Origin of the sequence: Pseudoalteromonas sp. BSi20311 (assembly GCF_000239875.1) — a bacterium.
Classification (GTDB): Bacteria; Pseudomonadota; Gammaproteobacteria; order Enterobacterales; family Alteromonadaceae; genus Pseudoalteromonas.
In genome coordinates, this window is sequence record NZ_BADU01000076.1 from 1 (window position 1) to 41,915 (window position 41,915).

The 41,915-nt window shown below is 40.6% G+C and carries 41 protein-coding genes and 1 tRNA gene; 32 read left to right on the forward strand and 10 right to left on the reverse strand.

Annotated elements, in window-relative coordinates:
* Positions 1–24: 24 nt before the first annotated feature.
* On the reverse strand, positions 25–510 hold the full coding sequence (locus P20311_RS08520) for a peptidylprolyl isomerase (RefSeq protein WP_008111743.1): 486 nt from the start codon (positions 508–510) through the stop codon (positions 25–27).
* Positions 511–521: 11 nt separating this feature from the next.
* The gene (locus tag P20311_RS08525; protein ID WP_008111745.1) at positions 522–1,433 is read right to left on the reverse strand and encodes a folate-binding protein YgfZ; all 912 of its coding nucleotides are present in this window, start codon (positions 1,431–1,433) and stop codon (positions 522–524) included.
* A 151-nt stretch (positions 1,434–1,584) separates the two neighbouring features.
* On the opposite strand from P20311_RS08525, the gene P20311_RS08530 reads away from it, so the two are divergent.
* Both P20311_RS08530 and P20311_RS08535 read left to right on the forward strand, forming a co-directional pair.
* Positions 1,585–1,836, forward strand: coding sequence for a succinate dehydrogenase assembly factor 2 (locus tag P20311_RS08530; protein WP_008111747.1), 252 nt, complete (start codon positions 1,585–1,587; stop codon positions 1,834–1,836).
* A 55-nt stretch (positions 1,837–1,891) separates the two neighbouring features.
* Positions 1,892–2,248, forward strand: coding sequence for a hypothetical protein (locus tag P20311_RS08535; protein WP_036985014.1), 357 nt, complete (start codon positions 1,892–1,894; stop codon positions 2,246–2,248).
* On the opposite strand, the gene nadB is transcribed toward P20311_RS08535, so the two are convergent.
* Complete coding sequence (gene nadB / locus P20311_RS08540) at positions 2,223–3,833, reverse strand: L-aspartate oxidase (protein ID WP_008111751.1); 1,611 nt, start codon at positions 3,831–3,833, stop codon at positions 2,223–2,225. The genes P20311_RS08535 and nadB overlap by 26 nt on opposite strands.
* A gap of 244 nt (positions 3,834–4,077) precedes the next feature.
* Between nadB and rpoE the strand changes: the two genes are divergently transcribed.
* The 10 genes from rpoE to pdxJ all read left to right on the forward strand — a co-directional run bounded on the left by rpoE (position 4,078) and on the right by pdxJ (position 12,623).
* Positions 4,078–4,659, forward strand: a complete 582-nt coding sequence (gene rpoE / locus P20311_RS08545; RefSeq protein WP_008111753.1) for an RNA polymerase sigma factor RpoE — start codon at positions 4,078–4,080, stop codon at positions 4,657–4,659.
* 1 nt (position 4,660) lies between these two features.
* Positions 4,661–5,275: a sigma-E factor negative regulatory protein gene (locus P20311_RS08550; protein WP_008111755.1), complete on the forward strand. Its 615-nt coding sequence runs from the start codon at positions 4,661–4,663 to the stop codon at positions 5,273–5,275.
* A gap of 4 nt (positions 5,276–5,279) precedes the next feature.
* Positions 5,280–6,233, forward strand: coding sequence for a MucB/RseB C-terminal domain-containing protein (locus P20311_RS08555; protein WP_008111756.1), 954 nt, complete (start codon positions 5,280–5,282; stop codon positions 6,231–6,233).
* Between the two features lie 10 nt (positions 6,234–6,243).
* A complete protein-coding gene (locus P20311_RS08560) occupies positions 6,244–6,693 on the forward strand; it encodes a SoxR reducing system RseC family protein (protein ID WP_008111758.1) in 450 nt (149 codons plus the stop codon).
* A gap of 122 nt (positions 6,694–6,815) precedes the next feature.
* Complete coding sequence (lepA, locus tag P20311_RS08565; protein ID WP_008111760.1) at positions 6,816–8,603, forward strand: translation elongation factor 4; 1,788 nt, start codon at positions 6,816–6,818, stop codon at positions 8,601–8,603.
* Between the two features lie 16 nt (positions 8,604–8,619).
* Positions 8,620–9,555 carry a signal peptidase I gene (gene lepB / locus P20311_RS08570; protein WP_008111762.1) on the forward strand — a complete coding sequence of 312 codons (936 nt, stop codon included), beginning with the start codon at positions 8,620–8,622 and terminating at the stop codon, positions 9,553–9,555.
* Between the two features lie 2 nt (positions 9,556–9,557).
* The gene (rnc, locus tag P20311_RS08575) at positions 9,558–10,235 is read left to right on the forward strand and encodes a ribonuclease III (protein ID WP_008111763.1); all 678 of its coding nucleotides are present in this window, start codon (positions 9,558–9,560) and stop codon (positions 10,233–10,235) included.
* Complete coding sequence (gene era, locus P20311_RS08580) at positions 10,225–11,157, forward strand: GTPase Era (protein ID WP_008111765.1); 933 nt, start codon at positions 10,225–10,227, stop codon at positions 11,155–11,157. The genes rnc and era overlap by 11 nt, the downstream gene beginning before the upstream one ends.
* Positions 11,158–11,177: 20 nt before the next feature.
* The gene (recO, locus tag P20311_RS08585) at positions 11,178–11,870 is read left to right on the forward strand and encodes a DNA repair protein RecO (RefSeq protein ID WP_008111767.1); all 693 of its coding nucleotides are present in this window, start codon (positions 11,178–11,180) and stop codon (positions 11,868–11,870) included.
* 21 nt (positions 11,871–11,891) lie between these two features.
* Positions 11,892–12,623: a pyridoxine 5'-phosphate synthase gene (pdxJ, locus tag P20311_RS08590; RefSeq protein WP_008111769.1), complete on the forward strand. Its 732-nt coding sequence runs from the start codon at positions 11,892–11,894 to the stop codon at positions 12,621–12,623.
* A gap of 29 nt (positions 12,624–12,652) precedes the next feature.
* On the opposite strand, the gene barA is transcribed toward pdxJ, so the two are convergent.
* Entirely contained in the window at positions 12,653–15,427 is a 2,775-nt protein-coding gene (gene barA / locus P20311_RS08595) for a two-component sensor histidine kinase BarA (RefSeq protein WP_193371761.1), read from the reverse strand.
* A 102-nt stretch (positions 15,428–15,529) separates the two neighbouring features.
* Between barA and rlmD the strand changes: the two genes are divergently transcribed.
* From rlmD to eno, 5 genes are all read left to right on the forward strand, one after another.
* Complete coding sequence (gene rlmD / locus P20311_RS08600; protein WP_008111774.1) at positions 15,530–16,855, forward strand: 23S rRNA (uracil(1939)-C(5))-methyltransferase RlmD; 1,326 nt, start codon at positions 15,530–15,532, stop codon at positions 16,853–16,855.
* Between the two features lie 8 nt (positions 16,856–16,863).
* Positions 16,864–19,020 (forward strand): GTP diphosphokinase, encoded by a 2,157-nt coding sequence (relA, locus tag P20311_RS08605; RefSeq protein WP_008111776.1) that lies wholly within the window; start codon positions 16,864–16,866, stop codon positions 19,018–19,020.
* Positions 19,001–19,825, forward strand: coding sequence for a nucleoside triphosphate pyrophosphohydrolase (gene mazG, locus P20311_RS08610; RefSeq protein ID WP_008111777.1), 825 nt, complete (start codon positions 19,001–19,003; stop codon positions 19,823–19,825). The genes relA and mazG overlap by 20 nt, the downstream gene beginning before the upstream one ends.
* 157 nt (positions 19,826–19,982) lie before the next feature.
* A complete protein-coding gene (locus P20311_RS08615) occupies positions 19,983–21,617 on the forward strand; it encodes a CTP synthase (protein WP_008111779.1) in 1,635 nt (544 codons plus the stop codon).
* Between the two features lie 100 nt (positions 21,618–21,717).
* Positions 21,718–23,016: a phosphopyruvate hydratase gene (eno, locus tag P20311_RS08620; RefSeq protein WP_008111781.1), complete on the forward strand. Its 1,299-nt coding sequence runs from the start codon at positions 21,718–21,720 to the stop codon at positions 23,014–23,016.
* 178 nt (positions 23,017–23,194) lie between these two features.
* Here eno and mutH read toward each other — a convergent pair whose 3' ends face one another.
* Positions 23,195–23,866, reverse strand: a complete 672-nt coding sequence (gene mutH / locus P20311_RS08625; protein WP_008111783.1) for a DNA mismatch repair endonuclease MutH — start codon at positions 23,864–23,866, stop codon at positions 23,195–23,197.
* A 528-nt stretch (positions 23,867–24,394) separates the two neighbouring features.
* Between mutH and rppH the strand changes: the two genes are divergently transcribed.
* The 13 genes from rppH (at position 24,395) to P20311_RS08685 (ending at position 34,712) form a co-directional block, all read left to right on the forward strand.
* Complete coding sequence (gene rppH, locus P20311_RS08630) at positions 24,395–24,913, forward strand: RNA pyrophosphohydrolase (protein ID WP_008111786.1); 519 nt, start codon at positions 24,395–24,397, stop codon at positions 24,911–24,913.
* Between the two features lie 23 nt (positions 24,914–24,936).
* A complete protein-coding gene (gene ptsP / locus P20311_RS08635) occupies positions 24,937–27,201 on the forward strand; it encodes a phosphoenolpyruvate--protein phosphotransferase (protein ID WP_008111787.1) in 2,265 nt (754 codons plus the stop codon).
* A gap of 65 nt (positions 27,202–27,266) precedes the next feature.
* Positions 27,267–28,076, forward strand: coding sequence for a sulfite exporter TauE/SafE family protein (locus P20311_RS08640; protein ID WP_008111789.1), 810 nt, complete (start codon positions 27,267–27,269; stop codon positions 28,074–28,076).
* A gap of 12 nt (positions 28,077–28,088) precedes the next feature.
* A complete protein-coding gene (gene lgt, locus P20311_RS08645; protein ID WP_008111791.1) occupies positions 28,089–28,892 on the forward strand; it encodes a prolipoprotein diacylglyceryl transferase in 804 nt (267 codons plus the stop codon).
* A gap of 13 nt (positions 28,893–28,905) precedes the next feature.
* Positions 28,906–29,757, forward strand: a complete 852-nt coding sequence (locus tag P20311_RS08650) for a thymidylate synthase (protein ID WP_008111794.1) — start codon at positions 28,906–28,908, stop codon at positions 29,755–29,757.
* Between the two features lie 17 nt (positions 29,758–29,774).
* Positions 29,775–30,653 (forward strand): UTP--glucose-1-phosphate uridylyltransferase GalU, encoded by an 879-nt coding sequence (gene galU / locus P20311_RS08655; RefSeq protein WP_008111796.1) that lies wholly within the window; start codon positions 29,775–29,777, stop codon positions 30,651–30,653.
* 275 nt (positions 30,654–30,928) lie between these two features.
* Positions 30,929–31,780 carry an SPOR domain-containing protein gene (locus P20311_RS08660; RefSeq protein WP_008111798.1) on the forward strand — a complete coding sequence of 284 codons (852 nt, stop codon included), beginning with the start codon at positions 30,929–30,931 and terminating at the stop codon, positions 31,778–31,780.
* A gap of 251 nt (positions 31,781–32,031) precedes the next feature.
* Complete coding sequence (locus tag P20311_RS18930) at positions 32,032–32,241, forward strand: hypothetical protein (protein ID WP_008466537.1); 210 nt, start codon at positions 32,032–32,034, stop codon at positions 32,239–32,241.
* Positions 32,242–32,379: 138 nt separating this feature from the next.
* Entirely contained in the window at positions 32,380–32,541 is a 162-nt protein-coding gene (locus P20311_RS18675; protein WP_008111802.1) for an SPOR domain-containing protein, read from the forward strand.
* 67 nt (positions 32,542–32,608) lie between these two features.
* Positions 32,609–33,202, forward strand: a complete 594-nt coding sequence (locus P20311_RS08670; RefSeq protein WP_036985013.1) for a FlgO family outer membrane protein — start codon at positions 32,609–32,611, stop codon at positions 33,200–33,202.
* A 12-nt stretch (positions 33,203–33,214) separates the two neighbouring features.
* Complete coding sequence (locus tag P20311_RS08675) at positions 33,215–33,892, forward strand: FlgO family outer membrane protein (RefSeq protein WP_008111808.1); 678 nt, start codon at positions 33,215–33,217, stop codon at positions 33,890–33,892.
* An 8-nt stretch (positions 33,893–33,900) separates the two neighbouring features.
* Positions 33,901–34,563 (forward strand): FlgO family outer membrane protein, encoded by a 663-nt coding sequence (locus P20311_RS08680; RefSeq protein WP_008111810.1) that lies wholly within the window; start codon positions 33,901–33,903, stop codon positions 34,561–34,563.
* Between the two features lie 74 nt (positions 34,564–34,637).
* Positions 34,638–34,712 (forward strand) — tRNA-Arg (locus P20311_RS08685).
* 373 nt (positions 34,713–35,085) lie between these two features.
* On the opposite strand, the gene P20311_RS08690 is transcribed toward P20311_RS08685, so the two are convergent.
* The 4 genes from P20311_RS08690 to P20311_RS08705 form a co-directional block, all read right to left on the reverse strand.
* Complete coding sequence (locus tag P20311_RS08690; RefSeq protein ID WP_008111812.1) at positions 35,086–35,415, reverse strand: hypothetical protein; 330 nt, start codon at positions 35,413–35,415, stop codon at positions 35,086–35,088.
* Positions 35,416–35,797: 382 nt separating this feature from the next.
* Entirely contained in the window at positions 35,798–36,730 is a 933-nt protein-coding gene (locus P20311_RS08695) for a hypothetical protein (protein WP_008111813.1), read from the reverse strand.
* Between the two features lie 133 nt (positions 36,731–36,863).
* Positions 36,864–38,312 (reverse strand): dihydrolipoyl dehydrogenase, encoded by a 1,449-nt coding sequence (locus tag P20311_RS08700; RefSeq protein ID WP_008111815.1) that lies wholly within the window; start codon positions 38,310–38,312, stop codon positions 36,864–36,866.
* Between the two features lie 54 nt (positions 38,313–38,366).
* Positions 38,367–39,095, reverse strand: a complete 729-nt coding sequence (locus tag P20311_RS08705) for a glutathione peroxidase (RefSeq protein ID WP_008111816.1) — start codon at positions 39,093–39,095, stop codon at positions 38,367–38,369.
* Positions 39,096–39,208: 113 nt separating this feature from the next.
* Between P20311_RS08705 and P20311_RS08710 the strand changes: the two genes are divergently transcribed.
* On the forward strand, positions 39,209–40,108 hold the full coding sequence (locus P20311_RS08710) for a LysR substrate-binding domain-containing protein (RefSeq protein ID WP_008111818.1): 900 nt from the start codon (positions 39,209–39,211) through the stop codon (positions 40,106–40,108).
* Here the strand turns inward: P20311_RS08710 and P20311_RS08715 are convergent.
* Positions 40,105–41,292: a flagellar assembly protein T N-terminal domain-containing protein gene (locus P20311_RS08715; protein WP_008111820.1), complete on the reverse strand. Its 1,188-nt coding sequence runs from the start codon at positions 41,290–41,292 to the stop codon at positions 40,105–40,107. The genes P20311_RS08710 and P20311_RS08715 overlap by 4 nt on opposite strands.
* 139 nt (positions 41,293–41,431) lie before the next feature.
* Between P20311_RS08715 and P20311_RS08720 the strand changes: the two genes are divergently transcribed.
* Positions 41,432–41,890, forward strand: coding sequence for an LPP20 family lipoprotein (locus P20311_RS08720; protein ID WP_010387855.1), 459 nt, complete (start codon positions 41,432–41,434; stop codon positions 41,888–41,890).
* The last annotated feature ends 25 nt before the right edge of the window (positions 41,891–41,915 follow it).

The window sequence follows — 41,915 nt, forward strand, 5'->3', positions numbered from 1 at the left end:
CTTTTTTTATTACTGCATTAGGGCTTAGTGCTCGTGACCACAACCGCCTTCGCCATGTACGTGGCCATGCTCAAGCTCTTCGGCTGTTGCATCGCGTACTTCTAAAATTTCTACATCAAAGTTAAGTGTAATACCGGCAAGTGGGTTGTTACCATCAACAATGACTTCTTCATCTTGAATATCGATGATCATTACTGATTGGTCGCCGTCATCTGTGGTTGCACGAAATTGCATGCCCACTTCAATTTCCATACCTTCAAACATTGATTTTGGTACGGCTTGCATTAAGTGATCATGACGCTCTCCGTAACCTTCTTCTGGTTCTACTTTTACACTTAGTGTATCGCCAGCTTGCTTGCCTTGCAGCGCATTTTCAAGCCCTGAGATCAGGTAGCCTGTACCAACGATAAAAATTAATGGCTCACCGCCAAATGAGTTATCAATGGTATTTCCGTCATTATCTAAAACAGAGTAATGCATTTTTACCACTTTATTTGCTGCAACGATCATAGTCATTCCTATTATTCATCTTCAAGAGAGTAAGGTAGAGGCAGAATGTTTAGCTCTACCGAAGGGGTGTGTTTTGCACGAAGAGTCTGATCGATATCAGTATCGTTTGGCAACACGACCAAACCAGTTAAAGTCTGTGTTTGTTCATTATAGCTTTGCGCAATAAGTTTACCTGCACGGCGCCAGTTTTCACTTAATTGGGTTTCAATATCAGGCTCATCAAGTCGTCCTTCGCTTTGTCCTGAAACGATATACATTGCGCGTTTGTTTTTGCCTAGGTATTTCATACGTGCGACAGTTTCTTGGCCTGTGTAGCAACCCTTTTTAAAGCTAATGCCGTTAATGGCTTGCAGGTTAACCATTTGCGGTACGTATTCATCAATTGCATCAACACTTAATTGCGGTTCACCAGCGAGTATAGACGCTTGCTGCCATAGGGCGTCGTTGTCGAGGGTAGACACGTCATCAGGTAGGCAAAATTGGCTATCAACCATTAGTAAAACGCGGTTTGGTGCCAGTTTCAGTGCTTTACCATGGGCGAAGTCACAGGCTGTGGCGTCATCGCTGAAGTGAATATCGAGTTGTACGAGTATGTCTGTTAAGTTATCGCCAAGTAGACCAATTAATCGCTCTGATGCTTTATTAATTTCAACTTTTGCAAATACAGCATATTTTTTTAATTCAGCCAGTGAGCGTTCTACTTCAGCACTTGAGCCTGTTAAATAGTAATTTTGCTGATAAGAAAATAGTTTAAATACACCCCATAACTTCCCTTTAGCGCTGCAGTGACCCGCCCACAAAAAGTTATTGTTGTTAAGTTTATTTAGATCTTGAGTGATTTGTCCGTGTAGGTACGATAATTTATCTGCGCCTGAGAGGCTAATAACCTGATGTGATAAAGGACATGCATAAACCAGAGACATAAACACCTTCTTTGCAATAACAAATGAGTGCACATAATAACGTAGTTAAAGCGTATGGTACAGCGACTAACGGACGATGTTTTTTATAACTTAGTGCTGTTAAATTAATGGGTATTTGGTAAACTCGAGTTAATTAAATATGAGGTTTAAAATGGTTGAAATACATAGTAAAGCACGTATCCGTTGGGCTTGTCGCCGTGGCATGTTAGAGCTAGATGTTTTGTTTATGCCGTTTGTTGAAGAAGCTTATGACTCGTTAGATGCTAAACAGCAGGCGGCTTTTCAGCGTCTATTAACCCAAGAAGACCCAGATTTATTCGCTTGGTTTATGGGCCATGAAGAATGTAAAGACGCAGAGCTAAATAGCATGGTTCAGCTAATTTTAGACCGAGTTCGTGTATAGATTTACTGTTACAAATAATAAAACAGACCACAAACCGATTGTGGTCTTTTTTTGTGTGCTGACTTTAGTGTTGTGCCTATTTATGAACTCGGTGATGGCAACTCTTTTTTGTATTGCACTTAATACCCTTGCTGGCATTATCGTTTGGCGAAAAATCGTTGCTGCTCAGCCACAGCAGGGCGTCATACTTTTAGAGCCGAATCAATTTCGCTTTGAAGGCTCTGGCAGGCAAATTCAAGGTGTAATTAGTAATCAAAGCCGATTACTTGGTCGCAGTGTGTGGTTGTATATTAATGGTTTTAGTAAAAACTATTGGCTGATTATTTCAGCCAATAGTGTTGATGAGCAAAGCTATGCGCGTTTAAAACGGGCAACGCTTGAAGTAATTAATTACGCGGAGGGGTCAAAATAGTGGGTGTTGGGTTCTCATTTTGCTCTGGATAATCAATGGTAAAGTGTAGTCCACGACTTTCTTTACGTTCCATAGCACTTCTAATAATAAGCTCGGCAACTTGCACCAAATTACGTAATTCAAGTAAGTTATTGCTTACTCTAAAGTTTGCGTAATAATCGTGTATTTCTTGTTGCAGTAACTCAACACGATGAAGCGCACGTTCAAGGCGTTTAGTTGAGCGTACAATCCCAACATAATCCCACATAAACAATCGTAGCTCATGCCAGTTGTGAGTGATGACAATTTCTTCATCTGAATTAGATACACGACTTTCGTCCCAACTAGGTAAATCAACCAGCGCGGGTGCGGTCTCTATTTTACTCAAAATATCTTTTGCTGCTGCATGGGCAAACACAATGCACTCTAATAACGAGTTACTCGCCATGCGATTAGCACCATGCAGGCCGGTATAAGCCACTTCACCCACAGCGTACAAATTTGCTAAATCCGCTTTGCCGTTAAAGTCGGTCATTACGCCACCACAGGTGTAATGTGCTGCGGGAACGACAGGGATTGCCTCTTTGGTAATATCAAGCCCTACACTCAAGCATTTAGCGTAGATAGTAGGGAAGTGTTCAATAATAAAGTCTTTGTCTTTATGGCTAATATCTAAATATAAGCAATTTGCGCCAAGGCGTTTCATTTCAAAGTCGATAGCGCGCGCTACAATATCGCGAGGAGCGAGTTCTTCTCGTTCATCAAACTCTTTCATAAAGCGAGTGCCATCAGGGCGTTTTAAATAGGCACCTTCACCACGCATTGCTTCGGTAATTAAAAAGTTTTGTAATTCTGGATGATAAAGGCTGGTTGGATGAAATTGATTAAATTCCATGTTAGCAACGCGACATCCCGCACGCCACGCCATTGCAATGCCATCACCACTAGAAACATCAGGGTTAGAGGTGTAAAGGTACACTTTACTTGCGCCACCCGTAGCTAGGGCAACAAATTTTGCGCCAATAGTTTCTACTTTTTTGGCTTTTTTATTCCACACATGCATACCGTGAACATGTGACCCCGTTTTACCGATATTTTTATCAGTAATTAAATCAATCGCATTGTAATGCTCTAACAAGGTGATATTGCTATGTGCTTGAACTTGGCTAATTAACGTTGTTTGCACTGCTTTGCCAGTGGCATCGGCAGCATGCAAAATGCGTCGGTGGCTGTGACCCCCTTCGCGGGTTAAATGAAAACGCTCTTTACCTTTACTATCAAATTCCATATCAAAAGGCACGCCTTGGTCAATCAACCATTGTAGGCAGTCATGCGCATTGCTGGCAGTATAATGAACAGCTTCTCTGTCACACAAACCGCCACCGGCATCTAAAGTATCTTCAACGTGAGATTCTATACTGTCATTTTTTTTATCAAAAACAGCGGCAATTCCGCCTTGGGCATAAAGAGTAGAACCTTCGGTTAATTCACCTTTACTGATCACGGTAACGTTACAGTAATTAGCCAAAGATAAAGCAAGTGATAAGCCTGCTGCGCCGCTACCAATAATAGCGACATCGGTAATGTGATGTTTATTTTGGTTCATCTGTGAGGTACTTTGCGGTTACAATGCTCAGATAGAGCAATATTTATTTTTAATACTTATAGTTGTACCATATTTGTTGAACTACTACTAAGTGGTTTTAGCGTATAAACGCGTAATTTGTAGCTATTTTATAAAAAAACAATATGAGTCAGAACTTTTTATTCATCTAAGGGTCAGAGTAGGTGTGAACAATGGCGACACTATGAATAATAAGCAAGAATCAATCAGAGGAGTACCGGCTCGAATGAGCGAGCAGGAATTAGATTTAGCGTTAGTGAAAAGGGTTCAGCAGGGAGATAAAAACGCCTTTAACCTATTAGTTAAGAAGTATCAGAACAAGATTGCCGGTTTGATCTCACGTTATGTATCAAATCAAGGTGACATTGCTGATGTAGCACAAGAAGCGTTTATTAAAGCGTACCGTGCCCTTCCAAACTTTCGTGGTGACAGTGCTTTTTATACTTGGCTTTACCGTATCGCCGTTAATTGTGCTAAAAATTATTTAGTGGCTCAAGGGCGTAAACCGCCAGCAAATGATATAGATGCTGAGGATGCCGAGTTTTATGAAGGTGCAGATTCAATGCGTTCTAACGCGTCACCTGAAAATTTACTATTAAGCGAAGAAGTACGCGCTGTTATTTTTAATACGATTGATAGTTTGCCTGAAGATCTAAAAACCGCGATTACTCTTAGAGAAATTGAGGGTATGAGCTATGAAGAAATAGCCGTGGTGATGGATTGCCCAGTCGGGACGGTACGTTCGCGTATTTTTCGTGCCCGTGAAGCAATTGATAATAAATTAAACCCATTGATAGGCGAGTCTTAGTATGACAAAAGCACACGTTAACCGCTTAGATAACGAATCGTTATCAGCATTACTTGACGGTGAGCAAACTTTAAATGATGCCGCTATTGCATCAGATGATGTTGCTACGTTTGGCCGTTACGCGTTAATCGGTGATGCAATGCGAGCTAAAGAAAATAACAATAATATGGACTTTGATATTAGCGATCGCATTTCGTTAGCACTTGAGAGTGAGCCCGTTTATGCAGACTTTAGCCAGTCTGACAGTGTGGCAACCCCTTCAAGCACCGAAACAGACAACAAAGTAGTGGCGTTTAATTGGCGTAAACCGGTTGCCCAATTGGCAATTGCAGCAAGTGTAGCAATGTTTACTATTGTTGGCGTGAACACCTTACCGCAAGGTGAAGATGCTCCACAAAATGAAATTCCTTTACTGCAAACCACGCCGTTAACCGGCATGGCGTCGCCAGTAAGCTACTCATCAGCACCAGCACTTGATAACGCAGAGCAAGGCTTGCGCGAGCTTCAACAGCAACGCATTGGCGCATTAGTACTTGAACATCAGCGTCAAGCGCGTGTTGCTCATTCGTTAAAAACAGCTAAAACAGATGAAACATCGCCAGAGGAAAAAAACTAATTAGATGAAAGTAATCACTTTTATTATGTCATTGGTGTTAAGTTTTAACACTTTTGCCAATGACACAAACCCCGCTAAAGATTTACTGCTTGAAATGGCCAGTGCAGTTCACACTCGTAATTTCGACGCCTCTTTTGTTGTTGTTAAAGGTAAAAGTATGGAGCCCTACCGCTGGGTGCATGCTAAACAAGGTGATATAGAGCTTGAGCATTTAAGTTTGCTCAATGGCGCTGGCCTTGAAATGATCCGTATTGACGACCAAGTTACCTACTTTGAGCCACAATCAGAACCTTACTCGTTAACAACCGACTCAATTGCAGGTCCCATCCCAGAAGTTTTATTTAAAGATATTAATCGCCTAAGTGCGCATTATGATTTTGTGCTTGGTGGTAAAGGCCGTATTGCGGGGCGTCCTGCTCAGCTGGTTCGAATTGAATCTAAAAACGATGACAAATATAACTATTGGATTTGGATTGATACTGAGTCTTCGTTATTATTAAAAGCCGCTTATGTTAATCATCAAGGCGAAGCACTTGAGCAATTACAACTTACCCATATCAGTGTAACTGAGCAACCGGCAAGCTTATTATTAGAAGTACTTAATCGTAATTTTCCAACCCCATTACCCGCTAATTCAATTGCTGAACAGAGCAAAGCAAATGCTATGAATTGGACTATTGGTTGGCTACCTGAAGGGTTTGAACTACTCAAGTCAGATAGACATAAGCTCGACTTAAACAATGAATTAACAGACTACTATTTATTTTCTGATGGATTCGTTGAGGTATCAGTATTTGTACAACGACCACTACCGGGCAAGCGTTTAAGCGGAGCACTGACCTCGGGTGCAACCACTATATATGTGCACAACGGCGGAAATTTTGATGTGTCTGTGGTGGGGAATATCCCAACAACGAGTGCTAAAGCGATTGCAGAGTCGGTATCACGGGCATTATAGAAACTAAATTATGATAGAACAAACGTTAACCGTCGTGGCCCTTAGTGGCCACGTTGCGCATTTAGAAGCCCAACAAAAACAGGCCTGTGAAGGCTGTAATGGACGTTGTGGCTCACAGGTGTTTAGCAAGTTATTTGGTACCGCCAAAAAAACCTTGCCCTATAAATTTGAAACGCAATTAGAAGTGGGTCAAAAAGTGACCCTGTCACTAGATGACAGCCATGTTGTAAAACATGCCTTTGCCGTTTACATGTTGCCCTTGTTTTTGAGTTTAATCTTCGCCTTAATAACCAGTGAATTAATATTATTGGCCGAAGGCTGGCAAATTTTAGCAGCGATATTGGGTGGCATCACCGGCTTTTTAATTGCTAAAACATGGGTAAAATCACTTAGACATGAGATTAAAGTGATAAAAATTCATCCAATTAGTCTCCCTTTAACTCAAATAGATGGTGATTGACGCCAATTAAATGTAAAATTGCGTTTTTATGCCACAGTAACTTGAAAATGCACAGCAAGTATTTTCAAGTTATTTAGGCATGCGACCTTAGTCCTTTAAAATAGAAGTTTAGAATCCAGTTTATGAAGCATATCCGTAATTTTTCGATCATCGCCCACATTGACCATGGTAAATCGACCCTTTCTGACCGTTTGATCCAAGTTTGTGGTGGTTTAACCGACCGTGAAATGCAGAAGCAGGTTCTAGATTCAATGGATATTGAACGTGAACGTGGCATTACCATTAAGGCGCAAAGTGTAACGTTAAACTACAAAGCAAACGATGGTGAAACGTACCAGCTCAACTTTATCGACACTCCTGGGCACGTTGACTTTACTTATGAAGTATCACGCTCACTAGCAGCGTGTGAAGGCGCATTATTAGTTGTTGATGCCGGCCAAGGTGTCGAAGCACAAACATTAGCCAACTGTTACACCGCCATTGAAATGGACTTAGAAGTTATACCGGTTCTGAATAAAATTGATTTACCGCAAGCCGATCCATTACGTGTAGCCGAAGAAATTGAAGACATTATTGGTATTGATGCCCTTGATGCCGTGCAATGTAGCGCCAAAACAGGTGTGGGTATTGCTGAAGTACTTGAAATGATCGTTAAAGATGTACCACCACCAGTTGGTGATAAAGACGCACCATTACAAGCGCTAATTATCGATTCTTGGTTTGACCCATACCAAGGCGTTGTATCGCTAGTGCGTATCAAGCATGGCGAACTTCGCGCGGGTGACAAAATTAAAATCATGTCAAACGAGAACGTACATACCGCAGATCATGTGGGTATTTTTACGCCTAAACAAACTAACACCGGTGTTTTACGCACAGGTGAAGTAGGGTTTGTTATTGCCGGTATTAAAGAAATACACGGTGCACCAGTAGGCGATACTATTACTCATCAAAAAAATGCGGCACCACTGCGCTTACCTGGTTTTCAGAAAATTAAACCACAAGTCTACGCGGGCATGTTCCCAATTGCGTCAGATGATTACGAGTCGTTCCGTGATGCACTTAACAAACTAAGCTTAAACGATGCGTCGTTATTCTTTGAACCAGAAAATTCAACCGCGTTAGGGTTTGGTTTCCGTTGTGGCTTCTTAGGTATGCTGCACATGGAAATTATTCAAGAGCGTTTAGAGCGTGAATACGACATTGACTTAATCACCACAGCACCAACGGTTATTTATGAGGTAGTGACTAAAGAGGGCACTACACAAATAGATAACCCGTCTGACCTACCAGCCGTAAACGATATTTTAGAAATACGTGAGCCAGTAGTAGAAGCAAATATTTTAGTACCACAAGAGTACTTGGGAAGCGTAATCACGTTATGTGTTGATAAGCGCGGTATGCAAACTAAAATGAGCTATCACGGCAAGCAAGTTGCAGTAACGTATGAACTGCCAATGGCTGAAGTGGTAATGGATTTCTTTGATAAGTTAAAATCAACCAGTCGTGGTTTTGCGTCGCTTGATTATAACTTTAAGCACTTCCAAACCTCAGACATGGTACGTGTAGATATACTTATTAATGGCGAGCGCGTCGATGCTCTAGCTATTATTGTACACCGCGAAAGCGCGCAGTCTCGTGGTCGTCAGCTTGCTGATGCGTTAAAAGAGCTTATACCGCGTCAAATGTTTGATATTGCGATTCAGGCAGCAATTGGTCAGCATGTAATCGCCCGTACAACTGTAAAGCAACTACGTAAAAACGTAATCGCGAAGTGTTACGGTGGTGACGTGAGTCGTAAGAAAAAATTACTTCAAAAACAAAAAGATGGTAAAAAGCGAATGAAGCAACTTGGTAACGTTGAAGTGCCTCAAGAAGCGTTCTTAGCCATTTTAAAAGTTGGTAAATAAAAATAAAGGATAATAAATGGCTGGCTACTTTTCAGTTTTATTGGTGTTATTAACCTTAGGCTCAGGCCTAATATGGTTAATAGATCACTTAATGTTTGCCCCTAAAAGGCAGGAGCGTTTGGCAATTGCACAAACTTCTGCCGGTGGCCAACTTGATGAAGAAACAGCAGCATTGATTGCGCCTGAGCCAGTCATTACTGAAACAGCAAAGTCGATTTTTCCGATGATTGCTGCTATCACTATTTTTAGATCGTTTATTTTTGAGCCGTTTCAGATCCCATCGGGTTCAATGATGCCAACCTTATTAGTAGGCGATTTTATTTTAGTGCAAAAGTATTCTTATGGAATTAAAGACCCAGTATGGCGCAGCCAGTTAGTGGATGTGAGCGAACCAGAGCGTGGCGATATTGTTGTTTTTAAATACCCATTAGATGAAAGAGTTGATTATATTAAACGTGCTATAGGCTTACCTGGCGATAAAATTGTTTACCGCGATAAGCGTTTATATATTCAACCAAAATGTGAAGAAGGCGAAGTTCAAAAAGGCGCGTTTCTTTGCAACGAATTCAATAAAATTGATTTTAAATTAATTAATGATGATGAATTTATGCAAGGCCCAATGGCTTTAGCGCGTTTAAATGAAGATTTAACTACGTCTAGCCATGATATTTTAATTAACCCAAAATCGCCTGAACGAAAAGGGCGTTACTACCAGCAATTGGGCACTCCTGCGGATGAATGGGTGGTGCCTGCTGATCATTACTTTATGATGGGTGACAATCGCGATAACAGCCAAGATAGTCGCTTTTGGGGCTTTGTACCAAAAGAAAACTTGGTGGGTAAAGCTGTCTTTATATGGATGAGTTTTGAATTTGATAATGGCCCAGATGACATTTTACCAGGATGGGTTCCAACTGGTGTTCGTTTTGAACGCCTAGGTAATATTCAGTAACAATGAAAAAAAATGTAACAGAGTTATACAAAAGAATTGGCTACACATTTGCTGATCAAGGCCTACTTGAGCAAGCAATGACGCACCGCAGCCATAAAGGTCAACACAACGAGCGACTCGAATTTTTGGGCGACTCGATTTTGAGCTTTGTAATTGCCAATGCCTTGTACGCTAAATTTCCTAAAGCACGTGAAGGCGATTTAAGCCGCATGCGTTCGACTTTAGTTCGCGGCCAGACGTTAGCTGAATTTGGCCTTGAGTTTGAGCTAGGTGATTACCTACGTTTAGGCCCAGGCGAGCTAAAAAGTGGCGGGTTTAGACGCGAGTCGACCCTTGCAGATGCAGTTGAAGCCATAATTGGTGCTGTATTTTTAGATTCAAATATTGATCGCTGCGGCGAGCTTATTTTAGCGTGGTATGAATCACGTTTAGATGCTATTTCACCAGGGCTTAATCAAAAAGATCCTAAGACCCTGCTGCAAGAGTATTTGCAAGCTCGTAAGCTATCATTACCTGGCTATACTGTAGTAGATACTAAAGGTCAGGCACACAATCAAACATTCACGGTTGAATGTATCGTTGATGGAATGGATAGCATTATTTCTGTTGGCAGCTCAAGGCGTAAAGCCGAACAAAAAGCGGCCGAAAAAGCATTGAAGATACTTAAAAATGAATCTTGATACCTTAATACAGCCTCATGAAGGCGAAATAGACACATTTTGTGGCATGGTTGCGATTGTTGGCCGTCCTAATGTGGGTAAATCAACCTTGCTTAATGAAATTATTGAGCAAAAAGTCAGTATTACCTCACGTAAGCCACAAACCACGCGCCATCGTATTATGGGTATTCATACTGAGGGTAAACACCAAGCGGTGTACGTAGATACCCCAGGTCTTCACGTTGAAGAAAAACGCGCCATTAACCGTTTAATGAACCGTGCAGCGTCGAGCTCAATTGGCGATGTTGAACTGATTATTTTTGTTGTTGAAGGCACTCATTGGAATGCCGATGACGAGATGGTACTTAACAAAGTGAGCCAAAGTGGCAAGCCGGTATTGTTAGTTATTAACAAAATTGACCAAGTGAAAGATCGCGACCTTGTACTGCCACATATGAAGTGGTTAGGCGATAAGTTTGATTTTATAGGCATTATGCCTGTATCTGCGACTCAGGGTAAAAACATTAACCTGATCAAAGATGAAGTGACTAAACGCTTACCGCCGTGCGAATTTTATTTTCCAGACGACTACGTTACTGACCGCTCAATGCGCTTTATGGCTGCTGAAGTGATCCGTGAAAAGCTTATGCGCTTTATGGGTGAGGAACTACCTTACTCAGTGACTGTGGAAATAGAGCAGTTTAAATGGCAAGAAAACGGTATTTGGCACATCAATGGCCTTATTTTGGTTGAGCGTGAAACGCAAAAGCGCATGGTTATCGGTAACAAAGGCGAAAAGCTAAAAGTGATCGGCCGTGAAGCGCGTAAAGACCTAGAAGAAATGCTTGAAAATAAAGTATTTTTAGAATTATGGGTTAAAGTAAAATCGGGCTGGGCTGACGATGAACGTGCCTTAAGAAGCTTAGGCTACGGTGAAGATTAATAAGTATCGAATAGCCTAATATGGACAGCGACTTTTACAAAGCCTATTTATTACACCGACGTCCCTACAGTGACTCGCAAGTAATGTTAGATATGCTGGTAGAAGGCGTTGGTCAGCTTAGAATGCTCGCTCGAGTTAGTGGTCGCCAGGCCACTAAACATAAAGCCCAATTACAACCATTTCAATCCTTACTCGTCCATTACAATGGCAAATACGATTTAAAATATATTAATAAATTTGAGCTCTACGGCAACCCGTTATTTCTAACCGGTGATAAGCTTTACTGTGGCTTTTATTTAAATGAGCTAACTAATCGCATTGTGCCGATTAATGAGCCCATTGATCAAGTTTTTCAACTTTATAAAACACACCTAGAAAACCTTAATAGCGGTAGTGACATGCAAGCGGTACTGCGTTCTTATGAATTTCAACTGTTAGAGCTGCTAGGATATGGAGTCGATTTTAGTTTTGACGCTGACGGTGAGCCAATTGACGAGGTACAAACGTATAGCTACTTCGCAGAAGTAGGGTTTTCAGTGCAACATGACTCGCGTTCTGGATTCACCGGTTCACAACTTAATGCCATAGCAAATCATGACTTTAGCCAAGCGGATGTGTTATATATGGCAAAGCAATTAAGTCGTTATTTATTAAAGCCATTATTGGGCAATAAGCCATTAAAAAGTCGTGAGTTATTTATTAGCTCTCAATAAACAAATTTCACAGGTACAAACATGAAAGATATTCTTCTAGGCGTGAACGTAGATCATATTGCAACGCTTCGCCAAGCTCGAGGTACTTCTTACCCAGATCCAGCCCATGCAGCCAGTGTTGCAGAACATGCCGGTGCAGATGGCATTACGATTCATTTACGCGAAGACCGCAGACACATTCAAGACCGCGATGTGTATGTGATGGCTAAAACCATTCAAACACGCATGAATCTAGAAACCGCAGTAACCGATGAAATGATTGCGATTGCACTTGAGGTTAAACCTGAATATGTATGCTTAGTACCTGAAAAACGTGAAGAGCTTACTACCGAAGGTGGCTTAGATGTAGCGGGTAATATTGATAAAATAGCCGCAGCGACTAAAACCCTAACGCAAGCCGGTATTAAAGTATCACTGTTTATAGATGCTGATAAAGCGCAGTTAGATGCGGCAAAAACCTGTGGTGCACCTTATGTTGAAATTCATACTGGGGCCTATGCAGATGCAACTAATGATGAAGACACCGCAAAAGAGCTTGAGCACATCCGCCAAGGCGTTAAGTATGCAGCGAGTATTGGCTTAATTGTCAATGCCGGCCATGGTTTGCATTATCACAACGTGAAGCCAATTGCAGCGATGCCAGAGATTTACGAGCTTAATATTGGTCACGCTATTATTGCCCGTGCAGCGATTGATGGTTTAGACAAAGCGGTGCGTGACATGAAACGCTTAATGCTTGAAGCACGCGCTTAGAATCATAAAAAACAACATCAAAGACGAGCTTATTTATTAGTGATATCAATTTTGGCATCAACAAGTAAGTTTTCCAGCTCGTCTTGAAGTTCAAACAGTTCGGGCTCTATATTATCAAGTACGCATTCATTTTTTAGTGATGTTTCGATCGTTTCAGCTAAGGTTTTTAGCTTTGGTACGCCGGTGTAGCAACACGCTCCATGAAACTTATGGATCACGCTGAGTACTTGATGGCAATCATTACTGACGATTGCTTGATTTAATAAGTTTAGGGTTTCAGGCACGCTTAATAACAACATGTTAAGCATTTCATTGGCTAATTCAGGCTTACCGCCTGCACGTTGCAGTGCCAACGTCCAATCAAGCCGAGTGCTATCAAAAGGGGCTGTGCTATGTTCAAATGTGCTTTTTGACTTATCACGGCTTACAGGTAATTGTGGGCTATGATCGCAAATAATTTGATTGAGCATATCTTCGTCAATTGGCTTAGTTAAATAGCCTTCAAAACCATCTTTTAATAATTGTTCTTTTTCACTATTAAGTGCATGCGCAGTTACGGCAATAATAGGTGTATCTTCATTTAAAGATGACTCTTTAATGAGTTTACAGGCTGTAATGCCGTCCATTATCGGCATTTGAATATCCATAAAAATCACATCATATTTATGACTTTTACTTAAGCTGTAAGCTTGTGAACCATTATGGGCAGTATCAATCAATTCCACCTGTTCGTTGAGTAGGGTGTAAATTAATTTTAAATTAGCGTCGTTATCATCTACCACTAATACTTTTAATGGCAGTAGGGTTTGTTCATGCTGATCTATGTTATGTGCCGGGTGATCAAGTCGGTATGGTGCGGCTAATAACTCACATAATTTACGATGGTTGAGCGGTTTACTTAAACAGGCATCTGCACCACTGCCTATAAAGGCTTCACGCATATTGTGCGATACAGTATTGAGCATTAAATATAAATAATCGGTTGATTCCCTAACCGCTTTTACATAGCTTTTTAAGCGCTGCATATCGTCAACCGATGCCATGTGACCAATAAGGCATATATCAAAATTGATCTCTGATTTCTCGATACACTCTAAAAATTCACTTTCGCTATGACATGGGGTGACGCTGATTTTCCACTCTTGTAATAATGAAACAACGGCATGATGGGTATGCTTATGTGGCTCTAGATAAAGAACACGTTTACCAATTAATGACTGGGTAGGCAAATCGTTGATAAATACATGATTTGGTAATCTAAATACGCCATTAAAAGTAAAGCATGTGCCACTACCTGGAGCTGAATTTAAGGTAATACGACCATTCATTGCTTCAACAATATGTTTAGTAATAATAAGCCCTAAGCCAGTGCCACCAAATTTACGGGTGATACTGGAGTCGGCTTGGCCAAAGGCGGTAAATAACGCGTCTTGTTTATCGGCAGGAATACCCACCCCGGTGTCAGCCACCGACACTAAAATGGAAGTACGCTCCTCATCCAACAAACGATGGCTAATATCGACTTTAATCGCGCCTTTTTCAGTAAATTTTATAGCGTTACTTAACAAGTTAATAAGCACTTGTTTAAATCGAGTGGGGTCGCCGGTTAAGTGATCGGGCACCTGAGGGTTTATATAAATAGAGAGCTCAAGTTGTTTATCGTGAGCACTAGGTGCCAGTAATGTCATCACTTCGTTTACGCTATCGCGTAATTGAAATTGAATCGATTCAAGCTCCATAGCACCCGCTTCTAATTTGGAGAAGTCTAATATATCGCTAATAATGGTCAGTAAGCTGTTTGCTGAAAGCTCAATGGTATCAAGGTAATCTTTTTGGTTTTTATTTAGCGGTGTTTTATAAAGCTGGCGAGTAAAGCCAATAACCCCGTTAAGTGGTGTACGCAATTCATGACTCATTTTAGCTAAAAAGTCAGACTTAACGCGGTTAGCATCTTGGGCTTCTTTTTTAGCCATAGTGAGCTGTATATTTTGTGTTTCGTATTGCTCAAGCGTTTCGCGGTAATCACTTGTTGCTTGATCAATATTTTTTTGCATTTCGTCTTTTTGCATCACCATAGAGTGGGAGATGGTATTGAGTCCTTCACGCAATAGTTCAAACTCACCATTCATGGGCTCAGTTAACCCTGTTTGTCTTTTCCCTTCAATTAACCTGTCGGTAGCAAGTACTAACTTATTTAGCGGTGTCATAAACATACGGCTAAGTTTTAGTGCTAAAATAGCTGCTAATACTAAGGCAAGAATAATAATAATACCGCTAACTAATAATGCGCGTTGCTGACCAATAACGGCTTTATCGCGATTAAGTTGGATCACCACGGTACCTAATGTGGTTTGAAACTCAGAAGTATTCCAGTCGCTATTGGGTGTTGTATGGTTAATAATAGGGGTAAAGAAAGTCACTAATTCTTCAGTTTGCTGAACATGTGTGGCTTTAAAACTGGCTATTTGTGTTTGCTCAATTAAGGTATCGAACGAGCGATGATAATTACTGGTTATAATAAGTTGGTTGTTATCATTAAAAATAGCAATTGATTTAATCGCCGGTGAGTGTTTGTTGTGTGTATAACGAATAACACGGTTAAGTAGTTTTTTATTTTTTTCCAGTAAAGGTTGTTCAAGAGCAATCGCTAAAGGCTCAGAAATTGTTGTGCCTTGTTGATATAAAATTTCATCAAGCTCAATGTAACGATTTATTGTAAAATAACCACCTAGTAATAGCCCAATTATCACTGTGGGGATCAGGGTGAGTGTTAAAACAGAATCGCGCAAGCCTAGTTTGGTCATAATCTGAGCATTATTATCATTTTTATTAAATGTGAGTATATACATACTCATAGCTATTCTCAAAGTAGAGACGTAATTCATCAACCTTTAAGGTAATGCCTCATGGCACAAATATTCAAAGCAAAGAAAAAACCACTACAACAGCAATCGCTAGAACTCGATATTACAGCAATGGATCACCATGGCCGTGGTATTGCTAAGTACAATAATAAAGTGTGTTTTGTTAGTGGAGCATTACCTGGTGAGCGAGTAAAAGCCAAGTTAGTTGATGATAAAGCACGTTACAGCCAAGCTGATACGCTTAAAATAATTAAAGCTAGTGAATATCGTACAGCGCCTATTTGTGAACACTACAGCCAATGCGGTGGTTGCCAGCTACAGCATTTAGATACCACACAACAGGTAATTGAAAAGCAAGCTGCGGTGAATCAATTATTTGCCAAGTTTGCAAAATTAACCGATTTAAACTGGCAAGCCCCGCTGCAAAGCCAAGCAACTCATTATCGACGCAGTGCTCGGGTTGCTGTTATGTTCGACAAGGCCGCAAAAAAAATGCGGGTAGGCTATAGGGCACGTGGCTCTAAAAGCATTGTTAGTATTAATCAGTGCCCAGTATTAAGTGACGTATTTGCCGATGTATTTAATGTATTTGATAAAGTCATTAATCAACACAAGACGCTGCACAGTATTAGTCATTTACAGTTATGTGCCGCTGATGAACAATATTTTATTGTTATTCGTCATACCAAAGCGATTTCGCCCACAGATAAAGCGTTTGTTGAGCAAAGTGTAACAGCTCATAATTGGCAATTAGTGTGGCAAAGTGACAGTGACACCATTGATCATTCACATTTAGCTATGCCATTTTATAAGCTTGAACAGCTAAATATAACGTTTGAGTTTGGGCTCAGTAACTTTATCCAGGTTAACGCGAGTGTAAATCAAGCGATGTTAATTCAAGCTGTAAAGTGGTTAGCACTTCAAGGCGATGAAAATGTTCTGGATTTATTTTGTGGTATTGGTAACTTCTCTTTAGTGCTAGCCAAACAGGCTAAAACAGTAACGGGAATTGAAGGCGTGGCTTCGGCGGTTGCATTAGCAACGCAAAATGCGCACACTAACTCTATTACTAATACTCAGTTTCATTGCTTTGATTTAACCACTAGCATTAAAAAAGCGCCATGGTTTAATAAAGAATTAGATGTTTTAGTGCTCGACCCCTCACGCACTGGTGCTATGGCAGTTTTAGAACAGCTTCCATTAACGCAGTTTAAAGCGATTTTATATGTCTCTTGCGACCCTGTTACTTTAGCCCGTGACAGCGCTATTATTTCGCAAGCCGGCTTTGAGTTGAATAAAATAGGGCTAATGAATATGTTTCCTCACACGGGGCATATCGAAACTATGGCGTTATTTCAACGGAGGTAAAGCGCATTATGGTAGCGACACGTCAATCTCATCAACATGATAAAGCGGGTGATTTTTTTTCACGCGTAGAATCTCTTGGTTTGTCACAAGAAAAAATCAGCTTACTCAACAAGGCGCAGCAGCTTTGCCAAGCTTGTGATAACAGCGAGCGACAAAATACCGCCATAGAAATGGTGGAGATTTTAGTTGAGCTAAATTTAGATGCTGACTCTTTAGCCACCGCCTACTTAACGCCTTATTATTTAAATGATGTAGTGAGCATTGATGCGGTAGAAGAGCATTTAGGTAACCATGTTGCAGTGCTGCTTACAGGTGTGTCACAAATGGCGACCATTAGCACCTTAGCTCACCAAGGTAACGGTACAGTTCAGGTTGATAATATTCGCCGGATGCTGCTTGCCATGGTGGAAGATGTGCGCGCTGTGGTAATTAAATTAGCCGAGCAGGTTTGCCATTTACGCAACGTAAAAGACGCCGCAGAAGAAGAGCGAGTGATTGCCGCTAAAGAAACCGCTGATATATTTGCACCGCTTGCGAATCGTCTTGGTATTGGCCAATTAAAGTGGGAGCTAGAGGATTTAGCTTTTCGGTATTTGCATCCAGATATTTATAAAAACATTGCTAAGCAGCTCGATGATAAGCGCCTTGCCCGTGAAGCGTATATGGCTGATATGGTTGAGCAAGTAAAACAACGCCTCCATGAAGCGGGCATTAAAGCTGAGGTGTACGGCAGGCCAAAACATATCTACAGCATTTATAAAAAAATGGCGAAAAAGAACTACGAGTTTGATCAGCTGTTTGACATACGCGCCATGCGAATTGTGGTTGAACGATTACAAGATTGCTACGGCGCCCTAGGCATAGTGCATACTAATTGGCGTCATTTAAATAAAGAGTTTGACGATTATGTTGCAACCCCAAAACAAAATGGCTATCAGTCTATTCATACAGTTGTGTTTGGCCCTGAGGGTAAAACCGTTGAAATTCAAATACGAACGCACGACATGCATCAAGATGCAGAGCTGGGTGTCGCCGCGCATTGGATGTACAAAGAAGGGGCATTACCTGGTCGTGGTTCAGGCTATGAGCAAAAAATTAGCTGGTTGCGTAAGTTACTGCAATGGCAAGAAGAAGTGGTTGATGGCAGTGATTTAGCACAAGAGCTTAAAAACCAAGTGGTTGAAGACCGCGTCTATGTGTTTACCCCTCGAGGCGATATTTTTGACTTACCACTAGGAGCAACGCCTCTTGATTTTGCTTACTACATTCACTCCAATGTAGGGCATCGATGTATTGGCGCAAAAATATTTGGTAAAATAGTGCCATTTACTCATCAGTTAAGCACTGGTGACCAAGTTGAAATACTAACCCAAAAGCAGCCAAACCCAAGCCGTGATTGGTTGAATCCGTCGCTGGGTTATATTAAATCGTCTCGCGCTAGAGCCAAAATCCACCATTGGTTTAAACAGCTCGACCGCGATAAAAATTTAAGTGCGGGTAAAGAGATTCTTGATAATGAGTTACAAAAATTAGAGCTAACTTACAAAGATTTAGACCCCGCTATAAAGCGGTTTAATTTTAGAGAACTTGATGACTTAATGGTCGCCATTGGCGCAGGCGATATTCGCCTTAACCAAATGCTTAACTTTATTACCGACAGAACAGAGCATGAGCCGGTAATTCGTTTCAAATCGCCTAGTAAAGTGACCGGTGATAAAAACGGTATTGTGGTTGATGGGGTCGGCAGTTTAATGAGCCATGTTGCTCGTTGTTGTCGCCCAGTACCTGGTGATGAAATCATTGGTTATATTACTCAAGGGCGCGGTATTGCGGTGCACCGAGAGGATTGTGACTCGTTTAGTAATTTAAAAAGCAAGCACCCAGAACGCGTTATTTCAGTAAGTTGGTCAGATGATATTAGTAGCTCTTATGCGTTAACTATTCGTATTGAAGCCAGTGATCGTTCTGGGCTAATTCGTGACATCAGTTCAGCACTTGCCAATGAAAAAGTTAATGTGCTCAATATGAACGTAAACACGGTTGATAGCACACAAACAGCTATTTTTGTGATGCAAATTGAGGTACATGACTTACAGGGCACAAACAAAGTGCTGTCTAAGCTACATCAGATCGAAGGGGTACACAGTGCAAAACGAGGGCAGTAATCAGGCTAACAATGAGGCTTTAAGCCAACTGCTGGAAATAATGCAAACACTAAGAAACCCTGAGGGCGGATGCCCTTGGGATCTCAAGCAAACGTTTGCGTCAATCGTACCTCATACCCTTGAAGAGGCTTATGAAGTGGCTGATTGTATTGAGCGCGGCGATTTAAGTGAACTCAAAGGTGAGCTAGGTGATCTGTTATTTCAAATCGTGTTTTATGCGCAACTAGCGCAAGAGCAGCAATTATTTGATTTTAACGATGTAGTGGCTCAATTAAATGAGAAACTGGTACGTCGTCATCCGCATGTATTTACAGCGCAAGACACACCCACAACTGATGCCGAATTAGCCGCGCAATGGCAAGCAATAAAAGCACAAGAGCGTGCTACTAAACCCCAAGATGAAAGCTCAGCACTATGGCAAGATATACCAAACAGTTTACCTAGCTTAACAAAAGCTAAAAAAATTCAACAACGTGTAGCCGCTTTAGGTTTTGATTGGCCTACTTATCATGGAGCTATAGATAAAGTGAGTGAAGAGGTTGAGGAAGTCAAAGAAGCCTTAGCTCATAACCCTTACTCAGCGCATACAGCAGAAGAGCTAGGTGATTTGTTGTTTGCTACCGTGAATGTAGCACGTCATGTTAAACGTGATCCGGAGCAATTACTTCGTAGTGCCAACGATAAGTTTTCTGCACGATTTGAAAAGGTGCAAAATTACTTAATTGCCCAGGGTAAATGTATTGAGTCTGCGTCTTTAGAAGAAATGGATGCGGCATGGGATGCAATAAAAAAATTAAATAAATAGGGACATAAAAAATGTCTGTTTTTTGTGCACAGATTTGCTATTTATAGCTGGATTGCTTAGCTATGTTTTGGTACAATTTCGCCCCGTCTTGTTTATATTCCAAAATCACTTGTTTGGGTATTATATTCCTTTTAATTCCTGATATTCTAGGGTTCGCATGAGTACAAAATTTATCTTCGTTACTGGCGGAGTTGTTTCTTCGTTGGGTAAAGGTATTGCAGCAGCATCATTGGCCGCTATTTTAGAAGCCCGTGGCTTAGATGTTACCATTCTAAAGCTGGATCCTTACATCAACGTTGACCCAGGCACAATGAGCCCAATTCAACACGGTGAAGTATACGTTACCGAAGACGGCGCAGAAACGGACCTTGATTTAGGTCACTACGAACGTTTTATTCGCACCAAAATGACCAGCCGTAATAACTTTACGCAGGGGCGCGTATATGAAGATGTACTACGTCGTGAAAGACGTGGTGAATATCTTGGCGCAACTATTCAGGTTATTCCTCATATTACCAATGACATTAAGCAACGTGTTTATGATGGCGCAGAAGGCCATGATATAGCAATCGTTGAAATTGGTGGTACGGTAGGCGATATTGAATCACAACCATTTATCGAAGCAATTCGTCAAATGGGTACAGAAATTGGTCGTGAACGCGCACTTTTTATTCACTTAACCTTAGTGCCATTCTTAGGCCCTGCCGGTGAAGTGAAAACAAAACCAACTCAGCACTCAGTTAAAGAGTTACGCTCGGTAGGTATTCAACCAGATATTCTTATTTGTCGCTCAGACCGTAAGCTGCCAAATAACGAGCGTGCAAAAATTGCATTGTTCACAAACGTTGAAGAAAAAGCAGTTATTTCACTGCCTGATGTAGACAGTATTTATAAAATCCCTGCGTTATTAAAATCGCAAGAGTTAGATAACTTTGTATGTCGTCGTTTTCATTTAGACGCGCCTGAAGCCGATTTAGCTGAGTGGGAACAAGTATTGTATCAAGAGTCTAACCCAACGGGTGAAGTGACAATTGGTATGGTAGGTAAATACATTGAATTACCAGATGCATACAAATCAGTAAACGAAGCATTAAAGCATGCGGGACTGAAGAATCGTTTAACTATTAATATCCAATACGTTGATTCACAAGACTTAGAAACCAAAGGAACGGATGTTCTTTCTCGCTTAGATGCTATTTTAGTGCCAGGTGGTTTTGGTGGTCGTGGTGTTGAAGGTAAGATTTTAGCGGCTAAATATGCTCGTGAAAACAAAGTGCCTTACTTAGGTATTTGTTTAGGTATGCAGGTTGCACTTATTGAATACGCACGAAATGTTGCCGGTTTAGTTGATGCAAACTCAACTGAATTTAACGCAAACTCAGACTCGCCAGTGGTTGGTTTAATCACTGAGTGGTTAGATGCTGAAGGTAATGTTGAATTACGTGACGAAAAATCTGATTTAGGTGGCACTATGCGTTTAGGCGCACAAAAATGTCATTTAACACCAGGCTCTAAAGTACATGACGTGTATGGTAGCGACGAAATTGTTGAACGCCATCGTCACCGTTATGAAGTTAACAACAACTTTGTAGCACAGCTTGAGCAAGCAGGTTTAAGCTTTACTGGTTTATCTGAAGATAAAAAACTAGTAGAGATTATTGAGAATAAAGATCACCCTTGGTTTATTGCAGCGCAATTCCACCCGGAATTCACTTCAACACCACGTGATGGTCACCCGCTATTTGAAGGGTTTGTAGCTGCGGCTCATACCTATCAAAAAGCGTCTTCGTAATATAAAAAGGCTGTGCATGATGCGCGGCCTTTTTTGTTTCTAAGGCTAGCCAAACTCAGGTTAGCCGCACTCACCATTTTGGGAATATAGAGGAATCAAGATGTCAGAAATCGTAAAAGTAATCGGTCGTGAAATTATGGACTCGCGTGGTAACCCAACTGTTGAAGCTGAGGTATATTTAGCTGATGGTTCATGGGGCCGTGCTGCTGCACCTTCAGGTGCATCTACAGGAACTCGCGAAGCATTAGAATTACGTGATGGTGATAAAGCGCGTTACTTAGGTAAAGGCGTATTAAAAGCGGTTGGCTTCATTAATAATGAAATTGCAGAAGCGCTAAAAGGTCAAAACGCACTTGCTCAAAGTGATGTAGACCAAGTAATGCTTGATTTAGATGGTACTGAAAACAAAGAAAAACTAGGTGCTAATGCTATTTTAGCGGTTTCACTTGCTAACGCAAAAGCGGCTGCACAATCTAAAAAAGTAGAGCTTTACGAGCACATTGCTGACTTAAATGGCACGCCAGGTGTTTACTCTATGCCACTACCAATGATGAACATCATCAACGGCGGTGAGCACGCTGATAACTCAGTAGATATTCAAGAATTTATGGTTCAGCCAGTAGGTGCTACTAACTTCCGTGAAGCATTGCGTATGGGTGCTGAAGTATTTCATAGCCTAGCTAAGGTACTTAAAGCAGATGGTCATTCAACAGCTGTAGGTGACGAAGGTGGTTTTGCACCAAACCTTGCATCAAACGAAGCTGCACTTGCAGCTATTAAAGTGGCTGTTGCAAATGCCGGTTATGAGCTTGGTAAAGATATTACCCTTGCACTTGATTGTGCGGCCTCTGAGTTTTATAACAAAGAAGCAAATATCTATGACCTTAAAGGTGAAGGTAAGCAATTTACATCTGAAGAGTTTAACCACTTCTTAAAAGATTTAACTGAGCAATACCCAATTGTATCAATTGAAGATGGTTTAGATGAGTCTGATTGGGATGGCTTTGCACACCAAACCAAACTAATGGGCGATAAAGTTCAATTAGTGGGTGATGATTTATTCGTAACCAATACTAAGATTTTAAAACGCGGTATTGATAACGGTATTGCCAATTCAATCTTAATTAAATTTAACCAAATTGGTTCATTAACAGAGACGTTAGCTGCAATCAAAATGGCAAAAGATGCAGGTTTTACAGTGGTTATTTCTCACCGCTCTGGTGAAACTGAAGATGCAACTATTGCTGATTTAGCAGTAGGTACTGCTGCAGGTCAAATTAAAACGGGTTCATTAAGCCGTTCAGATCGTGTTGCTAAGTACAACCAATTGCTACGTATTGAAGAGCAATTAGGCGCTAAAGCACCGTACAATGGTTTAAAAGAAGTTAAAGGTCAGTAATTCTCTAATCAGAATCTGATATTTAAGATTATAAAAATCCTCGCTTAGGCGGGGATTTTTTGTAAAAAATAGCAAAAAAGAGACAAAGGAACGGGCTACGAGCATCGAGCTACGGGCGTTAAGCAAGCAGTGCGAATGTCTAAGTTAAACAAGCCAAACGTTAATTACTTTTCATCAATTAAAGCTGAAATTGCTGCTTTAAAATTTCACCGGTAAAACTGGTTTTTAAATAAAAGCCACGCGGCAGGGTTTTAATTATTTTCCCGTTTGGACCTATAGCATCGGTAACAATATGGCTATTCGCTGCTTTTGGCCGTATTTGCATTACATCCCCTAAATGTCCTGATATTTCATCTACCCGGCCAAGGGCTATAAGCTCCATTTGCTCTTCCCAGTCACGCTGTAATTGTGCATCTTGTGCCGCACTAGGTTGCCATAAAAAGCCACTGCCTATGGTTCTATCAAACGGGGCAATATCGCGCTCACTTAAAATAGGTAGCCATAAAACATGATTCAACTTTTTACGTACGCTACTTGTGTGCCAGGTCATACCGGTTACATTCATTAGTGGGGTAACCGACACAAACGTGGTTTCTAATGGTTTGCCTTTATATGAAATGGGCAATGTTTTGAGCTCTATACCTAAATCTTCAAAGTCGGGGAGCGGTTTTGAACCGGCCGTTGCGCCTAATACATATTCAATCAGTTGACCCGTCCAGCCTTTTTCACGTAACAAATCATCAGGTGTTTTAAAATGATACTGCTGTGCTAACTGGCCAAGTGTAAGCCCTGCAATATTATTGACACGTTGCATTAGTTGATTAATTGAATGAGGTTTTAAAGGTTGCATACTGTTAAATTAGTTGAATAAATACCAGTGTCATGATAGCAAATTAGCTTGGTAGTGGATATCTTTAGCGGTTGGTTGATTTTTGTACGCGGTGTGGTTGGTGCAATTTTATGCACTGCTTTAAAACTATAGTTTTAGATAAGCAGCTGAAATATATTGTTTTTTTTGTTTTTAGTGTTCAGTTTTAATTAAGGTCTATAATTGTTGTAAGGATAAATACAGATGTATAAACATGTTTATCCACAGATTCTGTGGAGAACATCACTTTTTTGATCTTGTATTGTGGATTTGTTTGCTAAATGAGCGTGTTTTATGAAAGTTATGCACAAGCTGTGAGTAACCAGCACAAACAGTGTGGTTTTTATGTATTAATTCATGCCAGAGTTGTTTGTTATTAATATGCAACTGATTTCGCCATTAATTTACCTTGCGCGAAGGCGTTCACGAGGCTTGCGCGTAATAGTATTTGCCGTATTGCAACTAATGTGGAACAATCATAAAAAATCGACTTACAAATGAGGCACTAAGGTGATTGATGCCGAAGGTTTTCGTGCCAATGTCGGAATTGTGATTTGCAATAATCAGGGGCAAGTGTTTTGGGCCAGACGTTATGGTCAACATTCTTGGCAATTTCCCCAAGGTGGTGTTGATGATGGTGAAACACCAGAACAAACTATGTACCGTGAATTACACGAAGAAGTAGGTTTGCGACCAGAAGATGTAGAAATAGTTGCAAGCTCAAAACATTGGTTACGCTATAAATTACCCAAACGATTAATCCGCCGCGATTCAAGTCCGGTGTGTATTGGGCAAAAACAAAAATGGTTTTTACTAAAACTGCGCTGTAAAGATGAAGATGTTAACTTACTGAAAACCCATCATCCTGAATTTGATGATTGGCGATGGGTAAGTTATTGGTATCCGGTTAGACAGGTTGTGTCGTTTAAACGGGACGTTTATCGACGTGTTATGAAGGAGTTTGCTCCCTTTGCTATGCCCTTTAATAAGCGAGAGCAACAAAAAGATCACTGGCGAAATAAAAGGTAGTTTTACATAAAAAGGAGCAGTGTATGCTGGCAACACTCAGAGCGATAGCTGAGTCTGTTTCGCAACAAGCGAATTTAGACGGTGCGTTAGTGTGCTTTGTGAAAATGGTAAAAGATGCCATGAATACCCAGTGCTGCTCCATTTATTTTGCCGATTATAGCCAAGACAACTTTGTACTGATGGCCACTGAAGGTTTAAACCCTGATGCTGTGGGCAAATTTCGGATAGGCTTTACCGAAGGACTTGTAGGGCTTGTTGCTCAACGTGAAGAAGCAATTAACATTGCTTTTGCAAAATCGCACCCTCGTTTCAAACTCTCCCCAGAAGTTAACGAAGAAGGCTATAACGCTTTTTTATCTGTGCCTGTTGTTCATCAAAAAAAAGTTTTAGGTGTTATTGTTGTCCAACAAAAAATGGCGCGGGTATTTTCTCAAGATGAAGAGTCGTTTTTAATAACGCTTTCTGCGCAGTTAGCTTCGCAATTAGCCCATGCCGAAATAAAAGAAGTTTTGCGCCAAGATGAGTCTTCCCATCAAACGTCTGTATTAAAAGGCGTCTCTAGTGCACCAGGGATCAGCATAGGTAAAGCATTTGTTGTTATTCCTAAACTTAACTTTAAGTCTATAGAGCTTACTAAAAATAGCGATGTTAATGAACAGCGGCGTTTATTCACCCAAGCGGTTGCTGCAACCCGTAAAGAGTTTAGTACCTTATCGATGACATTAAGCGACAGCATACCGCAAGAAGCGCTGGCTGTATTTGATGTTTATCAGCAATTATTAGATGCCAAAAGTTTAGGTCATAATGTAGAAGCGCAATTACAAGAGGGGTGGTGTGCAAAAAGTGCATTAAAAATTGTGATTGAACGATTAGTTGCGCAGTTTAACGAAATGCAAGACCCTTACATTAAAGAGCGTGCAGTTGATGTTAAAGACATTGGCTTACGGGTGCTGCATCATTTAGTGAATACCGAGCACGCAATAAAAGACTACCCTGAAAACACCATTTTAATAGCGCATACATTAACCCCTGCGATGTTAGCAGAGGTGCCCAATGAGCGTTTGGTTGGGGTTGTGAGCATTAATGGTTCAGCTAATAGCCACGCCTCTATTTTAACCCGTGCAATGGGTGTGCCTGCGATTTGGGGTATTGAAGATTTACCGCTATTGCAGTTTGATAGCAAAGAAATGATTTTAGATGCCTTTTCTGGGCGTTTATATATTTCGCCTTCGCAAATGCTTATTGATGAGTATACCGAGTTACAATACCAAGATAACTTGCTTAACAATCGATTTTTAGAAGAACAAGCACTGCCAGCAATCACATTAGACGGTGAGCATATTAGTTTATTACTTAATGCAGGACTTGAGCTTAATACCCAACAAAATAGTGCCCATATTTGTGATGGTGTTGGCCTTTACAGAACCGAAGCGTGGTTTATGCAAAAGGGGCAGTTTCCTTCGCAACAAGAACAGGAGAAGTGGTACCGCGAAGTACTTAGCAGCTATTATCCTAATCCGGTGGTTATGCGTACCTTAGATATTGGTGGCGACAAAGTTTTAGATTATTTTAATATCACCGAAGAAAACCCATTTTTAGGATGGCGTGGTATTAGAATTAGCTTAGACCACCCCGAGCTTTTTTTAGATCAACTCAAAGCGATGTTAAAAGCCAATATTGGCTTAGGTAATTTAAAAATAATGTTACCGATGATCAGTGGCACTGATGAAGTTGAAGAGTCACTGGCACTGTTTAATCAAGCTTATTATAAATTAAGCGAAGCATTTCCAGAGCAACTAATAGAAAAGCCAGATATTGGCATTATGCTTGAGGTACCTTCGAGTGTATTTATGCTACCAGAGTGGTCTAGAAAAGTTGATTTTTGCTCAGTCGGTAGTAACGACTTAACTCAATACTTATTAGCCGTAGACAGGGCAAATGCACGTGTAGCCGATTTGTTTAATCCTTATCACCCCGCGGTATTGCGCGTACTAAATAATATTGCCAATGAGTGTGAGCATTACGAACTACCTTTTAGTTTATGTGGGGAGCTTGGCGGCGACCCCGAAGGCGCAATATTACTGATTGCTATGGGTTATAGGCGTTTAAGCATGAACTTATCGTCGTTAAATAAAGTGAAATGGGTGCTTAGGCGCTTAAATGTTAGTGACATGGAACAATTACTGAGCGAGTGTTTAGCACAGCCCAATGCTAAACAAGTGTTGCGTTTAACCCGTAATTTTATGATTGAGCATCAGCTAGGTAATTTATTTTATACACCTAAATGATAGAGCTGTTATTGTTTATATAATCAATTAAAATATACATATTCTTAAATGTATTAGAGATAACTATGTATGAACTAGGACTTCTAGTTACAAGTTGTGCGTTATTAGGTTGCATTGTTGGTTTTTTAGCAGGACTTCTAGGCATAGGCGGTGGTTTAATCATTGTGCCGGTGCTAACGAGCTTGTTACTGGGTTTTAATGTGGCCGCTGCCGATCATGTATTAGTTATCGCTATTGCGACATCTTTAGCCTCTATTTTATTTACCTCGACTTCTTCAGCGTTAGCTCATCATAAAAATGATAATGTGCCTTGGAAAATTGCCCCTTGGGTAATGTCGGGTGTGGCCATTGGCGCCTTGATTAGCGGCTTTGCTGCCAGCTTTATACCTGAGAAAATGTTACGAACCGTGTTTGCGGTGAGTGTGGTTTTTATTGCTATGAGAATGGTGCTTTCTGCCCGTAATAAAGTGAGCGTAGGTCACCCGATGCCTGCAGGCCCCGTGCTAGGAAGTATTAGTGCGATAATGGGGGCACTATCTGGGTTGATTGGGATTGGCGGTGGCGCATTACTTGTGCCTATGCTGCACTATTTTTCGGTTGATATTAAAAAGGCAATTGGTTGCGCTGCTGCATGTGGTATTGTAATTGCCTTTTTTGGCTCTATTGGTTATGTCAGCGCCGGTTGGCGAGTAACTGACTTAGCGCATGGTTTTATGGGATTTGTTTATTTACCTGCATTGTTTGGGATTGTTGTTACCTCATGGTTTATAGCGCCAATAGGCGCCAAAGCAACGCATTACTTACCTGTGAATACAATTAAGAAAGTTTTCGCGATGTTACTTGTTATCATCGCTATTAAAATGGTTTTTAGCTAAAGGTTTATTTTTATGGCACTGGAATTTCCTCAAATTGATCCAATAATATTTTCTGTTGGACCACTTAGCGTTCGTTGGTATGGGTTAATGTACTTAATTGGTTTTGCGTTTGCGATGTGGTTTGCTAATCGTCAAGCGATAAAACCAGGTTCGGGTTGGACTAAAGACGAAGTCAGTGATTTACTCTTTTATGGCATGCTGGGCGTTATATTAGGTGGGCGTATTGGTTATGTTCTGTTTTATCAATTTAGCTATTTCATTGAAAACCCCTTATATTTATTTAGAATCGATCAAGGTGGCATGTCGTTTCATGGCGGTACACTTGGGGTGATCACTGCTGTTGCTATTTTTGCTTGGACACGTAAAAAATCCTTATTACAAGTTGGCGATTTTGTAGCACCTTTAGTGCCTGTTGGTTTACTTGCCGGGCGTATTGGTAACTTTATTAATGGCGAATTATGGGGCCGTACTACCGATGTACCATGGGCTATGGTATTCCCAACCGGAGGCCCGCTTGCTCGTCACCCATCACAACTTTATGAAGCTTTCTTTGAAGGCTTTGTATTGTTTGTCATATTATTATGGTTTATTAAACGGCCACGCCCTGCAGGAAGTGTATCGGGTGTATTTTTATTAGGCTATGGCGTATTTAGATTTTGTATTGAGTATTTTCGCCAACCCGATGCGCAATTGGGGTTATTTGCCGACTTTATTTCAATGGGGCAAATTCTATCGTTACCTATGATAATTGGCGGGTTAGGCTTACTTATTTGGGCGTATAAACAACCACAATCGCAAACAGCGGCAAAAGTTTAAAAGAAGAAGTTAGATGAAACAATATTTAGAATTATGTCAGCGCATTGTTGACCAAGGACAGTGGGTTGAAAATAAACGCACTGGCACGCGTTGTTTAACGGTTATAAACGCTGATTTAGAATACGATGTGGCTAATAATCAGTTTCCTATGATCACGACTCGAAAGAGCTATTACAAAGCGGCGATTGCCGAATTGTTAGGTTATTTAAGAGGGTACGACAGTGCTGAACAGTTTCGTAATATAGGTTGTAAAACCTGGGATGCCAACGCCAATGAAAATAATGCGTGGCTCAATAATCCTAACCGCAAAGGTGAGGATGATATGGGGCGCGTTTATGGCGTTCAAGGACGTGGTTGGCAACGCCCTGATGGTTCAACACTGGATCAACTGGCAAAGGTCATTAATAATTTAAAAAATGGCATAGATGATCGCGGCGAAATTATTACATTTTACAACCCGGGTGAATTTGAACTTGGTTGCCTGCGTCCATGTATGCATACGCATACCTTTTCGTTATTGGGCGATACTCTTTATTTAACGTCTTACCAACGCAGCTGTGATGTTCCACTAGGGCTTAATTTCAATCAAATTCAATGCTTTGTATTACTTGCGTTAGTTGCCCAAATTACCGGCCATAAAGCGGGTAAGGCATATCATAAAATTACCAATGCTCATATTTATGAGAACCAGCTTGATTTAATGCGAGATGTGCAATTAAAGCGCGAGCCATTTGCTTCTCCCCAATTAAAAATAAACCCAGAGATTAAGTCGCTCGAAGACATTGAAACATGGGTAACACGTGATGACTTTGAGGTGGTTGGCTATCAATGCCATGAAGCGATTCAGTACCCATTTTCAGTTTAAAAAATAAGGAGAGCATAATGAAAGCAGTGATCCCTGTAGCGGGCCTTGGAACGCGTATGTTACCGGCAACTAAAGCAATTCCAAAAGAAATGCTGCCAGTTGTAGACCGTCCACTCATTCAATACGTTGTTAGCGAAGCCGTTGCCGCTGGCATTAAAGAGATAGTGTTAGTAACACATTCGAGCAAAAACTCAATCGAAAACCATTTTGATACTAGCTTTGAATTAGAGGCAACGTTAGAGAAACGTGTAAAGCGGCAATTACTTGCCGAAATACAGTCTATTTGCCCTAAAGACGTGACAATTATTCATGTGCGTCAAGGTGAGGCAAAAGGGTTAGGGCATGCTATTAACTGTGCAGCCCCTATCGTAGGTAATGAACCTTTTGTGGTTATTTTACCCGACGTTATTATCGATGAAGTAGAAAGTGATTTAACGAAAGATAACTTAGCAGAGATGATCTCTCGTTTTGAGCAAAGTAAACACAGCCAAATTATGGTTGAACCAGTTCCTAAAGATGATGTAGATAAATTTGGTGTTGTTGATTTAGGTGATGTTGAGTTAAACCAAGGTGAAAGCTCACCCATTAAGAGCATGGTAGAAAAACCACCCGTTGACGAGGCACCTTCAAACCTTGCTGTGGTTGGTCGTTATGTGTTGAGCAAAAATATTTGGCCATTATTAGCTAAGACACCTCAAGGTGCAGGGGATGAGATACAACTAACAGATGCAATTGCGATGCTAATGGAAGACGAAAAAGTAGACGCTTATGCTATTAAAGGGCGAAGCCATGACTGTGGCAGCAAAGTTGGTTATTTGAAGGCGACGATAGAATTTGCTTTGCGCCGTGATGAATTTGCTGATGAGCTTAAAACCTTCATTAAAACATTAATCTAAATAAACTTATCATTATTTAAAGCGCCAATATGGCGCTTTTTTTGATTGTAAAATCACTTTTACATAATTTTAACTATAACTATTTTTACAGTTATACAGACAGACCTGGGTTTGTGTTGTAATCTTTATGTTAACCCAAGTTGTTTTGTAGTTAACGTGCTTTATTAAGTCAATCGCAAATTGGCTCAATTTAGTGGTCTAAACTGTTGAAAGAGAAACAATCAATGTGTGAATACAGCATAAAGTATCACCGATATCTAGTTATAGCTTTACTTATGTTAATAGGGAGTGGCTGTACAATATCGCCTGATAAAACATCGTTAAATGAACAAGTTAAAGACTCGCCCGAATATGTAACCATTACCGCACTTGAGCTTGCACAGTTAAAGGATGCCGCTTTGCAATGGCAACAGGCGCGCTCTGGTATTGAGCGGCTATTAAAGCTAGAACGCGAGCTTACATATTTAGTTGATAATTTAGATATTATTAATAGTAAAGCAATAGCGCAATCAAATCAGGCTGTTAGCAATCGCTATGCACGCTCATCAATTAAGGCTAATACATCGCCAAACCTCAGGTATGGTAATAACTACGCAAGCACGTCAGATAAAGTTGAGCGCCCAAGGCAAAGATATAGCAATCGCTACGCAAAACCAACTAATAGGGACGCTCTACAAAATCAGCGATACAACAGTCGCTATGCAAGTGTGCCTAGAAAAATGATTACAGCCCCTTCAAAAAGCTACAGTAACCGCTCTGTTCGTTCGTCAGTAAAAGCTATTAATCCAAGGATGAATAAAAAGGTCGCTTCTAAAATATCGAAGGCAACAAAAGTGGCAATGGTTGATACTAATAAAAAGGTATTTGCTTTGCAGGTAGCGTCGCTTGATTCAGAAGAGAGTGTTGCTAAGCAGTGGAAGCAAATTAATAAAAAAGCCGCGCCTCTATTCAGAGATAAAATTACTACTAACGTGGAAAAAGCCAAGGTCAATAATAAAACCTATTACCGATTAAAGTTAGGTGAATACTATAACTTTAAGAGCGCCGAGGATGATTGTGAAGTGTTTAAATTTTATAAAGTTGATTGCTTTGTTAGTAATTACACTGATAAACCAATCAGATTATAAAATTGTAATTTAAATTTTTAATTAGCCTCCTCTAATATTAATATATATCAGAAGAGGCTAATGAAATTATACCTACACATAAGAGTGTCTGCTTTAGTATGCAACATAAAAACCCCTACAAAAACTTTTCATTGTTGTTAGCCTGTGTACTTACCTTCACTTTAACAGCCTGCACTAGCACAGAAAATATTGATAAGTCTTCGCAGATAGCATTTAAACAACAGCGATTAAACCTCTCAAGCGAGGAGTTAATGCAGTTAAAAGTGTCTTCACTACAGTGGAAAGCTGCTAAAGTTGGGGTTGACCGTTTGTTAGTAATTGAACAAGATTTAAAGTTATTGATACACCGATTAAAAGTTGCTGCAAAGCAGAATCCAAACCAAAGTAAAGTCAATAAGCTTCAACCAACCTCAAAAGCTGGTGAGATAACTTCAAGTTCAGCTTTAGAAAAATCAAAGTAATTATTAGTTTAAACCCATCCAAGAAATAATCGTATGACATGCTTTTTTGAATATTGTAACGTTTATAGGTAAAAATGATTTAGCCAAAGTTTAAATCAAATAAAGGCCAGTGCATCTTCGTTATTTCAGGGCGAATTTGTGGCGAATGTAGAAACTATTAACGTGAGTGGCATGACTTACTACCGTTTAAAGCTTGGGGCTTATCAAAATCAAGCGAATGCCGCTGCCGATTGCGATAAACTTAAACAGCGCCAAATCAACTGCATTGTGAGCCATTACACCCAACAGCCATTAAAATAAATATGCATCTGGGGTATTAGGCATAATAATTGCTTTGTAACTATTATGTTTTTAGAGGATGGCAACCATGCGCCTTTTGTTACCCTTACTATTATTAAATTTAGCGGGCTGTAGCTTAACACCCCAGCCAAAGCCGAGTATAAGCACTGATGCGCCTAAAGCAGTCATGGCACCTTATACGCTCGACCAGTACGTAAATAGCTTGAGTGCCCAGCTTAGCCATATCAAAGAGCCTTTTAAAAGCACCGCATCAATTGCGGTCAGTAGCTTTTATTTAGCAGATGCCCTAGATTCTCACGTTGCTCAAGGGCAGGGGGCAGGGCTTAGCCAGCAGATTCAGGAAAGCTTAATAACCCAATTCACCCAATTAGGTTATAACACGGTTGAATATCGGCTTGAAAACCAACTTAACTTATCAGCGAGTGCAGACTCAGTACTTAGCCGCAATACTGGCAACTTAAAGCAGCGTCAGATTATTGACTTTGTCATCACCGGTACTTTAACCCGTCAAGAGCATGCTTATATTGTTAACGCGCGCATGGTAAATATGCAAACTAATCAAGTTGTATCTGCCGGCAGTACTGAAATTCCCATCAATGTGATGTGGAGCAATGAAAAAATACAGCAGCGCGGTGACTATATTTACCGCAGTGAATATTAATTAGGAGCACACATGAAACGCCTACTATTAACTTTATGTTTGCCACTAGGCTTTGGTTGTTCACAAATGACAAACCATAGTGACACACAAATTACCGACGATGCGCCTTTGTTTTTTGAGCATCGCCCTGTAGCCGCACCTACACAAAGTGACTCGCTGTATCAAAATAAAACAGCAGTGATGAATAAAAACAAACAAGTTAACACGCCAACACGTAAAAATATTAATCACTATGTGCGTGGCATCATGCAAGACATGGCTGAAAATTTACAGTACGTAAATACTAAAACGCCATTAGCGGTATCAAGCTTTGTATTTTTAGATCGTGACTACAACAATGCTGACTTAGTGGGTAACCAAATAGCAGAGAGCTTTATGCATGAGCTGCATAATTTTGGTGTGCCGGTCATTGATTTTAAAACCACCGATTATATGCGTGTAACCCCTGGTGGCGATTTTGTTTTTAGCCGCGATTATTTAGAGCTAAACCAAGAACAAAACTTTAGTTACGTGTTAGCGGGTACGCTAGTAAACCACCAAGGCGGTATATTAGTAAATGCACGAATTGTTGGCTTAGCGAGTAAAGCGGTTGTAGGCTCTGCACAGGGCTTTATTCCGCAATCGGTCATTGATGCGTTAAATAGCAGCAACAGTGCTGATGGCATCATGCTAAAACAAGCGAGTAAGTGAGGTTTACCATGGTTAACTTAGCTAAACGCTCAGCTTTAATTAGCATAAGTGCGTTATCAATATTTATTTCAGGTTGTAATTTAATGGGTGGGGCACCTAAAGCTGAGTCTGAGCAAACGGTCGTTAGTGATCTTGATTTTAATCAGATCATGGCGCAAATGCAGCGCAATGACGAGCAAGAACAATATGCTGATACAACGCAATTTAACCCAAACAAGCACCATAAAAGTTTAGTTAACTACGTAGAGCAAATGGCACTGGATTTAACCGACACCATGCAAGTAGCCCCGCAAGATGCAGCGATTGCGGTTACTTCGTTCGTTGATTTAGACGCAAGTTTAAATACAGCAAGCCAGTTAGGTAATCAGTTATCAGAAACCTTTATACATCAGCTGCAAAAATTTGGTTATAGCGCGGTTGATTTTAAAACAGCCAATTTAATTACCGTAAACAATCAAGGTGACTTTACATTCACGCGAGACACTCGAAAACTTGCAGGTACGAATATAGCCAGCCATGTTTTATCGGGCACTTTAATTTACCGTGCCTATGGGGTTGTTATTAATGCTCGCGTGATAAATATTGAAAATAAGCGCCTTGCCGCCAGCAGCCGAACATTTATACCGCTTTACGTACTAAATAAAGAAGATATATATTTATCAAGTAATTAACTTAATTTGATGCTTGATATAAAAAACCAGATGCCGTTATAATTTCCAAACACTTAGTACTTAGCACCCAACGTGGCCTCTTAGTTAAATGGATATAACGGCCCCCTCCTAAGGGGTAGTTGCAGGTTCGATTCCTGCAGGGGCTACCAATAAAATCAATGAGTTATCTCTTTTCTTTGTTTCTATATGAAATCTATGTAGTATATTTGTAGCAATGCCAGCTTTGTGCCATTTGCGGATAAAAAGTGAATTTGAAAGCCTGTTGGGTGGCGCCTTCGGCTTAACCAACCTACATTTTGACGTAGGTCGGATAAGTGGCGGAGCTACGCCATCCGACAAAAATGATGAATTTATCAGGAACAATCCAACTTACCACGTTAGCGATATAAATAACTGCTTTACACTGTAAGTTAAACCACTCTATACCGACTATCGGCTGAGTGCCAACAGTTGACATTGGTAACGCCCACAATCATGGGCTAAAATAAGCGAGGCTGGAGCAAGTCCTGACTTATTCGCTTGTTATCTTTCAGTTGCTTGATAAGCAATTAGTATTTTTTCTATATCCTCTACAGCTTTATATTGCTTGTTGAGAACTTCATCTAAAGCGTTTCCCATACCAATTCTAGATAGGTTTTCTATCTCGATAGTGCCATCACTTAACGCAACTCTAATTGATTCTGCTTCAGATTTATATTCTGAAACTAGAATAGCTAGAGCAGACAACTTTGCATTTGTTTTTTCAAACGCTAATTGTTTTTCTGATAGTTTACGAGTTCGTACTATTGCCATAAAAGAAATACATACTGCAATTAAAGCAATTGAAGTGCTTATTATTTCATAGTGACTCACAAACTCTCCTTGAAACATAACAGTTTTATCGAGGACACTTTCGCTAATTTTACGCGAAAAAGTCCTTAATACATGGGCTTCTATTATTAGCAAATAGTGTAACTCATTGCCAGCTATAAATATTATGCTTACCGTAGCTTATTTTAACCTGTAGAAAAGAGAAAAATTCCCTCTTAATCTTACTAAGTTAATGACAACTCCTCTTAATATTACTAAGTTAATTACAACTCCTCTGAATGACTACATCTCGCTCAACGAAGCCCTCCATTAAATTCTGCATAATAAAAAAAGCGAGCTATCAGTTAGCCCGCTTTATAAAATAATTTGCCGAACCCCGAACCCCGAACCCCGAACCCCGAACCCCGAACCCCGTGGCTATAACTCAGCCATCGCTAGTGATCGTAGCAATAAGCTCGCTCAGTACTTGCTCTGCTTTGCCTGTTTCTACTTGGCAAGTACCAGCATTTAAATGGCCGCCGCCGCCGTATTTAAGGCATAACTCGCCAACATTAGTATTTGAGCTGCGGTTGGTGATTGATTTACCAATGGCGTACACCACATTTTGCTTTTTAAGCCCCCACATTTTATGAATTGAGATATTACACTCGGGGAACATGGCATAAATAACAAAGCGATTAGTGGCGAATATGATCTCTTCTTCGGTTAAATTAAGGACCACTAAGTTGTCGTGTACTGATGAGCAGCGGTCTATTTGCTCTTTAGCCTGTGCGTTGTGCTCGTGATATAAAGCAACGCGCTCGGCAACATCTTCCATTTCTAGTATTTGTTCTATGCTGTGATCTTTACAGGCGTCAATTAACTTCATCATTAACTGGTAATTAGAAATTTTGAATTCACGAAAACGGCCAAGTCCTGTGCGCGCATCCATAATAAAGTTCATCAGTACCCAGTCTGTTGGGTTTAAAATTTCGTCTTTTGAAAATTGTGCAGAATCCCCTTTATCGACCGCTTCCATCATGTCAGTTGAAATATTAGGGAATTTCTCTGCACCGCCATAATAGTCGTATACAACGCGTGCTGCAGAGGGCGCATCTGGGTCAATAATGTGGTTTTTAATATCGCTTTCGTTACGAACGGTTTCACTCAAGTGGTGATCAAATGCAATATGACAACCGGCAACATAGGGGAGGTTAGTGGTAATGTCGTTGCTGGTAATGGCTATTTTACCGTCTTGCATGTCTTTTGGATGCACAAATAAAATATCGTCGATTAAATCTAAATCTTTAAGTAATACGGCACACACTAGGCCGTCAAAATCGCTTCGAGTGACAAGTCTATATTTATTATTGCTCATTTTCGGTCCATTTTTGTTTGTTTATTAATCTGAGTGTAGCAGTTTAAACTCCATTTTATATACCAGTTTTTAACATAAAAAAAGCCAAAACAATGGTTTTGGCTTTGAGTAGCAAGTGTGTATTAGTGATGTGTTATGCGCCTGGGCCACATTCCATACAATGGTTAATAATGTCTGGGCCAAATTTTAATTTAGCGTTTAAATCACGTATTGCAGTGCGTAGGCCTTCTTCAATAACAGGGTGATAAAAAGGCATATCAAGCATTTGTGGTACAGTCATTTTGTTTTGTACAGCCCATGCTAATAAATGAGCAATGTGCTCTGCTTGAGGGCCAATAAATTCAGCACCTAAAAATAAGCCGGTGCCGTGCTCGGCATACACACGCATGTGGCCTTTGTTTTTTAGCATAACGCGGCTACGGCCTTGGTTTTCAAAGCTGACTTCGCCTATTTCAAAGCACTCACAGCTGCCTAATCGTTGGCTAATATCTTTAAAGCTTTCACCAACCATGGCTATTTGTGGGTCGCTAAACACAGCGGCAATTTTAGCGCGGCGTAAACCCGCACGTACATGAGGGTAGCGGCCTGCGTTTTGCCCTGCGATTGTTCCTTGATCGGATGCTTCGTGAAGCAGTGGGATCATGTTACTCGCATCGCCAGCAATAAATATGTGAGAGTCGCCACATTGCATAGTGTGGGCATCAGCGAGTGGTACGCCACGTTCATCAAGCTCTATGCCGGTGTTTTCTAACCCTAGTTTATCGGTGTTTGGTACTCGCCCAGTTGCAGCCAGTACATAGTCAAACTGCTCAGTATGTTTAACACCTTGCTTGTCGGTGTAGGTGAGCTCGGCTTTATTACCTACTTGTTTCATATCTGAAACGTTTGAGTCGGTATCAACATAAAATTCTTCTGCAAATACGGTGTTAGCATAATCTTTAACTACTGGGTCGGTCAATGGGCCTATGGCACCACCTACACCAAAGAGTTTTACCTTTACCCCTAATCGGTGCAACGCTTGGCCAATTTCAAGGCCTATAACGCCAGGGCCAAATACGGCTACTGATTCTGGTAAATCATCCCAGTCGAATACATCGTCATTAATAATCAGTCGGTCGCCAAAATTATTAAATACGCCAGGGTAAGACGGGCGTGAACCTGTTGCTACTACAAAGCGTTTTGCAGTAATAATGGTGTGCTCATCTATTTGCACGCGGTTGGCGTCTAAAAACTGTGCGTAGCCACGAATTTTATCTTCGCTAGGTATTTCATCTACGGCTTCTACTACGAATCCTGCAAAGCGATCGCGCTCACTTTTTACTCGTGCCATAACCGCTTTACCGTCAATAACCGGTTTTGAGCTGTGAACCCCAAAGGCAGGTGCCATTTCTATTGAGTGCGCGGCTTCTGCTGCGGCAATCAATAATTTACTTGGCATGCAACCAACACGTGCGCAGGTTGTACCGTATGGGCCTGATTCAATCATAAGTACGTTTTGAGTAAATTGTTTAGCATTACGGTAGGCACTTAAACCAGCGGTACCTGCACCTATAACAACAACGTCGGTTTGCAATTCTTTCATAGTGTTTTTCCTTTAATAAACAGGGGCGTTGCAGCCCCTGTTTTATTTACTTAATTAAGCAAAGTATTTTTCTAAATCGTCTGAGCCACCAATGTGCTTACCGCCAATAAATACTTGTGGTACGGTTTCACGGCCCGATACCGCTTTAAGGCTGGTAAGTGATGCGCCAGCACCCATTACGATTTCTTCAAAAGCAAAGCCTTTAGCTGTAAGTAGCTCTTTTGCTTTTTTACAGAAAGGACAGCCAGGCTTAGTAAATAGAGTAACCGCTTCTGGTTTTACTTGAGTTGGGTTGATGTAATCAAGCATAGTGTCAGCGTCAGATACTTCAAACGGGTCGCCTGGTAAATCTGGCTCGATGAACATTTTCTCTACTACGCCATCTTTAACCAGCATAGAGTATCTCCAGCTGCGCTTACCAAAACCTAAATCGTTTTTATCAACTAGCATACCCATGCCATCAGTAAATTCGCCGTTACCATCTGGTAGTAAGGTAATGTTTTGCGCTTCTTGATGCTCAGCCCATGCGTTCATTACAAAGGTATCGTTTACTGATACACAAACAATGTCGTCAACGCCATTTTGTTTAAGTACACCAGCTAACTCGTTGTAGCGTGGTAGGTGAGTTGATGAACACGTTGGTGTAAATGCGCCAGGTAGTGAAAACACAACGACCGTTTTGCCTTTGAAAATGTCGTCTGATGTTACTGATTTCCACTCGTCGTTTTGACGCGTTGCAAATGTAACGTTAGGGATTGTTTGACCTTCAATATTGTTTAACATGTTTTTAGTTCCTCTTGATTTGTTGATAGCCATTATGGCGAACAATTAAATATAGTTCCAATCGTTTGTTTGTATTAAACTGATAGGTATAAGCTATCAGGTTGAGTGTGAATATGAACTTAAAAGATTTAGAATATGTAAAAGCCGTTGCGCATTTTAAACATTTTCGCAAAGCGGCCGATGCCTGCTTTGTAAGCCAGCCCACCTTGAGTGGACAAATTAAAAAGCTAGAACAAGGATTAGGGGTTATCTTATTTGACCGTTCAACTAAGCACGTTACCTTAACAACCCAAGGTGAACGTTTGTTGACACAAATCAACCTTATATTAGAGCAAACTCAAATATTAAAAGAACTGGCTGCTACTTCTAACCAACCGTTACAGGGCAAACTAAGTATTGGCATTATTCCTACTATTGCTCCGTATTTATTACTTACGCTGCTTACATCAATGAAAGCGGCATTTCCTCAAAGCCAGTTTTCGTTTACTGAAATGCAAACTGCTACCATTTTAGCTGCGCTGGACAGTGGCGAGGTGGATTTTGCAATTTTAGCGGATGTGCCTGAGCTAAAAAATTACCATACAATTAATGTATATAAAGAAGACTTTTTAGTTGCGGTATCTGCTGATAACGCTTTAGCTGTAAATAAAAAGGTAGCACTGCAAGATCTTCAAGGTAGTAACCTATTAATGTTAAGTGATGGCCATTGCTTTAAAGATCAAGCCCAGCAGTTTTGTTTTTCGGCAGGAGTGGATGTTTCTAGCCAGTATCAAGGTAATAGCTTAGAAACCTTATTAGCGCTGGTGGCGATGGACGATGGGGTTACGTTTGTGCCAAAACTTGCTGCAATCCTTCGAGAGGGAATTCATTATTTGCCTATTTTCCCTAATCAGCAACGTAATATTGTATTGGCCTGTCGAAAGCACTACCCGCATTTATCTGGAGTTGAGCAGTTAGCAGATTGGTTAAGCGCTCACGATAATTTAAAAGTTAAGCTAGGCCAAGTACTTTAGGGCGTTGCAACTTCCACAATATCGTTAATTTGTACGCCCGGTAAAGGCTGATCATTAATACTGACGGCAATGGCGCTATGCTGATATAGCTGCTCTACACGAATACGGTTCAAAGTGGTTATAGTATGCGGCATGGTGTTGCCTTGCGCGTCTGTTAAATAATTATGATGAGCAATACTCAGCTGTTGGCCTTTTTCTAGGCCATGTGCTTTACCTAAATTAATTACCACTTTGCTGTTTTCCATGTGCAGTATTTTACCCTGTGTGGGTAAACACGCCATGGCAGCTTGCAAATCGTAGCTTAAGGTTTGGTTTATTTCATTTATGCTTTGGCCAAAAGGTGATTGCCAAAAGCGATTGCTATTTACATCAATAATGGCTGTTTTTTCAAATGGCCAAATGGCTTGGCTTTGATAGCTTTGTTGCCACAAGGGCTCATAAGTAGTGCCATTAAATAAACTAAACTCTATTTGATAGTGACGCTGATAGCTTTCATCTTGCCAAAATGCATAGTCGCTATTGAGTTTATCGCTGGTGGATAAACTGGTAATTTGGCTTAACAACACGTATTGCGCGTTACTGCGCGATGAAATTTCCTCTAACTGACTGTTTGAATAGTCATGCTGTTGATTAAAGTAGGTATCAACCTTTATAGCTTTGTTGAAATAGGCAACGGGTATTGCACTCATTTTTGATTTTTGCAACGAGGTATAAATGTTTTTACTGACTGCTTTGTTAATGTCAAATATTTGACCCATTCTCGCTTGTTCACGATTTGTTAATTGGCTTTGCGTGACAGCTATAAACTTATTAAAGTTACTTTGTGGACATTGCTCTGTTTGCGCAAAGATATCTAAGCGTAAGGTAATTGCAAACTCATCACTGCTGCGGTTTTCACTGACAAGCTCTATTTTTTGAATTTCGCCTTGGCTACTTATTTTTAGCTGATCTTGGGTTAAAACACCATCAACAAGCGTTTGCACCGAGCTCACCCGTGCCCCAGAGAATACAAGGGCTTGGGTAATTGCATCTTTTATTGCAGCGGCCTTTGCACCGGGAATGTCGCTATTTTGAATAACCGCATGGCCTGTAGACTCATACCACTGAGCGTGGGTAAAAGGTGAAAACGTTAATACCGCAGTGGTGCTTAATCCTGCTAATACTGCTTTTAAAAACGACTTCATACTCTTACTCCAATTAAACGTTAGCGTTAATGAGTCTCAGCAAGTAATGTACCACTATTATTTGTTGTTACAGAATATAGGTATCACTGGCATTAAACGTGCATAACTGAGTTTAATTAGTTTTTAAAGGCCCTGTATGATGCGAGTAATGCCATTAATGATCACATTAGGCTGCTTAACGTTAAGCGGTTGTAGCAATATATTTGATAAGCACGTTGAATATAAATATGTTGAGCCAAATAATTACCCTGTATTAAAAGCAATAGGGTACGCGCCCATTAGTTTGCAGTCGGGAAGTAATGACACTCAAAAACAACTTATGGCGATTAAGGCTTCAAAGCTCGAGGCTTATCGTGAACTAACAGAGCAAGTATACGGGCAAAAAATTACCGCAGGTACAACGGTTGCAGGCTCTGTTGCCCAAGATGATTATTTACAAAGCAAAGTACAAGGTATTATTAAAGGCGCACAAATTATAAAAACATATGCCGTTAATGATATGTATATAACCGAGCTTGAGCTTAATATGAAACGCGTGCACGACTTGTATATAGGTGAGATAAAACCACGGGAAGTGAAAAAAGTGACTTATTACTAATTGGTAAGCTATTACCCATAAAAAA

Bases quoted from the DNA above. Each gene is read 5' to 3' on its own strand.
- rnc (WP_008111763.1), top strand. From the start codon at position 9,558: ATGAAAAAAAATGTAACAGAGTTATACAAAAGAATTGGCTACACATTT.
- lepA (WP_008111760.1), top strand. From the start codon at position 6,816: ATGAAGCATATCCGTAATTTTTCGATCATCGCCCACATTGACCATGGT.
- P20311_RS08650 (WP_008111794.1), top strand. From the start codon at position 28,906: ATGAAACAATATTTAGAATTATGTCAGCGCATTGTTGACCAAGGACAG.
- P20311_RS08640 (WP_008111789.1), top strand. From the start codon at position 27,267: ATGTATGAACTAGGACTTCTAGTTACAAGTTGTGCGTTATTAGGTTGC.
- nadB (WP_008111751.1), bottom strand. From the start codon at position 3,833: ATGAACCAAAATAAACATCACATTACCGATGTCGCTATTATTGGTAGC.
- P20311_RS08710 (WP_008111818.1), top strand. From the start codon at position 39,209: ATGAACTTAAAAGATTTAGAATATGTAAAAGCCGTTGCGCATTTTAAA.
- mutH (WP_008111783.1), bottom strand. From the start codon at position 23,866: ATGCAACCTTTAAAACCTCATTCAATTAATCAACTAATGCAACGTGTC.
- pdxJ (WP_008111769.1), top strand. From the start codon at position 11,892: ATGAAAGATATTCTTCTAGGCGTGAACGTAGATCATATTGCAACGCTT.
- P20311_RS08695 (WP_008111813.1), bottom strand. From the start codon at position 36,730: ATGAGCAATAATAAATATAGACTTGTCACTCGAAGCGATTTTGACGGC.
- P20311_RS08530 (WP_008111747.1), top strand. From the start codon at position 1,585: ATGGTTGAAATACATAGTAAAGCACGTATCCGTTGGGCTTGTCGCCGT.
- P20311_RS08560 (WP_008111758.1), top strand. From the start codon at position 6,244: ATGATAGAACAAACGTTAACCGTCGTGGCCCTTAGTGGCCACGTTGCG.
- P20311_RS08660 (WP_008111798.1), top strand. From the start codon at position 30,929: ATGTTAATAGGGAGTGGCTGTACAATATCGCCTGATAAAACATCGTTA.
- P20311_RS08680 (WP_008111810.1), top strand. From the start codon at position 33,901: ATGGTTAACTTAGCTAAACGCTCAGCTTTAATTAGCATAAGTGCGTTA.
- rlmD (WP_008111774.1), top strand. From the start codon at position 15,530: ATGGCACAAATATTCAAAGCAAAGAAAAAACCACTACAACAGCAATCG.
- P20311_RS08615 (WP_008111779.1), top strand. From the start codon at position 19,983: ATGAGTACAAAATTTATCTTCGTTACTGGCGGAGTTGTTTCTTCGTTG.
- P20311_RS18930 (WP_008466537.1), top strand. From the start codon at position 32,032: ATGCAGTTAAAAGTGTCTTCACTACAGTGGAAAGCTGCTAAAGTTGGG.
- P20311_RS08555 (WP_008111756.1), top strand. From the start codon at position 5,280: ATGAAAGTAATCACTTTTATTATGTCATTGGTGTTAAGTTTTAACACT.
- P20311_RS08675 (WP_008111808.1), top strand. From the start codon at position 33,215: ATGAAACGCCTACTATTAACTTTATGTTTGCCACTAGGCTTTGGTTGT.
- P20311_RS08700 (WP_008111815.1), bottom strand. From the start codon at position 38,312: ATGAAAGAATTGCAAACCGACGTTGTTGTTATAGGTGCAGGTACCGCT.
- relA (WP_008111776.1), top strand. From the start codon at position 16,864: ATGGTAGCGACACGTCAATCTCATCAACATGATAAAGCGGGTGATTTT.
- barA (WP_193371761.1), bottom strand. From the start codon at position 15,427: ATGACCAAACTAGGCTTGCGCGATTCTGTTTTAACACTCACCCTGATC.
- lgt (WP_008111791.1), top strand. From the start codon at position 28,089: ATGGCACTGGAATTTCCTCAAATTGATCCAATAATATTTTCTGTTGGA.
- P20311_RS08550 (WP_008111755.1), top strand. From the start codon at position 4,661: ATGACAAAAGCACACGTTAACCGCTTAGATAACGAATCGTTATCAGCA.
- P20311_RS08520 (WP_008111743.1), bottom strand. From the start codon at position 510: ATGATCGTTGCAGCAAATAAAGTGGTAAAAATGCATTACTCTGTTTTA.
- P20311_RS08715 (WP_008111820.1), bottom strand. From the start codon at position 41,292: ATGAAGTCGTTTTTAAAAGCAGTATTAGCAGGATTAAGCACCACTGCG.
- recO (WP_008111767.1), top strand. From the start codon at position 11,178: ATGGACAGCGACTTTTACAAAGCCTATTTATTACACCGACGTCCCTAC.
- P20311_RS08705 (WP_008111816.1), bottom strand. From the start codon at position 39,095: ATGTTAAACAATATTGAAGGTCAAACAATCCCTAACGTTACATTTGCA.
- era (WP_008111765.1), top strand. From the start codon at position 10,225: ATGAATCTTGATACCTTAATACAGCCTCATGAAGGCGAAATAGACACA.
- eno (WP_008111781.1), top strand. From the start codon at position 21,718: ATGTCAGAAATCGTAAAAGTAATCGGTCGTGAAATTATGGACTCGCGT.
- P20311_RS08670 (WP_036985013.1), top strand. From the start codon at position 32,609: ATGCGCCTTTTGTTACCCTTACTATTATTAAATTTAGCGGGCTGTAGC.
- P20311_RS08720 (WP_010387855.1), top strand. From the start codon at position 41,432: ATGCGAGTAATGCCATTAATGATCACATTAGGCTGCTTAACGTTAAGC.
- P20311_RS08525 (WP_008111745.1), bottom strand. From the start codon at position 1,433: ATGTCTCTGGTTTATGCATGTCCTTTATCACATCAGGTTATTAGCCTC.
- ptsP (WP_008111787.1), top strand. From the start codon at position 24,937: ATGCTGGCAACACTCAGAGCGATAGCTGAGTCTGTTTCGCAACAAGCG.
- galU (WP_008111796.1), top strand. From the start codon at position 29,775: ATGAAAGCAGTGATCCCTGTAGCGGGCCTTGGAACGCGTATGTTACCG.
- rpoE (WP_008111753.1), top strand. From the start codon at position 4,078: ATGAGCGAGCAGGAATTAGATTTAGCGTTAGTGAAAAGGGTTCAGCAG.
- lepB (WP_008111762.1), top strand. From the start codon at position 8,620: ATGGCTGGCTACTTTTCAGTTTTATTGGTGTTATTAACCTTAGGCTCA.